The sequence below is a fragment of the Oerskovia douganii genome, assembly GCF_015142735.1.
GTDB lineage: Bacteria > Actinomycetota > Actinomycetes > Actinomycetales > Cellulomonadaceae > Oerskovia > Oerskovia douganii.
Window position 1 is genome coordinate 57,672 of the sequence record NZ_JACSPN010000010.1, and the last position, 56,845, is coordinate 114,516.

General features: G+C 73.6%; 48 protein-coding genes, 1 pseudogene and 1 riboswitch (1 of these 50 running past the window's edge). Of the genes and pseudogenes, 25 read left to right on the top strand and 24 right to left on the bottom strand.

Annotation, left to right across the window (positions count from 1 at the left end; all coding sequences use genetic code 11):
• Nucleotides 1-506, bottom strand: partial view of an aldo/keto reductase gene (locus tag H9623_RS09435; protein ID WP_193719805.1) — the 5' portion only. It extends 346 nt beyond the left edge of the window; the window shows 506 of its 852 coding nt (coding positions 1-506); the start codon lies at nucleotides 504-506; its stop codon lies beyond the left edge, outside the window.
• 573 nt (nucleotides 507-1,079) lie between these two features.
• Here H9623_RS09435 and H9623_RS09440 point away from each other — a divergent pair.
• The 4 genes from H9623_RS09440 (at nucleotide 1,080) to H9623_RS09455 (ending at nucleotide 3,968) form a co-directional block, all read left to right on the top strand.
• A complete protein-coding gene (locus H9623_RS09440; protein ID WP_030152390.1) occupies nucleotides 1,080-1,283 on the top strand; it encodes a cold-shock protein in 204 nt (67 codons plus the stop codon).
• Nucleotides 1,284-1,414: 131 nt separating this feature from the next.
• A riboswitch (SAM riboswitch) is annotated at nucleotides 1,415-1,527 on the top strand.
• 105 nt (nucleotides 1,528-1,632) lie between these two features.
• Complete coding sequence (locus H9623_RS09445; protein WP_193719806.1) at nucleotides 1,633-2,004, top strand: hypothetical protein; 372 nt, start codon at nucleotides 1,633-1,635, stop codon at nucleotides 2,002-2,004.
• 131 nt (nucleotides 2,005-2,135) lie between these two features.
• A complete protein-coding gene (locus tag H9623_RS09450) occupies nucleotides 2,136-2,846 on the top strand; it encodes a hypothetical protein (RefSeq protein ID WP_193719807.1) in 711 nt (236 codons plus the stop codon).
• A 132-nt stretch (nucleotides 2,847-2,978) separates the two neighbouring features.
• Nucleotides 2,979-3,968, top strand: a complete 990-nt coding sequence (locus H9623_RS09455; protein WP_193719808.1) for a transglutaminase-like domain-containing protein — start codon at nucleotides 2,979-2,981, stop codon at nucleotides 3,966-3,968.
• A 52-nt stretch (nucleotides 3,969-4,020) separates the two neighbouring features.
• Here the strand turns inward: H9623_RS09455 and H9623_RS09460 are convergent, their stop codons facing one another.
• Entirely contained in the window at nucleotides 4,021-7,941 is a 3,921-nt protein-coding gene (locus tag H9623_RS09460) for a TM0106 family RecB-like putative nuclease (RefSeq protein WP_193719809.1), read from the bottom strand.
• A gap of 251 nt (nucleotides 7,942-8,192) precedes the next feature.
• Between H9623_RS09460 and H9623_RS09465 the strand changes: the two genes are divergently transcribed.
• Nucleotides 8,193-9,251, top strand: a complete 1,059-nt coding sequence (locus H9623_RS09465) for an excalibur calcium-binding domain-containing protein (protein WP_193719810.1) — start codon at nucleotides 8,193-8,195, stop codon at nucleotides 9,249-9,251.
• Between the two features lie 142 nt (nucleotides 9,252-9,393).
• On the opposite strand, the gene H9623_RS09470 is transcribed toward H9623_RS09465, so the two are convergent.
• Nucleotides 9,394-9,921: a TetR-like C-terminal domain-containing protein gene (locus H9623_RS09470; protein ID WP_321575367.1), complete on the bottom strand. Its 528-nt coding sequence runs from the start codon at nucleotides 9,919-9,921 to the stop codon at nucleotides 9,394-9,396.
• A 203-nt stretch (nucleotides 9,922-10,124) separates the two neighbouring features.
• On the opposite strand from H9623_RS09470, the gene H9623_RS09475 reads away from it, so the two are divergent.
• Nucleotides 10,125-11,174 carry a PDDEXK nuclease domain-containing protein gene (locus H9623_RS09475; protein ID WP_407671888.1) on the top strand — a complete coding sequence of 350 codons (1,050 nt, stop codon included), beginning with the start codon at nucleotides 10,125-10,127 and terminating at the stop codon, nucleotides 11,172-11,174.
• A 57-nt stretch (nucleotides 11,175-11,231) separates the two neighbouring features.
• Here the strand turns inward: H9623_RS09475 and H9623_RS09480 are convergent, their stop codons facing one another.
• The 5 genes from H9623_RS09480 to H9623_RS09500 form a co-directional block, all read right to left on the bottom strand.
• Nucleotides 11,232-11,747, bottom strand: a complete 516-nt coding sequence (locus H9623_RS09480) for a VanZ family protein (protein ID WP_193719813.1) — start codon at nucleotides 11,745-11,747, stop codon at nucleotides 11,232-11,234.
• Nucleotides 11,748-12,052: 305 nt separating this feature from the next.
• Complete coding sequence (locus H9623_RS09485) at nucleotides 12,053-12,817, bottom strand: amino acid ABC transporter ATP-binding protein (protein WP_193719859.1); 765 nt, start codon at nucleotides 12,815-12,817, stop codon at nucleotides 12,053-12,055.
• 92 nt (nucleotides 12,818-12,909) lie between these two features.
• Entirely contained in the window at nucleotides 12,910-13,953 is a 1,044-nt protein-coding gene (locus tag H9623_RS09490; protein ID WP_193719814.1) for an amino acid ABC transporter permease, read from the bottom strand.
• Nucleotides 13,954-13,982: 29 nt separating this feature from the next.
• Entirely contained in the window at nucleotides 13,983-14,906 is a 924-nt protein-coding gene (locus tag H9623_RS09495; protein ID WP_193719815.1) for an ABC transporter substrate-binding protein, read from the bottom strand.
• Nucleotides 14,907-15,170: 264 nt separating this feature from the next.
• Nucleotides 15,171-16,100, bottom strand: a complete 930-nt coding sequence (locus H9623_RS09500) for an ABC transporter substrate-binding protein (RefSeq protein WP_193719816.1) — start codon at nucleotides 16,098-16,100, stop codon at nucleotides 15,171-15,173.
• A gap of 552 nt (nucleotides 16,101-16,652) precedes the next feature.
• Between H9623_RS09500 and H9623_RS09505 the strand changes: the two genes are divergently transcribed.
• Together H9623_RS09505 and H9623_RS09510 are read left to right on the top strand one after the other, a co-directional pair.
• Complete coding sequence (locus tag H9623_RS09505) at nucleotides 16,653-18,671, top strand: ABC transporter ATP-binding protein (RefSeq protein ID WP_193719817.1); 2,019 nt, start codon at nucleotides 16,653-16,655, stop codon at nucleotides 18,669-18,671.
• A complete protein-coding gene (locus H9623_RS09510; RefSeq protein WP_321575368.1) occupies nucleotides 18,668-20,605 on the top strand; it encodes an ABC transporter ATP-binding protein in 1,938 nt (645 codons plus the stop codon). Before H9623_RS09505 ends, H9623_RS09510 begins: the two co-directional genes overlap by 4 nt.
• Before the next feature lie 78 nt (nucleotides 20,606-20,683).
• On the opposite strand, the gene H9623_RS09515 is transcribed toward H9623_RS09510, so the two are convergent.
• Together H9623_RS09515 and H9623_RS09520 are read right to left on the bottom strand one after the other, a co-directional pair.
• Entirely contained in the window at nucleotides 20,684-21,856 is a 1,173-nt protein-coding gene (locus tag H9623_RS09515) for a winged helix DNA-binding domain-containing protein (RefSeq protein WP_193719818.1), read from the bottom strand.
• On the bottom strand, nucleotides 21,853-22,539 hold the full coding sequence (locus tag H9623_RS09520) for an LmeA family phospholipid-binding protein (protein WP_193719819.1): 687 nt from the start codon (nucleotides 22,537-22,539) through the stop codon (nucleotides 21,853-21,855). Before H9623_RS09520 ends, H9623_RS09515 begins: the two co-directional genes overlap by 4 nt.
• 125 nt (nucleotides 22,540-22,664) lie before the next feature.
• Between H9623_RS09520 and H9623_RS09525 the strand changes: the two genes are divergently transcribed.
• From H9623_RS09525 to H9623_RS09540, 4 genes are all read left to right on the top strand, one after another.
• Nucleotides 22,665-23,447 carry an LLM class F420-dependent oxidoreductase gene (locus H9623_RS09525; protein WP_193719820.1) on the top strand — a complete coding sequence of 261 codons (783 nt, stop codon included), beginning with the start codon at nucleotides 22,665-22,667 and terminating at the stop codon, nucleotides 23,445-23,447.
• A gap of 138 nt (nucleotides 23,448-23,585) precedes the next feature.
• Nucleotides 23,586-24,827: a multidrug effflux MFS transporter gene (locus tag H9623_RS09530; protein ID WP_321575369.1), complete on the top strand. Its 1,242-nt coding sequence runs from the start codon at nucleotides 23,586-23,588 to the stop codon at nucleotides 24,825-24,827.
• Between the two features lie 83 nt (nucleotides 24,828-24,910).
• The gene (locus tag H9623_RS09535; RefSeq protein ID WP_193719821.1) at nucleotides 24,911-25,282 is read left to right on the top strand and encodes a VOC family protein; all 372 of its coding nucleotides are present in this window, start codon (nucleotides 24,911-24,913) and stop codon (nucleotides 25,280-25,282) included.
• Between the two features lie 19 nt (nucleotides 25,283-25,301).
• Complete coding sequence (locus H9623_RS09540) at nucleotides 25,302-26,078, top strand: uracil-DNA glycosylase (RefSeq protein WP_193719822.1); 777 nt, start codon at nucleotides 25,302-25,304, stop codon at nucleotides 26,076-26,078.
• A 34-nt stretch (nucleotides 26,079-26,112) separates the two neighbouring features.
• On the opposite strand, the gene H9623_RS09545 is transcribed toward H9623_RS09540, so the two are convergent.
• From H9623_RS09545 to H9623_RS09565, 5 genes are all read right to left on the bottom strand, one after another.
• A complete protein-coding gene (locus tag H9623_RS09545; protein WP_193719823.1) occupies nucleotides 26,113-26,271 on the bottom strand; it encodes a hypothetical protein in 159 nt (52 codons plus the stop codon).
• Nucleotides 26,272-26,377: 106 nt separating this feature from the next.
• Complete coding sequence (locus H9623_RS09550; protein WP_193719824.1) at nucleotides 26,378-29,623, bottom strand: AAA family ATPase; 3,246 nt, start codon at nucleotides 29,621-29,623, stop codon at nucleotides 26,378-26,380.
• Nucleotides 29,623-30,927, bottom strand: a complete 1,305-nt coding sequence (locus H9623_RS09555) for an exonuclease SbcCD subunit D (protein WP_193719825.1) — start codon at nucleotides 30,925-30,927, stop codon at nucleotides 29,623-29,625. The genes H9623_RS09550 and H9623_RS09555 overlap by 1 nt, the downstream gene beginning before the upstream one ends.
• Before the next feature lie 67 nt (nucleotides 30,928-30,994).
• Nucleotides 30,995-31,339: an STAS domain-containing protein gene (locus H9623_RS09560; RefSeq protein ID WP_193719826.1), complete on the bottom strand. Its 345-nt coding sequence runs from the start codon at nucleotides 31,337-31,339 to the stop codon at nucleotides 30,995-30,997.
• A gap of 119 nt (nucleotides 31,340-31,458) precedes the next feature.
• Entirely contained in the window at nucleotides 31,459-31,953 is a 495-nt protein-coding gene (locus H9623_RS09565; RefSeq protein ID WP_193719827.1) for an aminoacyl-tRNA deacylase, read from the bottom strand.
• A gap of 166 nt (nucleotides 31,954-32,119) precedes the next feature.
• Here H9623_RS09565 and H9623_RS09570 point away from each other — a divergent pair, with 166 nt between their 5' ends.
• Together H9623_RS09570 and H9623_RS09575 are read left to right on the top strand one after the other, a co-directional pair.
• Entirely contained in the window at nucleotides 32,120-32,743 is a 624-nt protein-coding gene (locus tag H9623_RS09570) for a hypothetical protein (RefSeq protein ID WP_193719828.1), read from the top strand.
• Nucleotides 32,740-33,900 carry a PrsW family intramembrane metalloprotease gene (locus H9623_RS09575; RefSeq protein ID WP_193719829.1) on the top strand — a complete coding sequence of 387 codons (1,161 nt, stop codon included), beginning with the start codon at nucleotides 32,740-32,742 and terminating at the stop codon, nucleotides 33,898-33,900. Before H9623_RS09570 ends, H9623_RS09575 begins: the two co-directional genes overlap by 4 nt.
• Nucleotides 33,901-33,925: 25 nt before the next feature.
• On the opposite strand, the gene H9623_RS09580 is transcribed toward H9623_RS09575, so the two are convergent.
• From H9623_RS09580 to H9623_RS09590, 3 genes are all read right to left on the bottom strand, one after another.
• Entirely contained in the window at nucleotides 33,926-35,710 is a 1,785-nt protein-coding gene (locus tag H9623_RS09580) for an ABC-F family ATP-binding cassette domain-containing protein (protein WP_193719830.1), read from the bottom strand.
• A gap of 242 nt (nucleotides 35,711-35,952) precedes the next feature.
• Nucleotides 35,953-36,459 carry a nucleoside deaminase gene (locus H9623_RS09585; RefSeq protein ID WP_193719831.1) on the bottom strand — a complete coding sequence of 169 codons (507 nt, stop codon included), beginning with the start codon at nucleotides 36,457-36,459 and terminating at the stop codon, nucleotides 35,953-35,955.
• Entirely contained in the window at nucleotides 36,456-38,267 is a 1,812-nt protein-coding gene (locus tag H9623_RS09590) for a D-alanyl-D-alanine carboxypeptidase family protein (RefSeq protein ID WP_193719832.1), read from the bottom strand. Before H9623_RS09590 ends, H9623_RS09585 begins: the two co-directional genes overlap by 4 nt.
• Before the next feature lie 382 nt (nucleotides 38,268-38,649).
• Here H9623_RS09590 and H9623_RS09595 point away from each other — a divergent pair, with 382 nt between their 5' ends.
• The 4 genes from H9623_RS09595 to H9623_RS09610 all read left to right on the top strand — a co-directional run bounded on the left by H9623_RS09595 (nucleotide 38,650) and on the right by H9623_RS09610 (nucleotide 42,776).
• Nucleotides 38,650-39,180: a hypothetical protein gene (locus tag H9623_RS09595; RefSeq protein ID WP_193719833.1), complete on the top strand. Its 531-nt coding sequence runs from the start codon at nucleotides 38,650-38,652 to the stop codon at nucleotides 39,178-39,180.
• Nucleotides 39,181-39,240: 60 nt separating this feature from the next.
• A complete protein-coding gene (locus tag H9623_RS09600) occupies nucleotides 39,241-40,506 on the top strand; it encodes a phosphotransferase (protein ID WP_193719834.1) in 1,266 nt (421 codons plus the stop codon).
• 170 nt (nucleotides 40,507-40,676) lie between these two features.
• On the top strand, nucleotides 40,677-41,273 hold the full coding sequence (locus tag H9623_RS09605) for a hypothetical protein (RefSeq protein ID WP_193719835.1): 597 nt from the start codon (nucleotides 40,677-40,679) through the stop codon (nucleotides 41,271-41,273).
• Between the two features lie 297 nt (nucleotides 41,274-41,570).
• Nucleotides 41,571-42,776: a GAF domain-containing sensor histidine kinase gene (locus tag H9623_RS09610; protein WP_321575370.1), complete on the top strand. Its 1,206-nt coding sequence runs from the start codon at nucleotides 41,571-41,573 to the stop codon at nucleotides 42,774-42,776.
• Nucleotides 42,777-42,814: 38 nt separating this feature from the next.
• Here H9623_RS09610 and H9623_RS09615 read toward each other — a convergent pair whose 3' ends face one another.
• The 3 genes from H9623_RS09615 to H9623_RS09625 all read right to left on the bottom strand — a co-directional run bounded on the left by H9623_RS09615 (nucleotide 42,815) and on the right by H9623_RS09625 (nucleotide 44,111).
• Complete coding sequence (locus H9623_RS09615; protein WP_193719837.1) at nucleotides 42,815-43,132, bottom strand: type II toxin-antitoxin system PemK/MazF family toxin; 318 nt, start codon at nucleotides 43,130-43,132, stop codon at nucleotides 42,815-42,817.
• Nucleotides 43,129-43,332: a hypothetical protein gene (locus tag H9623_RS09620; RefSeq protein WP_193719838.1), complete on the bottom strand. Its 204-nt coding sequence runs from the start codon at nucleotides 43,330-43,332 to the stop codon at nucleotides 43,129-43,131. Before H9623_RS09620 ends, H9623_RS09615 begins: the two co-directional genes overlap by 4 nt.
• A 110-nt stretch (nucleotides 43,333-43,442) precedes the next feature.
• Complete coding sequence (locus H9623_RS09625; protein ID WP_193719839.1) at nucleotides 43,443-44,111, bottom strand: response regulator; 669 nt, start codon at nucleotides 44,109-44,111, stop codon at nucleotides 43,443-43,445.
• A gap of 166 nt (nucleotides 44,112-44,277) precedes the next feature.
• On the opposite strand from H9623_RS09625, the gene H9623_RS09630 reads away from it, so the two are divergent.
• A complete protein-coding gene (locus tag H9623_RS09630) occupies nucleotides 44,278-45,924 on the top strand; it encodes a bifunctional phosphatase PAP2/diacylglycerol kinase family protein (protein ID WP_193719840.1) in 1,647 nt (548 codons plus the stop codon).
• Nucleotides 45,925-46,008: 84 nt separating this feature from the next.
• Here the strand turns inward: H9623_RS09630 and H9623_RS09635 are convergent, their stop codons facing one another.
• Entirely contained in the window at nucleotides 46,009-46,626 is a 618-nt protein-coding gene (locus tag H9623_RS09635; protein ID WP_193719841.1) for a 1-acyl-sn-glycerol-3-phosphate acyltransferase, read from the bottom strand.
• A gap of 182 nt (nucleotides 46,627-46,808) precedes the next feature.
• On the opposite strand from H9623_RS09635, the gene H9623_RS09640 reads away from it, so the two are divergent.
• The 4 genes from H9623_RS09640 to H9623_RS19460 all read left to right on the top strand — a co-directional run bounded on the left by H9623_RS09640 (nucleotide 46,809) and on the right by H9623_RS19460 (nucleotide 49,848).
• Nucleotides 46,809-47,285 carry a hypothetical protein gene (locus H9623_RS09640; RefSeq protein WP_193719842.1) on the top strand — a complete coding sequence of 159 codons (477 nt, stop codon included), beginning with the start codon at nucleotides 46,809-46,811 and terminating at the stop codon, nucleotides 47,283-47,285.
• Nucleotides 47,286-47,485: 200 nt separating this feature from the next.
• Entirely contained in the window at nucleotides 47,486-47,788 is a 303-nt protein-coding gene (locus tag H9623_RS09645) for a DUF4190 domain-containing protein (RefSeq protein ID WP_193719843.1), read from the top strand.
• A 92-nt stretch (nucleotides 47,789-47,880) separates the two neighbouring features.
• Nucleotides 47,881-48,855: a cyclase family protein gene (locus tag H9623_RS09650; RefSeq protein WP_193719844.1), complete on the top strand. Its 975-nt coding sequence runs from the start codon at nucleotides 47,881-47,883 to the stop codon at nucleotides 48,853-48,855.
• A 117-nt stretch (nucleotides 48,856-48,972) separates the two neighbouring features.
• Nucleotides 48,973-49,848, top strand: coding sequence for a hypothetical protein (locus H9623_RS19460; protein ID WP_227748439.1), 876 nt, complete (start codon nucleotides 48,973-48,975; stop codon nucleotides 49,846-49,848).
• Nucleotides 49,849-49,859: 11 nt separating this feature from the next.
• On the opposite strand, the gene H9623_RS19465 is transcribed toward H9623_RS19460, so the two are convergent.
• Nucleotides 49,860-50,012 carry a DUF427 domain-containing protein gene (locus H9623_RS19465; protein WP_227748456.1) on the bottom strand — a complete coding sequence of 51 codons (153 nt, stop codon included), beginning with the start codon at nucleotides 50,010-50,012 and terminating at the stop codon, nucleotides 49,860-49,862.
• A gap of 25 nt (nucleotides 50,013-50,037) precedes the next feature.
• Nucleotides 50,038-50,718, bottom strand: a pseudogene (locus tag H9623_RS20180) (DUF427 domain-containing protein); the annotation flags it as partial.
• Between the two features lie 94 nt (nucleotides 50,719-50,812).
• On the opposite strand from H9623_RS20180, the gene hrpA reads away from it, so the two are divergent.
• Complete coding sequence (gene hrpA / locus H9623_RS09660) at nucleotides 50,813-55,726, top strand: ATP-dependent RNA helicase HrpA (protein WP_321575371.1); 4,914 nt, start codon at nucleotides 50,813-50,815, stop codon at nucleotides 55,724-55,726.
• A gap of 293 nt (nucleotides 55,727-56,019) precedes the next feature.
• On the top strand, nucleotides 56,020-56,793 hold the full coding sequence (locus H9623_RS09665) for an SDR family oxidoreductase (RefSeq protein ID WP_193719846.1): 774 nt from the start codon (nucleotides 56,020-56,022) through the stop codon (nucleotides 56,791-56,793).
• Nucleotides 56,794-56,845: the final 52 nt, after the last annotated feature.

Sequence of the window (56,845 nt, forward strand, 5' to 3'; positions counted from 1 at the left end):
TGGACCTCGATCTGGTTCACGGCGGGCACGACGTCGGTCTCTGCCAGGAGCCGCGCGAGGTGGTCGGGCAGGAAGTTGGAGACGTCGATCGCGCGGGCGGCGCCGTCGGCGTACAGCTTCTCGAAGGCTCGCCAGGTCTCGACGTAGAGGCCCCTGCTGGGGACGGGCCAGTGGACGAGGTAGAGGTCGACGACCTCGACGTCGAGCGCCTCGCGCGAGTCCTCGAACGCCTGCAGCGCGGACTCGAAGCCCTGGTCGCCGTTGCGGAGCTTGGTCGTCACGAAGATCTCGCGGCGGTGCAGCCCGGTCGCGCGCAGCGCGGCCCCGACACCGGCCTCGTTGTAGTAGCCGGCTGCGGTGTCGATGTGCCGGTACCCGGCCTCGAGGGCCAGCTCGACGGTGCGCTGCGTGGCGTCCTCGGGGACCTTGAAGACACCGAGCCCGACCTGCGGGACGGCGACACCGTTGTTCAGGAGGACGTCGGGGACCTGCGTGGGAGACACCATCCTCCAGTTCTACCGGGCGCCCGCGGGGGCTTCCACCCGACGCGGCAGGGCTCGCCGGGGCACGACCGGCCGTGCCCGGACCGGTGGTCGCCGTGCCCGCGGGGCGCCGGATGCGCGATACTGTGACCAGTGTCCTCTCCTGGCGCAACGGGTCGTCGACCCTGCGTGCCGTGAGCCGGTGCCTCGCGGAACCGTCCCCGACGGCGGGTCGGGCCTCTCGCAGGCGTCGGACCTGGGGTGATCCCCCGGTTCGACGGCGTGCTCACCTCGGTGGCGGACGCTCGGCGGGGCGTCGCGGACGCCGCGCGGGGTCCGGGTCCGGTGCTCGTACCGGTGCCCGTTTTGCAGGCCCCTGACCCTGTTGGGCGACACGCGTGCTTGACTCGTTACCTCCCAGGGCTAGCACAGTCGCACTTCCCCCTGTACCGTAGCCGGTGAGATTGCAGTGCCTCGCTTGTCCTTGCGCAACGGCCCCATGCCACCGCGAACCTTGTTACCCAAGAGTTGACGACGAACACCGTGATGTTCGGCTCCAGATCATGGAGCTGTTTGAAACTCTAGAAGGAGATCCCCATGGCATTGGGAACCGTGAAGTGGTTCAACGGCGAAAAGGGCTACGGCTTCATCGCACCTGAGGACGGCAGCGCCGACGTGTTCGCGCACTACTCCGCCATCCAGACGCAGGGCTTCCGCTCGCTCGAGGAGAACCAGCGCGTCGAGTTCGACGTGACGCAGGGCCCCAAGGGCCCGCAGGCGGAGAACATCCGCCCGCTCTGATCTCACTCGCCTCCGGGCGAACCTGATCATTGATCGAGTGCCCCCGACCGGTTCGCCGGTCGGGGGCACTCGTGCGTCCAGGACCAGGAGCCCCCGTGCTCGGTCCGTGACGCCGTGGTAGAACTGAGAACGGTCCAGAGGACCAGCGAACCGCCCTCCGGCGTGCTGGTCCGGCAACCGCGTGATCGCGCACGGTGCTCCCGGAGGAAGACCCGCCCCCGCGTCCGTGGGGGAAGAGCGAGGCCCGACGCCGCAGCGCACCTCCTCGTGCCCCTCACCCGGGGCTGTCCCGGGCGAGGTCTCCGCACGCGGGGGAGCTCCGCCGTCGGGCACGGAGAGAAGGAGCACCATGGCCGAGCGCGTCGTGGACCGTGAGGCAGCCTCCGCTGCCGCCTGCCCCCCGTCCGTCGTGTGCCGCCAGTTCGGCCCCGGGCACCTCCTGCACGCCCTCCACGGCCGCATGCTCCGCAACCGGCCCTGGGGCTGGCGCGACGGGGTCGTGCTCGCGGTGCGGCCGGTCGACGCCGGTGCCGAGGTCGTCGTGGAGTACACGACCGGCGAGGGGGCGTGCCGGGTGTGGCACCACACCGCGCTCGACCTCGCTGCCGGGCAGGGCGTGCGCGTGCACGAGCAGTACCACGCGCTCGAGGTCGGCGACAGCACGCTCAACGTCCGGCTGCTCGGCGGGGTGGGCCACGTGCCGGAGCCCTCCCCGCGCTGAGTGCGTGGTCCCGCCCTGGCTCGCCGGGCGGGTCGCGGCCGGATCGCGCCCTCGACGGAACGCACGGGCCGGGCACCGCGTTGAACCCGTGTGGGCGCCCGCCCGCGCCGGTTCGACCAAAGGACACGCTCATGGGATTCCTCGACCGCCTCCTCGGCCGCGCCCCGCAGGACGACGGGATGCCGCGCCGCCACGCGACCTACGACGGCCACGAGTCCCCCGCGTACGGCACCCCACCCCCCGCACCCACCGGGCCTGCGCGCAGCGAGGACGACGTCGCGATCGACCGCTACCGGTACCTGCTGCGCACCGCTCCCCCGGAGGCCGTCGAGCAGGCGCACGCCGAGGCGTTCGAGCGGCTGACCCCCGAGCAGCGCCGGCGCGTCCTGACCGACCTCGGCCAGCAGGTGCCGCCCGCGGAGCGTGCGACCTCCGACGACCCGCAGTCGCTCGCCCGCATGGCGACCCGCGCCGAGATGCGCAACCCCGGGACCCTCGAGCGGTCGTTCGGGGGGCGGCAGGTCGCGCCGGGCATGGGCTCGATGATCGGCTCGAGCATGCTCGGCACCATCGCGGGCGTCGTGATCGGCTCGGCGGTCGCGAACATGATGTTCGGGCCGATGTTCGGCGACCCGACGGCGGACTTCGCGGGCGACGGCGGCACCTCTGGCGCCGGCGACCCGGGCGCGACCGAGGGTGACCCCGGGGCGACCGAGGCCGGGGCCGGGGCCGAGACGGCGGGCGGCGAGCCCGGCTTCACCGAGGCTGGAGGCGCGGGCGACCTGGGTGGGGGCTTCGGGGACTTCGGCGGCGGCGACTTCGGCGGCTTCGGAGACTTCTGAGGCCCTGGCTCGCCCGGTCCTCGCCGGGGGGTGCCGACGGTCCACCGGACCGACGCGTTGCCCTGCCGCGCGCCACGGTCGACACTGGTGCCCTGCCGCGCGCCGCTCGTGACCGCGACCTCGGAGGATCCGATGAACGACCCGTCCAGCCGCCTCGCGCCGAGCGGCACCACCGCCGTCCCTCGGTCGGTCGCCCGTTGGGCGACCCACTCGCCGTACTCCTCACCCGGGGAGCATGCCCGGCTCCTGCGGGCGGTGCCCACCGACCCGGACGCCCTGGGGCAGGTGGCACGCAACGTGATCGCGCACTATCGCGCGGAGGCCGCCGTGATGCCGGCCGAGCGTGCCACGGACGTCGACAGCCGGTGGCTCGCGACGATCCTCGACCTCGACCACTCCCGGCACGGGACCCCTCTCGCCGTGCCTCGTGCAATCTGCGACCGGGTGGGAGGCTGCTGCCGGGACCACGCGCTGCTCGCGGTCGGGGTGCTGCGCGAGCACGGCATCCCGGCCAGGACCCGTGTGGGGTTCGCGGCGTACTTCACGCCCGGCTTCCACCACGACCACGTCGTCGTCGAGCACTGGGCAGACGGCCGCTGGGTGCGCTGGGACCCCGAGCTCACCGCTGGTGACCCGGCCTTCTCGTTCGACCCGCTCGACCTCCCGCTCGAGAAGGGGGTGACCGGCGAGGACCTGACACTGCCCTTCGTGCCCGCGGCCACCGCGTGGCTCGCGCTCCGTGCGGGGCTGGCGGACGCGGACCTGTTCGGGCTCGACCCCGGGCTGCCGGTCCGCGGCGACTGGTTCGTCCACGACTACGTCCTGTTCGAGCTGGCCCACCGTCAGGGGGACGAGCTGCTGCTGTGGGACACGTGGGGGGCGATGAGCACGGACGACACGCTCGAGGGCGCCGACCTCACGCTGGTCGACGAGATCGCGGCCCTGCTCGCCCGTGCCGACCAGGGCGACCGGGAGGCGGAGGACGAGCTCACCGCGCGCTATGCCGCCGACGACCGCCTGCATCCGGGGCCTCGGGTGCGCACCCTCTCCCTCACGGGACCCAGCAGGTGGACCGACCTCGCCAGCCGGCCCCTCGAGACCGATCGCCTGAGTGCGGAGTAGTTGTCGCCAGACGGCCGATGTGACGACAGCTGCTCCGCACTCAGCGGTGCGATCAGCGGAGCGGCGAACGAGTCCCCGCGCCGCACAGCCCGATGAACGCGCCCAGCTCGGCGAGCTCCGCGGGGTGGTTCGGCAGGTAGTCGGTGAGCCGGGGCGAGCGGACCACGACGGCACACCACTGACCGCGCGAGACCGCGACGTTGACGCGGTTGCGCGAGAGCAGGAACTCCATGCCGCGCGGCACGTCCTCGCGCGCCGAGGCCGTCATGGAGACGATCGCGACGGGCGCCTCCTTGCCCTGGAACTTGTCGACCGTGCCCACGCGCACGTCGCCGAGCCCCGCGGCCTGGAGCGCGTGCCGCACGGTCCACACCTGCGCGTTGTAGGGGGCCACGACCACGAAGTCCTCCGGGCCGAGCGGCCGGGACCCCCCGGCCGCCGGTCCGTGCGGGTACCACGCCGTCCCGAGCAGCGCCTTGACCTGGCGCACGATCTCCTGCGCCTCCTCGACCGAGGAGACCGCGTTGCCCGCGTGCTCGACCTCGACGACGTGCACGCCGGGTTCGACCCCCACGAGCAGCCGCTCCCCGGCCGCGGCCTCCGCGTGCAGCAGGCCCTCGTACGCGAGGTCCGACACGGCGTCGCACAGCGCAGGATGCATGCGCCACGAGCGGGCCAGGAAGTACCCGAACTCGGGCGGCAGCACGTCGTGCCCGCCGCCCGCGCGGGTCAGCCACCCGAGCGCCGACTGGTCCACGGGCTCGGGGTGCTGGCCCTGCGAGACCTGCGGGAGCTGCTGCGGGTCGCCCAGCAGAAGGAGCCGCTGCGCGGCGCGCGAGACGGCGATCGTGTTGGCGAGCGAGAACTGACCGGCCTCGTCGATCACGAGCAGGTCGAGCTCGCCGTCCCCGAAGCGCTCGGCGTGCGCGAGGTCCCAGGCCGTCCCGCCGACGACGCAAGGCCCCTCGGCGACGAAGGCCGCGGTCTGCGCGGAGTCCACGAGCCGCCAGGGGACGAGCCGTGAGCCGTCGGGCAGGGCCGCGGCCGCGACGTCGTCGGGCAGGCCTGCGCCCGCCTCGCGGCCGACGGCCGACACGTCCCGCCCCTTGGGGCCCGACGCCTTCTTGCCCACGCGGTCCGCGGGCACGCCGCCCTTGGCGATGACACCCGCGAGGACGTTCTCCACGACGTCGTGCGACTGCGCGACGACGCCCACGCGCCACCCCTCCGCGACGAGCCGCCCGACGACCTTCGAGGCGAGGTGCGTCTTGCCCGTGCCCGGGGGGCCCTGGACGCCCAGGTAGGAGCCGTCGAGGTCACGCACGGCGTCGGTCACGGCGTCGATGTAGCGCTCGGGGCCGTCGCCCAGCGTCGGGAGCGGGGCGCCGGACACCGTGCGCGGCGGGCGCCGGCGCAGCAGGTCGAGCGCGGGGTGGTCCGGGAGCACCAGGGGCGACCGCGACCCGGCGGGGTTGAGGGCCTGCACGGTGGCCGCGAGCGCCCGGACCGACGCCTCCTGCTGGGGAGTGGGCAGCACCTGCCCCACCGTGAGCGCCATGGGCAGCGCGTCGTGCGGTGCGACGCCCTTGGGCACGGGCATCCGCACGTCGAGCACGTCGACCTCACGGCCGGTGCCGAGGCGTCCGCGCTCGACGCCGTGGACCCGCACGCTCCCGGTGGACCAGCGGACGGCTCCGTGCGCGGGCTCGATCCCGTCGGGTGCCGGTCCCTCGAAGAGGGCCGTGGCGCCGTCGTACCCGGCCTTGAGCTCCGAGCCGTCGGGCAGCTCGCCGTACAGGCGCAGGCGGCGTGACGGGTTGCTGCGCGGTGTGGCCCTCGCCCAGTCCTCGATCACCTCGGCGCGCTCCACGAGGAAGTACGCGCGCGGGGTCTGCCACTGGTCGACGGGGTCCTTGAGCCGCGCGAAGTACTCCTGCCAGAACGGCTTGGCCTCGCGCCAGTAGTACCCGACGCCGGCGCCGAGCAGGGCGACGGCCTCCTCGTCGTCGGTCCGCCCCTCGCCCGAGCGGCCGTCGACGCCACCCGCGAGAGCCCGTACGTCGAGCTCGACCTGCTCGGCCTCCGCGCGCTTGGCGCGACGGGCGACCTCCGCGTCGGAGAGCTCGAGGGCGGGAGGCAGGTCGTCCTCCCAGCCCGTGCCCGCCGGGGGAGCCGGGGAGCCGGTCACGTCGCTCGTCGCGGGGGCCGAGCGTCCCGCGAGCCCCAGCAGGAACTCGTGCAGGCGCAGCGTCGAGAGGCAGTCGTACTCGTTGTAGTCCGCGATGCCGCGCAGCAGGTGCTCGGCCTCCTCGGTGCGTCCCGCGTCGCGCGCCGCGCAGTACGTCGCGTACGCCACGACGGACGCCGCCGCGTCCGTGACGTCGCCGCCGCGGAGCTGGTCGCCCATGTAGAGCGGCTCGAGCTTCTTGATCGAGTACGACGGCGCCGACACCTTGAGCGAGTGCCGCACGGTCGCGTAGAGGTCCACGAGGACGCCCTGCCGCAGGAGGTCGTCGACCTCCTGCTCGTACACGCCGTGGCGGGCCGCGATCGACAGCAGGTGCGTCTTCTCGTACGACGCGTAGTGGTAGACGTGCAGCCCCGGGTACTGGGCGCGGCGCTTGGCCAGGTAGTCGACGAAGTCGATCAGGGCCTGCTTCTCCTGCTCCAGGTCGTGCGCCCAGAACGCCCGGAACGGGGGCTTCTCGTCAGGGCTGCCCGGCCGCTCGACGAGCCCGAACAGGTAGTCGATGTTCCACGTGATGTCGCGCGTGGCGGGGTCCGTGACGGACCACAGCGGGTCGCCCTCGAAGTCGAAGAAGACGTCCCCGGGGTCGGGGCGCGGCAGGTCGCGCAGCGGGGCCGGGTCCACGACGACGTAGGACAGCGTGTGCTGCTCGGGCCGGGCTGCCACCCCCGTGCCCTCCACGTCCTCGGCCCCCGGCGTGCTCCACGTGACCGACCCGCTGGGGCCGGGTCCGACGTCGGGCACCCCTCCCCCGTCGCCCGGCACGTCGACCAGGCAGGCCTGGAGCCTCGCCTGGACGCGCAGCGTCTCGAACGTGCGTGCCGCGAGCCCCGGGGGCGGGGTGGTCGCGGACGCGAGCTGCGTCATGGTCGTGATCCCGGCGGCGCGGAGCCGGACCCGCTGGGTGCTGCGCAGGCCCGCGACCCGCAGCACGTCGTCGTGCTCGGTGACCTGCTGCGCGCAGTAGGCGCACGTGCCGCACTGCCGCAGGCCGGGGGCGTCCCAGCGGACGGGTTCGCCGCCCGCGCGGTGCGTGTCCAGGAGGCGCAGCAGCTCGGTGCGCCGCTCGCGGAAGACGGGCAGGACGTCCGCGAGCCGGTGGTCGGTCACGGCCCGGGTCCCGAGGATCAGGTGGAGCGTGGGCGAGGTGCGGACGCCGGCGGCGAGGAGCTGGTCGGCGTAGGCCGCGAGCTGGAGCAGGGCGGGGACCTTCGCACGGCGCGCGAGCTTGGCGTCGTGCACGGCGTACTCCGCGCCGCCGGTGCCGGGCACGCCCGCGGTGCCCGACGCCGTCGGGCCGCCCGCGTACGGGGAGACCTGGGCCGCCCGGCTGTCCGTACGGATCAGGAAGTCCGCGCGCCCGTGGAAGCGACCGTCGAAGAACGACCCCTGGTAGACGACGTCGACACCGTCCCGCAGGGCGTCGAGCGTCGCGGCGTGGGCCGCCTCGAGGTGCTCGCGGCGCATCGAGCGCGGCACCGGGATCTCCCGGACGCCGTCCCGGCCCACGAGCTCCACGAGGCCCTCGAGGACCTGCTGCTCGTGCACGTCGCCGAGGGTCGCGGTGCGCTCGAGCATGTCGTCGACGTCGAGCGCGGGGTGCGCGGCACGCCCCACCTTCTCGTCGAGCGTGCGCAGCAGGCGGTACTCGCACTCGCTGGCCGCGACCAGGTCGCTCGCCGAGAACACGAGCAGGGGCTCGGCGGACGGGTCCTGCTGGTCCATCAGGAACACGGTGACTCCTCGTACTTCCCGCGGCGGTCCACGGCCGGCCGACGCCGACCACGGCCTGTCGAGGTCGTGACGCTCGCCCGACCCGGTTCCTTTCTACCGGGCGCCGCCGACACGCGGACCGGAGCCACCGCCCGACGGCCGCCGTCCCCGCCGCAGCACCCGGGGCCAGCACGCCGGAATTGGCACATCCGGGCGGTTCTGCAGCATAGTGAGCGCGCAGGAACTGTCGAAGGAGATCTCCCATGGCCGTACATTTCAACCCGCCGCCCGGCTGGTTGGTACCTCCCGGTTTCTCCCCTTCGTCCGAATGGCACCCGGATCCGGCCTGGCCGGCCGCCCCCACGGGCTGGGTCTTCTGGGTCGAGGCAGCCCCGGCACCGCCGCCCGCACCCGCTCCCGCACCGCCGACGTCGGGCGCCGAGGCCTGGTCGCGCGAGACGCCCGGTGGCGGCATCCCCGTCCACTTCCCGACCGCGGTGGTGCCGCTGACCCCCGGTGGAGCACCCACGCCTCCCTCCCCCACGGGCCCTCCGTCCGCGCCCACGCGCCGTTCCCTGCGCGACGTCGGCAGCAGCGGCGGCAGCGGCGGCGCCCTGACCGACTCCCCGTCCTCGACCATGATCCTGCCGGTCGTCGGCGCGGGGGCGCCCGGCGGCGGTGCGGGAGCAGCCCCGCCCGCGCCGTCCCGACCCGCGGTCCCGCTCCCGGCTCCGGTCGCCGCACCCGCCCCTGCGCCCTCCGGCACCTCGGCGCACGGCCCGCTCGCGATCTTCTCCGGCGACGACGAGCCCCGCGAGGAACGCCGGTACATGCGTTGGCTCCTTCCCGTCGGCGTGGGCGTGGGCGGCATCGCCGTCGGGCTCATGCTCGGCCTGGGCGTGACCCTCAAGGCGCAGTCGGAGGCGGGGGACGCCACCGCAGCCGCCGCGCTCACGACCGAGCAGACGGCCGCCGAGCGGACCAAGCTCGACGCCGAACGGGCCGACCTGGAGGCCCAGCTCGCCGGTATCGCCGAGACGACCGAGGCCGTCGCGGCCCGGGAGGCCGCGGTCACGACCAAGGAGACCGAGCTCGCCGACCGGGACAAGGCCCTCGACGAGCGCGAGAAGAAGCTCGAGGAGAGCGAGAAGGAGTCCAACGACAACCAGGACGACGGCAGCTGGGAGTCGGGCAAGGTCAACGGGATCTACCTGACGTGCGAGGCCGCGAAGCGCGACGGCAAGGCGCCGCTCAAGCAGGGCGACGACGGGTTCAACCCGATGCTCGACCGAGACGGCAACGGGGTGGCCTGCGAGCGCTGACGGCCGCGATGCCGGCGGCGGCGTGTGCGGCGGTCGACAGTGCTGCACGCGTGGCAAGTCACCAGCAAAACTCCGACATCAGTATCGGAACTGATGACATCGCCGCATGCTTGCCACGAGGTCTCGCGCGGTGAGCGAGAGGCTAGGCCTGGACCAGGATGCCTCGGCTCATGTTGTTGATCAGGGAGTCGGCGAACTCGATCGAGAGGGGTTCGTCGGGAATGAGGAGGCGGTGGTAGCAGGCTCCCCAGAGCTGGTCGACGACGACCTGGACGTCGACGTCGGGGTGGATCTGTCCCTGCTCCTTGGCCCGTTGGAGGCGTTCGACCGCAGTGCGTCGTCGGATGGTGGAGTAGTTGCGCGACCAGGCCTCAGCGAGCTCTGTGTCACTCTGGGCTGCGCCGATGAGCTTGGCGATCACGGGCCCCACGTCGGGTCGGTTCAGGAGGGCGACGTGGGCGTGGAGCTGGGTGCGTAGGTCGTGCTCGATGTTGCCGGTGTCGTCGAACTGAAGCTGTTCTTCGACGTGGGTGAAGTACGCCTCTGCGGCGAGGGCTCCTGGAGAGGGCCACCACTTGTAGAGCGTCGCCTTGCTCGCCGGTGCGGCTGCTGCGATCTTGTCGAACGTCACGCCAGCGACGCCGTCGGTGAGGAGGATGTCGGCGGTCACGGCGAGGATTCCTCTCCGGACCTCCGCGGCCGGTCGGCGGCCGCGTCCAGGTCGTTCTGGCGGTGTTCTTGTCATGGTGGTGACGTACTCCTGACGGTGGTCCCTGAGGAGGGCGGATCGTCGATCCGCTCGTCGGGGTCGGTGATCGTGGGGCCGGGGTCGATGGTGATCGGCTCGAGGTCGTTGCGACCTGTGAAGATGGCGTGGTGAGCGCGTACGAGGTCGGTCCGGACGGGTACGGCGAGCTGCTGTCACGGCTCAAGGAGCGGGTACGGGCGAGCCGGGTGCGCGCGGCCCGGTCGGCGAACACCGAGCTGTTGCGCCTGTACTGGTCGATCGGCAGGGACATCCTGGACCGCCAGGAGGCCGCGGGCTGGGGCACGAAGGTCGTCGACCGGCTCGCGGCGGACCTGCGGGCGGAGTTCCCGGACCAGCGGGGCTGGTCCCGGCGGAACCTGCTCTACATGCGCTCGGTCGCCCAGGCCTGGCCTGACGGAGAGGCATTCGTGCAACAGGCTGTTGCACAACTGCCCTGGGGCCACGTGACCGTCCTGCTCTCCCGCCTCGACGACGCGACCGAGCGGGACTGGTACGCAGCCCAGGCGGCCGGACACGGCTGGTCCCGCGCCGTCCTGGAGAACCAGATCGCCTCGAAGGTCCACCAGCGCATCGGCGCCGCTCCCTCGAACTTCCCTGAGCTCCTCGTGCCGACCGACTCCGAGCTCGCGCAGCAGCTGGTCCGTGACCCCTACGTCTTCGACCACCTGGGCCTCAGCGGCCGCGTCCACGAACGCGACGTCGAGCAGGGCCTCATGGACAAGCTCCAGGAGACGCTGCTGGAGTTCGGGCACGGCATGGCGTTCGTCGGCCGCCAGGTCCGGTTCACCGTCGACGGCGACGAGCTCATCGTCGACCTGCTGCTGTTTCACGTCGAGCAGCTGCGCTACGTCGTCGTCGAGCTCAAGATCGGCCAGTTCGAGCCCGCGCACGTCGGCCAGCTCGGCACCTACGTCGCCCTCGTCGACGACCGTCTCCGCAAACCCGACCGCCACTCCCCCACCGTCGGGATCCTGCTCGTCGCCGGCCGCAACGAAGCCATCGTCCGCTACGCCCTCGCCGGCGCCAGCGCACCGCTGGCCGTCGCGAACTACACCTACGACAACCTCCCACCCGCAGAACAAGCCGCCCTCCCCCGCGCCGACCAGCTCCAGGCGATCCTCGACCTCGACACCACCGCGCCGCACGACAGCTGAAGACTCGCTCGACACCCGTCGCACCCTCGAACCCCGACGTCCGCGTCGGGGCCGGGATCAGGGGAGGGCTGGCTGGTCAGCTGATTCGGCCATCCGTGCTGGCCGACGGTGTGCGGCCCAGATCGCGGCACCGGCGAGGAGAGCACCGATCGCGGCACCGATCGAGTTGGTGAGCCAGTCGTTCGTGTCGCACGAGCGACCGAGTGCGGGAGTCAGCGCCTGCACGAGCTCAACTGCGGCGGAACCCGCGACGCCACCGAGGAACGCGACCAGCGGGCGGCGGCTCGCGATCGCGGCGAGCAGGACGGGCGGCACGAAGAGGATCACGTTGGCCATGAGCTCGACGCGGCCGAACGTCGGCAGAGTCCACCCGACGGTGCACCTTTCGACGACCTCACGGCTGGTTGGGACGAGCGCGAGCAGCAGGGTCGGCACGAGCGAGATCCAGAACAGCGCCCAGGTGATGCGTGGACGCCCGTAGAGCCACGCTCCTGCGAGGGGGCCGGTGATCAGAAGCAGAGCGAGGACCGCCGGGGAGAACCACGGGTACTGGACCAGGAGGGTAGAGATCATGGTGCGAGGACGCTCCGGCTCGAATCGGGCACGAGCGCCCAAGAGTAGCCGTCATCATGCATCCCGACGCGAACGGTGGTGGCCGCCGCCGCGCATCGGCCGTCGATGGTGAGGCGCCCTGGCGCTACGCACATCCACGCGCCGGGCGTCGCCGCCGCCCCGGGAGACGGCAGCGGCCCCAGGAGACGGCAGCGGCCCCGGGAGACGGCAGCCGCCCCGGGAGACGGCAGCGGCCCCGGGACCTTCCGGTCCAGGGGCCGCTGCTCACTCCTCGGTCGCCGCTGCGACCGCGTCCACCGTCGCGCCTACAGCACGTGCGCCAGGAACTCCCGGGTGCGCTCCTCGCGCGGGTTCGTCAGGACCTCGCGGGGGTCGCCCTGCTCGACGATCGCGCCGTCGTCCATGAACACCACGTGGTCGCCGACCTCGCGCGCGAAGCCGATCTCGTGGGTCACGACGATCATCGTCATGCCGCTCTCCGCGAGGTCGCGCATGACCGCGAGGACCTCGCCCACGAGCTCGGGGTCGAGCGCGGACGTCGGCTCGTCGAACAGCATGAGCTCGGGGTCCATCGCGAGAGCGCGCGCGATCGCGACACGCTGCTGCTGACCGCCCGAGAGCTGCGCCGGGTAGTGGTCCATGCGGTCCGCCAGGCCGACGCGGGCGAGCAGCTCCTCGGCCCGCTCCTTGGCCTTCGCGCGGGAGAGCCCCCGCACCTGGACCGGGGCCTCCATGACGTTCTGGAGCGCCGTCATGTGGGGGAACAGGTTGAAGCGCTGGAACACCATGCCGATGCGTGAGCGCTGCTCCGCGATGACCTTGGGGTGCAGCCGGTGCAGGCGCTTGGTCCCGTTCTTCTCGACCTCGCGGTACCCGATCAGGTCGCCGTCGACGTAGATGCGGCCGGCCGTGAGGTCCTCGAGCTCGTTGATGCAGCGCAGCAGCGTGGACTTGCCCGATCCGGACGGCCCCAGCACGACGCACACCGAGCCGCGCGGCACCTCCAGGTCCACGCCCTTGAGGACGTGCAGGTCGCCGAACATCTTGTGCACCCCGACGATCTCCACCATGGGTGCGGCGTCCGCGTCGGCGCGCGACGCCGTCGGGCCTGCTGCCGCGGCGGCGGCCGCTGCGCCGGAGGGGCGGTCGAGAGCGTCCGCGGTCACGGGGTCACCTCCAGGAAGGGGTCGGCGTTCGCGGTCGTGCCCGACGCCGCTATCGCCTCCTGCTTGCTCGGCTTCTTGGGGCCCTTGCCCGGCTTGCGACGACGCGACGACCCCGTCGACGAGCCGAAACCGCGCCCGTAGTACTGCTCGATGTAGTGCTGGCCGACCATGAGGATGCTCGTGATCAGCAGGTACCAGATCGCCGCGACCATGAGGAGCGGGATCGGGAGGAAGATGCGGTTCGCGATCGCGCTCGACGCGAACGTCAGGTCGAGGCTGAACGGCACCGCGAGGACCAGCGACGTGGTCTTGAGCATCGAGATGGTCTCGTTGCCCGTCGGGGGGACGATCACGCGCATGGCCTGCGGCAGGATGATGCGCCGCAGGATCTTGCCGTCCTTCATGCCCAGGGCCTTCGCAGCCTCGGCCTGGCCCGGGTCCACCGAGCCCAGGCCTGCGCGGACGATCTCCGCGAGGTACGCGGCCTCGTTGAGCGCCAGGCCCAGGATCGCGGCGCGCGCGGCCGTGAAGAGGTCCGCGGTGTCGAACACGAACCACTCCGGCCCGAACGGGATGCCCAGGCTGAGCTTCGGGTACAGCACCGAGATGAGACCCCAGAACACGAGCTGCGTGTAGATGGGGGTGCCCCGGAAGAACCAGATGTAGAACCAGCTCGTCGCGCGCATGACCGGGTTGTCCGAGCGGCGCATGACCGCCAGGATCACCGCGAGCACGACCGCGATGGCCATCGAGGAGAACGTCAGGATCAGGGTCCAGCCCACGCCGCGCATGATCTGCACGTCCCGCAGGTAGAGCCAGACGACGTCCCACCGGAACTTGTCGTTCGTGACCAGGCCGTGCACGGCCATGGCCGCGAGGACCAGGAGGACCACGGCCGCCGCCCAGCGCCCCGGCCGGGGCACCGGGACCGCGTGGATGCGGTCCGGTATCCGGTCGGCGGGCACGGTCGCCGTGCCGTGGCTCGTGGAGCCACGGCTCGGGGAACCGTCGGGGGTCGGGGTGCTGGGCGGCTGGGCCATGGCTACCTCTGTTCTGTCAGGGGATCAGCTCAGGAGACCACGGGGTTGAGCTCGGCCGTGGTGACCGCGCCCGAGGTGTTGCCCCAGGCGTCGAGGATCGTCGTGTAGTCGCTGTCGTCGATGAGCTTCTGCACCGCGGCCTGCACGGCCTGCGCGAGCGCGGTGTCGTCCTTGGCGATCGCGATGCCGTGCAGCGAGTCGGCGAAGATGTCGCCGAGCTGCTCGATCTGGCCGTCGGTCTGGGTCACGGCGTACGCCACGACCTGCGAGTCCGCGTACATGACGTCGGCCTTGCCACCCACCAGGTTGGTCGTGACGTCGGCCTGGCTCGCGTAGCGCAGCGGCGTGATCTCGGGCTTGCCGGCCGCCTCGCACTCCGCCATCAGCTCGTCGAGCGCGTCGTCCTCGACCGTCCCCGTCTGGACCGCGATGCTCAGGCCGCACACGTCGGAGGGGTCGACGTCCTTGGGGTTGCCCGCGGCCACGGCGTACGCCTCGCCCGCGCGGAAGTAGCTGACCATGTTGACCTCGGCCAGGCGCTCCGGGGTGATGGTGAAGCCCGAGACGCCGATGTCGTACTTCGAGCCGATCGCCGGGATGATCGCGGAGAAGTCGGCGTTGGACACCTCGACGTCGAGGCCGAGCACCGCTCCGACGGCCTTCGCCAGGTCGACGTCGTAGCCCACGATCGTCTTGCCGTCCTCGCCGATGAACTCGGCCGGGGCGTACGTCGCGTTGGTGCCCACCGTCAGGGTGCCGGCCTCGACGACGTCGGCGGGGAGCATCGCGGCGATCGCGTCGTCCTTGGCGATGCTCGACGGGTCGAACGACGCCGCGGCCGAGCCGCCGTCGGTGGGCGAGGTGCCCGAGCCGGTCGAGGCGTCGGTGCACGCCGTGAGCGCGAACGTCGCGGCGAGGGCGGTGAGGGCGGTGAGGACGGGCAGCCTGCGCATGGGGGTCTCTCGTTTCATGGTGGTGAGCTCCGGCGCCGACCTCAGGGGGGTGGGTCACACGCCGCGCAACGCGGGCAGCACGGAGCGGCGCCGCACCGTTGCCCACCCAGTTTCCCGCGCGGGCGCCCGGACTGGCAAAACGGCGCCTCCCACCGGGTCCGTCCGGGCCCCGCACCGAGGTCCGGTCACCCGCGCACGAGGTCGGTCAGGGAGCTGGGCACAGCCGCCTGACCGACCTCGGGCTCGGTGCACCCGAGGAACGGCTCAGGACACCGGCGGGTTGACCACGGCCTCGTCCAGAGCACCGTCCGCGTTGCCCCACGAGGCCAGGATGTCGGTGAACGTGCCGTCCTCCATGAGGACCGTGAGCGCGGCCTGGATCGCGGCCGCGAGCTCGGTGTCGGCCTTCGCGGTCACGATGCCCTGGGGAGCCGAGTCGAACACCTCGCCGATCTGCTCGATCTCTCCCTTGGTCTGCTCGACCGCGTACGACACGATGGGCGAGTCCGCGTACATGATGTCGGCCTTGCCGCCCACGAGGTTGGTGGTGGCGTCCGCCTGGTTGTCGTAGCGCAGGATCTGGAGCGGCTGCTCGCCGTCCTCCTCGCACGTCGTGCTGATCTCGGCCGCGCCCTCCTCCTCGACCGTGCCCGTCTGGACCGCGACGGTCAGGCCGCAGATGTTCGCCGGGTCGACGTCCTTGGGGTTGCCCTTCTGGACGGAGAACGCCTCGCCCGCGTTGAAGTAGCTGATCATGTTGGCCTCGGCCATGCGCTCGGCCGTGATCGTGAACGACGAGATCCCGACGTCGTACTTGGAGCCCAGGGCCGGGATGATGCCCGGGAAGTCGGCCGACTCGATCACGACCTCGAGCCCCAGGACGGCACCGACGGCCGAGATGATGTCGATGTCGTAGCCGACGGGCGTGGAGCCGTCCGACGCGATGAACTCGGCCGGCGCGTACTCGGTGTTCGACGCGACGACGAGCTGTCCGGCGCTCGCGACGTCCGCCGGCAGCAGCGCTGCTGCGGCGTCGTCCTTCTGCACCGACGTGAGGTCGAAGGGTGCTTCCGTCGCGGTCTCCGCGGAGGTCCCGGTCGACGGGGAGTCGGAGGGCTGCGAGGCGTCGGTGCAGGCCGTGAGGGCCAGGGTCGCCGCGGCCGTGACGGCGACGAGGAGAGGCATCTTGCGCATGAGGGCTCCGATCGGGTGGGTACGTCGTGGCGCGTCACTCTAGGGCGCATACGTCTCGCCCGCGTCACGGAGGGGTTTCGGTTCGACACCGGACGGGCCCCGGCACCGGCGTCCCCCGGGGCCCGGCAGGGACCCCGACGGCGTCGCTCGCCCCCTCCGGACCGCCCCCGGACAGCCATCCTGTAAAAAGAGAGCGCCCCTTACCTATCGGTTGCGCTACTGTCGGCGCGCACCGACAGACGGCCGCCACCGGCGGCGGCCGCACCGATCCGGAGGGAGCCGCCCGTGCCACGAACACCCCTGTGCCACCGTCGGGTCCCGTCGCCCTCCCACCCCCGGACGGACCTCCCCGGATGACGGGGCGCGCAGTGCTCGCTCGGCAGGCTCACCGGAGCCGACCAGCGCCGCTCAGCGCCCGCCCCACCCCACCCGCAGCCGCGCCCGCCCCCTCGACGTGAGCGGCGCCGTCGGGCTGCCCTGCCGCCCGCCGCGCCGTCCGCCGCGGTACGAGGCGCCCACCGACCGTCCCGTCCCACCCACCGGAGGAACCCGATGACCGACGACCCACCCGTGCACCCGCCCACGGCCGGCCCCCGCCGCACGTCCGCCCTCCGGGCCGTGCTCGCGGCCCGCGCCTCGCGCTGGACCGACCTCGCGCAGCTCCTGCCGCAGGCGGGCAGGCCGCTCGTCGCCGCGGCCGCGCTGCTCAACGTCCTGCTGGGGCTGCTGCCGCTCGCGTTCATCGTCCTGGTGGGCTACGTCCTGTACCTCGTCCCGCAGGTCGCGGCCTCCCCCGGGGCCGACGGCGGCAGCGGACAGGCGGGCTGGTCGGACCTGCTGACCGCCCTCGGCCTCGCCGTCGGCGTGTTCGTCGTCCAGCAGGTCCTCGCCCCGTTCCAGGCGGGCGTGACCGAGGTCATCGCGCGCCGCGTCGACGAGCACTGCATCGACCGGCTCATGACGGCCGCGCTGCACGACGCCCCGCTCGACGCGCTCCAGCAGCCCGAGGCCCTCGACCTGCTGGCCGAGGCGCGCGCCGCCTTCGCACGCCAGGCCCGCCCGCCGGGCGACGCGGCCGCGGCACTGCTGTCGCTCCTGGCGCGCTACGTCCAGCTCGTCGGCGCGGTCGTGCTCGTGGGCATCGTGGTGTCGCCGCTCGCAGGCATCGTGATCGGTGCGACCGCGCTCGCGATCCGGTTCGGGGTCCGCGGGACGCTCGGGAAGTTCGCGGACATGTGGGACTCGCTGGCAGGGTCGCGTCGCAAGGTCTTCTACCTGCGGGACCTCGCCACGGGCTCGCGCGCCGCCAAGGAGATCCGCCTCCTGGGTCTGCTCCCCTGGGTCCGTGCACGCCTGCGCTCCGACACGATGGCGGCCTACGAGCCCGCGTGGGCCGGGAGCCGCAAGCTCCAGTTCTGGCCCATGATCGGCCTGTCCGGCGTGGGCCTCGTGGGTGGCGCGGTCGTCCTCGTGCTCGTCGCCGACGCCGCGGCGTCGGGCCGCCTGAACCTGTTCGAGCTGGGCGTCGCGCTCCAGGCCGTGCTCATCCCCATGCGGTTCGGCGTGTACTTCCCCGAGGCCGACGTGCAGACCCAGTTCGGTCTGCACTCGTACCACGCCCTGCGCACGTTCGAGCGGCAGATCGCGTCGGCCCGGCCCGTGCGGTCCGCCGCCCCCGTCCCCGTGCGGCGACCTGAGCAGGGCATCCGCTTCGAGGGCGTGCGCTTCCGCTACTCCGACGACACCCCGTGGGTGCTCGACGGCCTCGACCTCGAGCTCGGCGCCGGGCAGTCCACGGCGATCGTGGGCCTCAACGGCGCGGGCAAGACCACGCTCGTCAAGCTCCTGGCCCGGCTCTACGAGCCGACCGAGGGCAGGATCCTGGTCGACGGCGTCGACCTGCGCGAGCTCGACACGCAGGACTGGCAGCGTCAGCTCGCGCTGATCTTCCAGGACTACGTGCGCTACGAGCTCTCGGCCGCCGAGAACATCGGCCTGGGCGCGCCCGCGCTGCTCGACGACCGTGAGGCCATCGAGGCCGCGGCCCGCAAGGCCGGGGCGCTCGACGTGCTGAGCGGCCTGCCGCAGGGTCTCGACACCACGCTGTCCCGCCGCTACCCCGGCGGGCGCGACCTGTCGGGCGGTCAGTGGCAGCGGGTCGCGCTCGCCCGGGCGCTCCTCGCGATCCGGGGCGGCTCGTCCGTCCTGGTGCTCGACGAGCCGACGGCGCAGCTCGACGTGCGCGCCGAGGCCGAGTTCTTCGACCGGTTCCTCGCGACCACGGAGAACATCACGAGCGTGGTCATCTCGCACCGCTTCTCGACCGTCCGCCACGCGGACCGGATCGCGGTGATCGAGCACGGTCGCGTGATCGAGTGCGGCGACCACGTCGAGCTCGTGGCGCTCGGGGGCCGGTACGCCGACCTGTTCGAGCTCCAGGCGCAGCGCTTCCGCGACACGGCCGCCGTGGGCGCCGTGCCCGGTCCGCACGCCGCGCCCCAGGGCGAACCCGATCCCGCGGCCGACGCCGCGGAGCCCGTCCCCGCCGCGCAGAAGGAGAACGCCTCGTGAAGACGCTGTGGAGCGCCGCGCGCTTCTTCCTCGTCCTGGGCTACCGCACCGACAGGCGCCGCCTGCTGACGGCCGCGGTGCTCATGACCATCGGCTACCTCGCCGCGCCGCTCGTCGGCGTCGCGCTGGGAGCCCTGACCAACGCCGCCCTGGACCAGCAGACCAGCCTGGCGGTCACGCTGGGCGCGGTCATCGCGACGCTCCTGATCTTCGAGCTCATGATGGGGCACTTCGCGCACCTGTACTACTTCGAGCTCGCGGACCTGCAGCAGCTCGAGCTGACCGACGAGGTCGCGACGCTCGCGCACTCCAACCCGCAGATCGACCAGTTCGACCGACCGCGGTTCGCCGAGCTCCTGACCCTGGTCACCGAGGGGCTGCAGCGCGTGCGGTCGGCGCTCGAGGCGACGCTCCAGCTCTCGGGGCTGCTGCTCCAGGTCACCATCACGACGGTCATCCTCGCGATGGTCGAGCCGTGGCTGCTGCTCCTGCCGCTCGCGGCGGTCCCGCCCGTGCTCGTCAACAACCGGGCGCAGAAGCTGCTCGACGCCGCGCGGGACGAGTCGGCGCACGAGATCCAGCTCTCGACGCACCTCGTCTCGCTCGCGACCACGGGCAGCTCGGCCAAGGAGGTGCGCCTGTTCAACGCGCAGGCCCCGCTCATCGCACGGCAGCGTGCGGCGTGGTCGGCGACGACGGCCCGCCTCTGGTCGGTGCACCGTCGCAGCGCGCTGCTGCGTGCGGCCGGGCAGGCGTGGTTCGCGTGCGCGTACGGCGTCGCGGTGTTCCTGGTCGTGCGCCAGGCCGTGACGGGGTCGGCGAACGTGGGTCAGGTCGTCCTGGTCATCACGCTCGCGGTCCAGGTCAGCGTGCAGGTCTCGGGGGCGCTCGCGCTGCTGGGCACGCTGCAGGGCGTGGGGCGCACGGTCTCGCACGTCGAGGAGCTGCGCGTGGCGGTCGCCCGTCCCGCGCGGTCGTCGTCCGCGGACGCGTCCGAGGCCGTCCCGGCGACCGGCGAGGTGCCCGACGGCGCCACGCCCCCGGGTGCGCCCGGCGCCCCGGTGGACGGCGCCCTGGTGACGGCGTCGTCGGGCACGGTCGCGGCCCCCGCGGCCGGTTCCCCGGGCGCTGCCCCGGCGAGCGGTGTGCCCGTGCGGCTCACGCGTGGCATCCGGTTCGAGGACGTGACGTTCACGTACCCGGACACGGACCGCGTGATCCTCGACGGCGTGAGCCTGGACGTGCCCGCGGGGTCGACGCTCGCGGTCGTGGGCGACAACGGCGCGGGCAAGAGCACCCTCGTCAAGCTGCTGTGCGGGCTGTACCGGCCGACGTCGGGACGGATCCTGGTCGACGGCGTCGACCTGCGGGACGTCGACGACGCCGAGTGGCAGGCGCGGACCGCGACCCTGTTCCAGGACTTCGCGCGGTTCGAGCTCACGATCCGCGAGAACGTGGGCGTGGGGCGGCTCGAGTCGCTCGACGTCGACGAGGACCTGTGGGGCGCGCTCGACCGGGCCCGCGCCCGGAGCATCGTCGAGAAGCAGTCGGGCGGCCTCGACCAGCTCCTGGGGCACGGGTACGGGAACGGCGTCGAGCTGTCGGGCGGCCAGTGGCAGACCCTCGGGCTCGCGCGCACTCTGCTGCGCCGCGACCCGTTGCTGCTCGTCCTCGACGAGCCCGCCGCGGCCCTGGACGCGGCGGCCGAGCACGCGCTGTTCGAGCGGTTCGTCGCGACGGCCGACGAGGCCGGGCGGGCCGGGGGCGCGATCACGTGCTTCGTGTCGCACCGGTTCTCGACCGTGCGCGACGCGGACCAGATCGTGGTCCTCGACGCCGGGAAGGTCCGCGAGCACGGCGACCACGCGACGCTCATGGCGCGTGGCGACCTGTACGCCGAGCTGTTCGGCCTGCAGGCCGGCGCGTACGCGTAGCCCCGCGGTGCCGAACCCGAGGTTCGTCAGGCAGCTCACCCTGGTTGCCCGACGAACCTCGGGTTCGGCGCCGTGGCGTCAGGACGGCTCGTGCTCCACGCCCCAGTGGGCCGCGAGCCGGCGCGCCTGCTCGTCGAACCCGCGCTGCTCGGCGGCGGTCAGCGGCCGGAAGATCTGGGTGTCGAGGCGCAGCGTCCGCGCCGTGAGGGCGTGGCGCCAGCGCCCGACGACCCGGCCGTCGACCGCGATCACGTGCAGGAAGGGCGACTCCTCCGCACCGGGCAGGCGCAGCGGGAGCACCGCGGGGGCCTCGGCCGAGAACGGGTCGCGCGCCAGGTCGCGGCTGTCCTTGTAGGAGACGAAGCACTCGTCGTACCCCTGGAGCAGGTCGACCTGGACAACACGGCCGTCGGGCGCCGTGATCGGTGGTCCGTCGACGAGCCGCCAGAACGTCAACCCCTCGGCGTCCCCCGTGCCCGCGGCCTGCTCTACCTCGGTGCCGAGCAGCGCCAGCCCCTCGCGCGTGCGCGTGAGCGTGAGCCCCGACCAGCCCGCGAAGTCCTTGACCGTCGCGAGACCCCGGCTGCGCAGGTAGCGGCGCAGCAGCTCGACCAGGGCCGCGTCGTCGTCGTACGTCGTGCCCAGGGGCCCGTACCCGGCCGGCACGCGCTCGTCGAACGCCGCGTACGTCTGCTGCCTGCCGCGCAGCGCACCGCTGATCAGGACCCCGTCGAGCTCGGCCCGCATCAGCACGTACGTGAACGCGAGGCCGGTCGACGGCAGGCCGCGCTCCGCGAGCAGCGCAGCGAGCTCGGCACGCGTGCGGTGGTTCCCGTCGACGACGGCCCCCGCGAGGACGTCGGACGCCGCGGCGTCCTGCGCCGGGCCCCCCAGGTCCGGGTAGTACGGACGGTTGAGGCGGTGCACCCGGGGAGCGGTGAGGCGCAGGAGCCAGCGGGCGTCGTCGGGCAGGACGTGGTGCCACGTGGGGCGCAGGACGTGCGTGCGCAGGACGTCCCCCGCGGAGAACGCGTCCCGCACGGACGCCGCGGACGGCGTGCCGTCCGTCCGCTGCGCGAGCCCCCACAGCGACGGGTGGAACTCCTGCGACTGGACGGCCCCCAGGTGCCCGACGACGTCGCGCACGCCCGGCAGGCCGTCGCCCCGCAGGCGGTGCGCGGCCAGGCGGGTCGCGACGACCGTCGCCGCGTCGGGCGCCCCGGGCCCGGTCACGCCGCCCGCCGGGCTCACGACACCGCGAGGTCCGCGAGCGCGACGTCCTTCCCGGCCAGCTCGACCCGGATCGCGCCGTCGGTGACGCCGACCGAGGTCAGCGTCACGCCCTCGGGGAGGTCGAGCGGGACGGTCAGGTTGGTCACGAGGCGCGCGATCGAGGGCGGCAGGTCGGAGACGGTGACGGTCGCCGGGCCGAGCGTGAGCGCGGAGACGTCGACGGCGATCGTGTTCCCGTCCACGCGCGGCGTGAGCTTCGCCGAGAGGGGCACGCCCAGGACCTCCATGCTCGCGACGAGCAGGTCCCCGTCGGTGCTGAACGCGACCGGTTCGCCGACCGCCTCGCTCACGACCGCGTCGAGCGACGACGGCGCGAGCAGACCTGTCGCCGTCCCGGACTGCACGACGTACGGGTCGCTCGTCCCGACGTCACGGGCGTCGAGGCGCAGGTCCGTCACGGTGTACCCGCCGAACGTCGCCGTGGCCGCCGACCCCGTGACGTGCCCCAGCTCGCCCGCCGCGACCTGCGTCAGGAACGGGAAGCCCAGGATGTCGAGGTTCGCGTCCGTCAGCTCGACGTCCCCCTGCTCCATGGACCGCACCGCGGTCCCCTCGGCGATGCGGACCGTGACCCGGTCGACCACCACGAGCACGAGCACCAGGGCGACGACCCCGCCGACCACCCACCACCATCGCTTCATCCGCCCACAGTAGGTGCCCGCGCTGGGCGCCGCCTGGGCGTTGCGCATCCGTGACCTGCGGGGTAGCGGCCCCGGCCGGGGAGATCACCGGGCGACCAGGGTCGGCGCCCGCCTAGGGTGAGCCCATGACCCGCCCCGTACGCATCGGTGTCCAGCTCCAGCCCCAGCACGCCGACTACCGGCAGATCCGGGACGCGGTCGCCCGCGCCGAGGACGCCGGGGTCGACGTCATCTTCAACTGGGACCACTTCTTCCCGCTCACGGGGGACCCCGACGGCAAGCACTTCGAGTGCTGGACCATGCTCGGCGCGTGGGCCGAGCAGACGAGCCGCGTCGAGATCGGGGCGCTCGTCTCGTGCAACAGCTACCGCAACCCCGACCTCCTGGCGGACATGGCCCGGACGGTCGACCACATCTCGGGCGGGCGCCTGATCCTCGGGATCGGCGCGGGCTGGTTCGAGAAGGACTACGACCGGTTCGGCTACGAGTTCGGCACCGCGGGCTCCCGCATCGCGGACCTGGCGGACGCCCTCCCCCGCATCAAGGCCCGCTGGGCCGCCTCGAACCCAGCGCCGACCCGCGAGATCCCGATCCTCGTCGGGGGCGGCGGCGAGCGCAAGACGCTCCGCGTCGTCGCCGAGCACGCGACGGCGTGGCACTCGTTCGGCGACGCCCCGACGCTCGCCCGCAAGAGCGCGATCCTCGACGAGCACGGCGCGGCCGTCGGGCGGGACACCGCCTCGCTCGTCGAGCGGTCGGTCGCGGTCAACCGCCCGCCCGCCGAGGTCGGCGACGAGCTCGTGGGCCTCGGCGCGACGCTCCTCACGGTCGGGGTGAGCGGGCCCGAGTACGACCTGTCGCTCGTGCAGCAGTGGGTCGCGTGGCGCGACGCGCGAGCCCGCGGCTGACCCGTCTCACCCCTCGGATGCCGTACGGCGTCCGGGAACAACGACCTGGTGGTCGGGGTTGCCGCAGTCATGGTCACCCCACCACCAGCGTCGTCGCCCTCCGCGCCCCCGCGCGCCACCCGGATCACCGTCGGCTTCGTGCTGCTCCTGTCGGCACTCACCGCGATCGGCCCGCTCACGATCGACCTGTACCTCTCGGCCTTCCCGCAGATCGTCACCGACCTCGGCACGACCGAGTCCCGCATCCAGCTGACCCTGACCGCGACGCTCGCGGGTCTCGCGCTCGGCCAGCTCCTCATCGGTTCGCTCTCGGACGCGATCGGGAGGCGGCTCCCGCTGCTGACCGCGCTCTCGCTCTACGTCCTGGCCTCGGTCGGGATCGTGTTCGTCCAGTCGATCGAGATGCTGACCGTGCTGCGGTTCGTCCAGGGCCTCACGGCCGCGGCGGGCATGGTCCTGTCGATGGCGATCGTGCGCGACAACTTCGAGGGCTTCCAGGTCGGCAAGGTCATCGCCCGCCTCATGCTCGTCGTGGGCGTCGCCCCGATCCTGGCCCCGACGATCGGCGCCCAGTTCCTGCGCATGGGCTCGTGGCGTCTGATGTTCGTGGCCCTCGCGGTGTTCGGCGTGCTGCTGCTCGTCCTCGCGGCGCTCCGCCTCAAGGAGTCCCTGCCGCCGTCGATGCGACGCACGGGAGGGACCGTCGCCGCCCTGCGCTCCTACGGCTCGCTCGTGCGCGACTGGTCGTTCTTCGGGCTCGCGCTGCTCGGCGGCTTCTACATGGCCGCGATGTTCACGTACATCTCGGCCTCGACGTTCGTGTTCCAGGAGCAGTTCGGCCTGAGCGCGCAGCAGTACGCCATCATCTTCGGCGCCGGCGCGGTGTCCGTGACGATCGGCAGTCAGGTCAACGGAGCGCTCGTGGGGCGCGTCACGCCCGAGCAGATCCTGCGCGTGATCGTGCCGGTCGGCATGGTCCTGTCGGCCGCGCTGCTCGCCGCGACCCTGAGCGGTGCCGGGCTCCCCGTCCTCGTCGCCCTGATCGTCCTGACGCTCGGCACGGCCGGGTTCGTCATGCCCTCGGTCCCGGCCGTCGCCCTCGAGCGCAACGCGCACCGGGCCGGCAGCGCCGCTGCCCTGCTCGGGGCCATGCAGTTCGGGGTGGGCGCGGGCATCGCGCCCCTGACCGGCCTGATCGGGGGCGACGTCACGATCACCATGGCGGCGGTCATGTTCGGCGTCATCTCGGTCGCGGGCCTGCTGCTCCTGAGCCTGACGCGCTCGCTGCGGGCCGCGCCGGTCGACACGACGGTCCACGGCCTCCCCGCGACCGACGACGTCCCGGCGGACGCGAAGGTCGCGGTCCCGGCCAGCGGGTGACCGCTTCTCTTCGTACCGTGGAGAGGTGCCCCGTCCCCCGCGGGGCACCGCAGGTCAACGACCGATCAGCAGGAGCGACGACCATGGACTGGAAGCTCGAGCTCGTCCCCGTACCCGTGTCGGACATCGACCGGGCCAAGGCGTTCTACGTCGACCAGGTAGGTTTCCACGCCGACCACGACATCCCCGTCAACGAGGAGCTGCGGTTCGTCCAGCTCACCCCACCGGGCTCGGCCTGCTCGATCGTCCTCGACGTGAACATGACCGACATGCCGGCGGGCGCGCAGCGCGGCCTGCAGATCGTGGTGCCCGACGCCGACGAGGCCCGCCGGCACCTCCTCGACCGCGGGATCGACGCCCCGCCGGTCGAGGACCTGCCGTGGGGCAGGTTCACGTACTTCGAGGACCCCGACGGCAACACCTGGGCCCTGCAGCAGCTCGTCCCGCAGGCATGACGCGGGCCGCTCGCGCCCGGTGAGCCCCACGCGACGCGACGCGCCTCGCGAGGCGGGCGGCGCCGTCGGGCCCGACGACGGCACGTACCCCCTCCAGGTCCGCTCCGCCGGGAGCATCGCGGCCCTCGACCAGGTGCTCGTGGCGTGCCGGGCGTGCCCACGCCTGGTCGCGTGGCGCGAGGAGGTCGCGACCGTGAAGCGGGCGTCGTTCCGCGACGACACCTACTGGGCGCGGCCCGTGCCCGGGTTCGGCGACGAACGGGCGGGGGTCCTGGTGGTCGGGCTGGCGCCTGCCGCGCACGGCGCGAACCGCACGGGGCGCATGTTCACGGGCGACCGGTCGGGCGACTTCCTGTTCGCGTCGATGTTCCGCACGGGGTTCGCGAACCAGCCGACGTCGGTGAGCGCCGACGACGGGCTCGTGCTGACCGGCATCCGCGTCACGGCTCCCGTGCGCTGCGCCCCGCCCGCGAACAAGCCGACCCCGACCGAGCGCCGGACGTGCGCACCGTACCTGGGGCGCGAGCTCGAGCTCGTCGGGCCACGGGTCGCCGTGGTGCTGGGCGCTTTCGGGTGGCAGGCGCTGCTCGCGACGCTCGACGACCAGGGGTGGGTGGTGCCGCGTCCCCGGCCGACGTTCGGTCACGGGGTCGAGGTGCGGGTCCTCCACCCCGACGGTCGCCGCCTGACCCTGCTGGGCTGCTTCCACGTGAGCCAGCAGAACACGTTCACGGGTCGCCTGACGCCGGAGATGCTCGACGCCGTGCTGCTGCGCGCGCGTGAGCTGAGCTCCTGACGTCACGGGGTCACGGGGTCACGGGGTCACGGGGTCACGGCAGGCGCGGGCGCATCTCGTGAGCACGCACCGAGACGGCGAGCCGACGCTGCTGCACGACCTGCAGGCGTTCGCCGCCCACGATCCTCAGGGCCTCGAGGCGCGCGATGATCGCCATCCGGCGCAGCTCACGGTCCAGTCGTCGGTCCTCCACGGTGTTCTCCCTCCGCGCCGGCGGCGCCCCTGCGCGTGCCTGCCCCTGGAGGGAGCGGCGGGAGAGCGTCCTGTGACAACGCTGCCACCGACCCGCTCCCGCGCCGTCAGGCTCGCACCGTGAGCGTGCTCGCCCCGTTCGCGAGCCGGCGCACCTCGATGCGTTCCGCGATGGACTGCTTGAGCGCGTCGACGTGGGACACGACGCCGACGACGCGGCCGCCCGCGCGGAGCCTGCCGAGCTCGCCGAGCACCGCTTCGAGGGTCTCGGGGTCGAGCGTCCCGAACCCCTCGTCGACGAACAGCGTCCCGAGGTCCACGCCGCCGGCCTCGGCCGTCACGACGTCGGCCATGCCGAGCGCGAGGCACAGCGACACGTAGAACGTCTCGCCGCCCGAGAGCGTGCGCGGGTCGCGCGCCTGCTCGGTGCGGTGGTCGAGGACCTTCATCGCGAGGCCGGTCCGGCGCGTGCGGACGTCCTCCTTCTCGTCGGAGCGTTCGAGCTCGTAGCGCCCGTCGGACATCTCCCGCAGCCGCTCGTTGGCCGCCGCGACGACGTCCTCGAAGCGCCTGACCAGCACGAACGTCGCGAGGGACAGGGCCTTGGCGTTGTCGGTGCCGGACCCGGCGGCGAGCGCGGCCATGCGGGCGACGGGCGCGGCCTCCTCGCGGGCCCGGACCCAGGCCGTCAGGGTGGTCTCGATCTCTGCGGCGGCGGTCGCGGCAGCGGCGGCGCGGCGTGCGGCCCCGTTGGCCTGGAGGGCCACCATGCGCTCGGCGGCCTCGGCCTGCCCGACGGCGTCGCGCGCCCCGGCGAGGTCGACCTCCACGTCCGCCGGCAGGGCGGCGACGGCGTCCTCGGCCAGCCCGTGCCGGATGCGCTCGGCGTCGGCGTCGACCGTGCGGAGCATGCGTTCGAGGGCCTCGCGCTCGTCGGCGGGCAGCAGGGCGTCGAGGGCCTCCTCCTGGTCGCCGAACCCGGCCTCGGCGACGACCGTCGCGACCTCCGCGGCGCGCGCCGCCACGGCGTCCGACGCACGGGCCACCGCGGCCTCGGCGTCGAGCAGAGCGCCCACGGCGAGCACGCGGTCGCGGAGCGCGGCGTCGATGACCGCGACGGGGTTCGCAGGTGCTCCGTCGTCGGCCAGCGCGTCGGGGAGGTCGGCGTCGGCGAGGAGCGGGCCGGTCGCGTCGAGCTCGGCGGCGATGTCCTGGCGGTCCTGCTCGATCCCCTCCGCGAGGGCGTCGAGCCGGGCGCTCTCTCCCGCGATCCGCTCGGCGAGGGTCGAGGCGAGCGCGGTCAGGGCCGTGGTCTCGGTGTCGAAGGCCGCGAGGTCGGCGGCGGCCTCGGAGCGTTCGGCGACCGCGGTGGACGACTCCGCCACGAGCTCCGCTGCTTCCGCGAGCCGCTCCTGGGCCTGCTCGATGCCGACGCCACCGGCCGTGCGCAGGAACCCGTCCCGTCGTTCGCTGAGCGTCGCGACCTCGGCCGACACCTCGGCGACGAGTCGTTCGGCCGTCCGGCGCGTGGCCTCGGCGGCCTGGACTGCGTCCCTGCCGACGTGCGCGTCGCTCGTGCGGGCGGGAGCCGGGTGCTCGTGAGCCCCGCAGACCGGGCACGGGTCCCCCGGCGCGAGGTCCGCGGCGAGCTCGCCCGCGATCCCCCCGAGCCAGGCCGTGCGCAGCGCGTGCTCGGTGTCGGACGCGTCGCGCGCTGCCGCGACAGCGACCTCCTGGCTGGCCTGCGCGGCGCCGAGGGCCGTGGCCGTCTCGGCGGCCTGGCGAGCGGCCCGCAGGACGGACTCCGCCGCGAGGACCTTCTCCTGCCGTTCGCCGAGGCGTCCTGCGACGTCGGCGAGCGCATCGCGCCGGGACTCCCGCTCGGCCCGCTGCACGGGGCGCGTCTCGAGGTCGGCGAGCACCCGACCGCGCTCCTCGCGGTCACGCTCGACGTCCTTGCGACCGTCGACGAGCTCTCGCTCCCGGACCGGCAGCGACTCCCCGACGGGCAGCAGCCGGGCCAGACGCGTGCTCGCGGCCGCGAGGCTCGACCGCAGGACCTCGAGCGCCGAGACCTCGGCCGTCGCGAGCGCCTCCGGTACGTCGGTGCGCGCGAGCAGGAGGCGTTCGTGCGCCGCGGTGCGCTCCTGGGCGGCGCGCCGGGCGCCGTCGAGCACGGGCGCCACGACCGCCGCGCGCTGCGCGGCCGCGAGGACCTGCCGGTCGGTCGCCACCTGGTCCGCTGCGGCGTTCAGCGCGGCCTGCTCGGCGAGCAGGGCGTCGCGGCGCGCGATCGCGGCGCCGAGCGTGCGTGCGGCCTCGAAGGCGTCGCGGGCCGCGACGAGTGCGGCGTTGGCCGAGATCTCGCGGGCACCGAGCTCGTCGGCGGTCCGTCGCATGGCGGTGACGTGACGGTGGACGAGCGTGCGGACGGACGGCGCACCCGCGGCCTGGTCCTCGCCGACCGCCACGGCCGCGCCGGGCCCAGCCGCCGCGAAGAGGTCGCCGAGGTCGTCCGTCGGCAGCCCGTGGGAGGCGTCGGGAACCGCGACCTCCGGCCCGTCCGACGTGTCGAGCGGCCCGGCGAGGCGGGCGTCCTCGCGCGCCGCGTCGCGCAGCGTGGCCGCGGCCTCGCTCGTGAGCCCAGCAGCACCGACGAAGTTCTCGACGGCCCCGGTCGCGGCCGCCCTCGCGGCGGACACGGACCCCTGGGCCTCGCGGTTGAGCGCGGCGAGCTCGCTCTGCACGCGGTCGTAGACCTCGGTGCCGAACACCTTCTGGAGCAGGCTGCGACGGTGCTCGGGGTCCGCGCGCAGGAAGCTCGCGAACTCTCCCTGCGGCAGCACGATGGTCTGGACGAACTGCCGACGGTCGAGGCCGACGGCCCGCTGGATCTCCAGCCCGGCCTCGTCGAGGCGCGTCGAGAGGAGCTCGCCGGGCACGTCCTCCGCGCTGCCCCCTGCTGCCGCGAGCGCCCCCAGGTCAGCGCCCGCGAGCCGCCAGAGCCTGACCCCGGCCTGCTGCGTCGTGGTGCCCGTGCCGCGCTTCTTGGCACGCTGGAACTCGGGGGTCCGGCGCACGCGGTAGACCCCGGAGCCGGTCTCGAAGACGAGGTCCACGAACGACTCGACGTCGGGGCCGGCGTACGCCGAGCGCAGCCGGTCCTCGCTCGCGGCCTCGGACGCGACCTTGCCGTACAGCGCGAACACGACGGCGTCGATGATGGTCGACTTCCCGGCCCCCGTGGGGCCTTCGAGCAGGAAGATGCCCGAGGTCGCGAGCTCGGCGAAGTCGATCACGTGCCGACCGGCGAACGGCCCGATCGCCTGGAGGGTCAGGGTGTGCAGGTGCATCAGGCGCTCCGCTCGCTCGCGAGGGCCCGTTCGAGCGCGGTACGCAGCGCGGCTCCCTCGGCCTGGTCGGGGCCCGCCCCCGTGACGTGCTGGACGAACTCGTGGGTCACCTCGAGCGGGTCCCGCCCCTGCCCGACGACGGAGATCACCTCGCGCTCGGCCGTCACCGGGGGGCGGTGCTGGACCTGGAGCGCGTGCGGGAACCGGGCGCGGACGCGCGCGTACATCTCGGTGGGCCGGGCGGGGTCGGTGACGAGCACGCGCAGCCAGTCGTCGGTGTGCGCCTCGCCCGCGGCACCGAGCAGCTCGTCGAGCGTCCCGCTCACCTCCGCGAGACGACGCGGGACCGGCGCCGCGAGGAGCTGCGTCCGGGCGTCCCCGGTCGCGTCGAGGTCGACCAGCACGGTCGACTTCTTCTGGTGCATCTCCGAGAACGAGTACGCGAGGGGCGAGCCGGAGTAGCGGGCGACGGTCACTGCGCCGTCACCCTGACCAGTGGTTTCACGTGGAACACGGCTCGGAACCGTGACGGTCTGCGGGCCGTGCAGGTGACCGAGGGCGACGTAGTCCACGCCCGCTCCCGCGAACACCCCGGCAGGGACCGAGTCGACACCGCCCACCCGGATGTCCCGCTCGGACTCCGAGGCCAGCCCGCCCACGACGAACGAGTGCGCCACGACCACGTTGCGCAGCCGCTCCCCGCCCACCTCACGACGTCGCTCGACGTCCGCCGAGACCCGCCGCATGGCGGCGGCCGTCACGGCCTCGTGCGATCGCGGCAACGGGCCGTGCCCCGGAGGGGCCCCGTCCACCGTCTCCGCGCCGGGGCCCGCGTGCCCGGCGGACGCGTCACCGCACCCGCACCCGTCCGCGAGCTCCCACCGGGCGGCGTCCGGGTCGAGGTAGGGCAAGGCGTAGACCGCCACGCGCCCACCCGGACCACCGCGCGACGCGGGGTCCAGGACGACGGGCGTGCCGACGTCGGGCACACGGGTGCGGAAGTGGACGCCCGCCCGCATGAGCGAGGCACCGAAGCCCAGCCGGATCGCCGAGTCGTGGTTGCCCGGCGTCAGCACCACGTCCGCGTGCTCGGCGAGCCGCGCGACGGTCTCCGAGAGCAGGGTGACCGCGTCCACGGGCGGGATCGCGCGGTCGTACACGTCGCCCGCGACGACGACCGCCCCGACCCCCTCCGAGCGGACGACGTCCACGAGGTGGTCGAGGTACGCAGCCTGGTGGTCCAGCAGGTCGACGCCGTGCAGCGAGCGACCGAGGTGCCAGTCCGAGGTGTGCAGGATGCGCATGCCCGAACGGTAACGGGAGGCACCCACACGTCGTGCGATCGCGGACCGCCGCGACGACGCCTGAGCGCTACGACCCCGCTGCGGCCGTCCGCACGACGGGGATGGTCCCGCTCATGCCGATCATCTCGAGCAGGTCCTCGAGCGAGCTCGTCGGGTCCTGGAGCACGACGGCGCGCCCGTCCTCCGTCCCCAGCATGTAGACCTGGAGGATGAAGGCGATACCGGACGAGTCGATGAACGTCACCCGCCCGACGTCGATCGTCACCGGCCCGGGGTGCGTCAGGACCTGCGCCATGGCGTCGCTCGCGCGGTCCCGCAGCGCGGCGTCGATCTCTCCCCACAGGGTGATGAGGGACCCCTCGGGGGTCGCCTCGAAGCTGATGCCGGCGTCGTACGTACTGGGGATGGTCATGCTCTTCTCGTGCTCCGTCAGTCGGTGAGGGTGGCCTCGCGGACCGTCCTCCTGGTCAACGATCGGGCAATGAAAGGTGTTCCCGGGACCGGGATCCGTGGGGGTCAAACCCTGTGAGGTTAGACCGGCTCGGTCACGTCCGCGACCTGCGCGGCCAGTGCTGTGGCGAGACTCGCACCGTCCACGGTCGCCGCGACCCCGTGCGCACCCGCTCCGATCGACACGAGCGGGGACACGCTCTGCCCGCCCTCCTGCTCGCGGTGGACCACCAACGCGTCGGCGACGACGGGCCAGGCCGTCGTCGCACCGAACGGCGTGATGGTGCCGCGCTCGTAGCCCGTGACGTCGCGAGCCACGTCCTTGTCCGGCATGGACAGGCGCGATACCCCCAGCAGAGCCCTCAGCTTGGGCCAGGAGATGGTCCGGTCGCCCGGCACCAGGACGAACAGGTAGTCGTCGTCGCCGCGGCGCACCACGAGGGTCTTGACGACGTTCGCCGGTTCGATGCCACGCGCCCGGGCGGCCTCTTCGAGCGACCCCACCGGTCCGTGCCGGGTGATCGTGAACTCGAGCCCGGAGGCTTCCAGCGCGGCGCGTGCCCGCTCTTCGCTCATGCCCCGACCCTAGGTCTCCTCGTCGACTCTCACCTCGCGAGACGCGCGACCGCCACGTGTCGTCCACGTCACCTCCTCCCGACGTCCCCGCCCGGCCCCGGTCGCGCACGGCCCGGCCCGGTGCTTGCATCGAGGGACGTCGAGCAGACCCGTGCGAAGGAGAGCGATGCAGCCCGAACCGCCCCCGCTGCTGCGGCCCGAGCGCCGTGGGCGATCGGGCATGGACCGGGTGGGCTCGGTCGCGACCGCCGTCGTGCTCCTCGCCCTGGTCGCCCTGTGGCTCGTCCCGACGGCCGTCGACGAGGGCACCCCCGCGACCACGACGGAGATCGCGGCGGGCAGGGTCGTGACGGTCTCCGACGGCGCCTCGACCGCGACCGTCCGGTTCCCCGCCGGCTGGTCCACCGCTGCCGACATCACGTCCGGGGACGCGAGCGAGTCGACGTTCGAGGGCGACAGCCTCACGGTCGAGCGCCGGGGCGTGGAGGTCCAGATCGAGGTCGTCTCGGGCGTCGAGAACCCGAACGTCTTCTTCACGCGGCGGGCCCGGCTCGCCGAGCTGACCACGGGCACGACCTTGTACGACGCGCGGATCGTCTCCGAGGGCGACCCCGCGGAGGTCTCCGGCGTGTTCCGGTCGGACGGTCCGGCCGCCGCGTCGCTCACGGTGAAGGCCACCCCGCAGCATGCCCAGGGTGGCGTGTCGATCCTCGCGTCCGGGACGTCGTCGGACCTGCAGGCCCAGGCCGAGGCCGTGGCGGCCCTGGTCGAGGCGGTGACGATCTCATGACCGACCCGGTCCGCAACGTCCCCGTGGTCCTGCCCGCCGCAGGAGCCGCACGACGCAGCCGCGGCCTGTTCCCCCGCTACCAGTGGGCGACGTGGCTCTACGGGGTGTGCCTGGTCGTGACCGGCTTCTCGATGCTCCGGACCGCCCGTGGGGACCTGTACCTGACCCCCGAAGGGCTGGGGATCGGGCTCCTGCTCGCGGCCCTCGTCACGCTGCTGCTCACGGCGATCGTCCGACGGCTCGACCTGTTCGAGGACGAGCCCGGGCCCCTGCTGCTCGCGGCGTACGCGTGGGGATTCGTGGTCGCCCCGACGATCGTCGCGGTCGCGAACGACCACCTGATCGCCGCCCTCGAGCGCGTGGGCCTGGCCTCCTGGTCGGCGGCCCTCGTCGGCCCGACGGACGAGGAGCTCGTCAAGGTGCTCGGCGTCGTCCTGGTCCTGTACGCGGGACGCGCGCACGTGACCAGGCCGCTCAACGGTCTCGTCTACGGAGCGATGGTCGGGCTGGGGTTCGAGGTCAGCGAGAACGTCAGCTACGTCGTGCAGGGCGCGATCATGGACCCGAGCTCGGACGCCGTGGGCGCGCTCCAGGTGGGGCTGAGCCGGGTCCTGGTCGGGTTCGGTGCGCACGTGATGTTCAGCGCGATCGCCGGGTTCGGCATCGCCTACGCGCTCACGGCGTTCCGCGCCTCCGCAGTCCGGCGCGTCGCCGTGGCGCTCGGGGCGTACCTGCTCGCGTGGGCCCTGCACTTCGCGTGGAACGCCCCCGAGGTCTTCTTCCCGTCGTCGGAGACCGGCGCCTTCGCGGCGGTCGTCCTCAAGTACGTGGTCCTGGTCCTCGCGTTCGTCCTCGTCGTCCGGTACGCCCGGCGCATCGACCACCGCTGGTTCGAGGCAGTCCTCGCCGACCAGCCCGACGACGTCGTCACCCCCGGCGAGATGGTGGCGCTCCGGTCCCTCCACGCGCGACGGGCGGCCCGCAAGGCCGCTCGCCGTGCGGGCGGACGGGCCGAGGGCCGACGCCTCGCGGACCTCCAGGAGGCGCAGCTCCGGCTCGCGACGCTGCTGGGCCTCCACCCGGACGGGTCGCCGCCCGTGGAGGTCCAGAAGGAGGTCGTGCGGGAGATCCGCGCGCAGCTCCTGATGCCGGTGTAGCCGCACCGGCAGCCCGACCGGCTCGTCAGCCGAGGTGCACCACGTCACCCTTCCAGCCCCGCCGCAACCACCGGTCGTGCGACGCGACGACCACCGCTCCCGGCCACGTCTCGACCGCGGCCATGAGCTCCTCGGCGAGCGCGAGCGACACGTGGTTGGTCGGCTCGTCGAGCAGCAGCACGTCGGGGGCCTGCGTGACGAGCATCGCGAGCACCACCCGCCGCCGCTGGCCCACGCTCAGCATCCCCAGGGGCCGGTCCAGGTCGCGCGGCGCGACGAGCCCGTGCGCGTTCACGAACGGCCGGTCCGCGGGGTCCTGTCCCGTCACGAGGGCGAGCAGGTCGCGCGGGGTGCGTGCGTCGTCGTGCAGGCGGACGTCCTGCTCCAGGAGGGCGACCTCCACGCCCCGCGCACGCCCCACCGTGCCCGACGACGGCAGCAGGTCCCCCGCGAGCACGTGCAGCAGCGTGGACTTGCCGGACCCGTTGGCCCCGGTCACGAGCAGCTTGGCGCCGGGCGCGAGGTCGATCGACGGCACCCCGGCGGCCCGCAGGTCGAGGCGAGGTCGGCCGGGCGACGCGTCGTCGGGCGCGGTCGCCCCTCCCTGCACGACGACGTCGCGCGCCCACAGCGCGAGGCCGTCGGTCCCGTTCGCCGCGCCCCGGGATCCCCGCCGCCCGCCCGAGCGGCCGGGGGACGAGCTCGTGGCCCGCTCGCGCACCAGGTGCGGCGGCGCGAACCGCAACGGCTCCGGCGGCTTGCGCACCTGCTCGGCCTGCAACGTGTCGAGGCGCTGCTGGGCGTTGCGCACGCGCCGCGAGACCTGCGACTGCACGCGCTCGCCCTTGGCGTCGTAGAGCAGCTTGGACTGGTTGCCGCGCTCGCGGTCGTGCGAGATGTTGCGGGCCGTGGTCGCGACCGACCGGCGCAGCGCCTTGAGCTCGTCCTGCTCGGCCGCGAACTGCTGCTCCCAGCGGGCGCGCTCGACCCGCTTGGCCCGCAGGTAGTCGCGGTAGCTGCCCGCGTACAGCGTGCCGCCCGTACGGCCCGCGGAGCTGGCCTCCTGGGAGGGGTCCAGGTCGAGGATCTCGGTGCAGACCTCGTCGAGGAACACCCGGTCGTGGCTCGCGAGGAGCACCGCCCCCGGAAGGGCGCGCAGCGCGGACGCGAGGAACTCGGCGGCCTCGTCGTCCAGGTGGTTGGTCGGCTCGTCGAGCAGGAGCGCGCCGGGCTGGCGGATCAGGAGCGCCGCGAGGCCCAGGCGCGTGCGCTGCCCGCCCGAGAGCCGGGAGACCAGCCGGTCGCGGTGGATCACGTCGAGCCCCAGGCCCGCGAGCGCCCGTGCGGCGCGGGCATCGGCCCCCCACACGTCCGACTGCTCGGCGCGCGCGAGGGCCAGGTCGTAGGCCGCGGTGAGGGCGTCGACGGCGTCGGGACCGGCCGGGTCCGTGCCGCTCGCCGGTGCCGACGGCCCGGCGAGCGCCGCGGCGGCCGACTCGAGCTCGCGCTCGATCTCCCGGACCCCCGCGAGGGCGTCCTCGACGACCTGGCCGACGGTCGTCGTCGGGCCGTAGGGGAACTCCTGGTGCAGGTAGCCGAGGTCCGGCGGGCGCGTGACCACCCCGGAGTCGGGGTCCTCGACCCCCGCGAGCAGGCGCAGCAGCGTCGACTTGCCGACGCCGTTCTCGCCCACCAGTCCGGTCCGGTGACCGGGGTCGACGGCGAGGCTCACCCCCGCGAGGACCGTGCGGTCGCCGTACGACCGGGTCAGGTCGGTGGCGGTGAGGAGGGCTGGGGAGGCGTGGGGCATGGGATCACCTGACGAAGAGGGCGCCGTGGCGGCACGGAGGCTGCCGGCCGACGTCGGGTGCCGTCGAGGCACGACGGCAGGCCGTCATGCCGCGGGGCGGCGTCGGGGCGCGAGAAGAAGGGGGCTCGCGGGCAGGCTCAGATCCACATGGTCGCCAGCCTACGGGTCGCGGACCCTGGTCGCGAGCAGATATCCGCCCCGAGGCCCCCACCGCGCGGCCTCCGCGCACGCCTGGTGGCGGGCTAGGCCTCGGTCACGCCCAGCAGGCGGGCGTGGAGCGCCCGGACCTCGTCGGTGAGCGTCGGCTCGGGCCCCGACACGGGGATGCCGGGGGCCACCACGTGAACCGGCAGCGGCGCGACCGGGCCCGGCAGGAAGCCCCACTCCTTCCTCCAGCCCGCGAGCTGCTCGCTGCTCGCCGCGTACACGATCCGGCCCAGCCCGACCCAGGCGTGCGCCGCGCTGCACATGGGGCAGTGCTCGCCCGACGTGTAGACGGTGGACGCCCGTCGCTGCTCCGGGTCGAGGTGCTCGGCGGCCCACCGGGCGAGGGCGAACTCCGGGTGCTGGGTCGCGTCCCCGCCGGCCACCCGGTTGCGGTCGGCGCGCAGGACGACCCCGCCGGGGTCGACGAGGAGCGAGCCGAACGGCTCGTCGCCCGCGTCGAGCGCCTCGCGTGCCAGGTCGACACAGGTGCGGAGGAAGGCGTGGTCGTCGGCGCCAGGGCGCTCGACGGTCGGGGTCGTCATGGCTGCGGCGTCGATCCTGTCGTGAGGTCGGTGGTGGACGTCCCCAGGTCCGTCGGTGCCTCTGTCGACCCGTCCGACCCGTCCGACCCGGTCGGGGTCGGGTCGGGGGTCGTCGTCGGGGGTGGGGTCGTCGGGGTTGTCGTCGGCGGTGGCGTGGTCGGCGGTGGCGTGGTCGGGGTTGTCGTCGGAGGCGGCGTGGTCGGAGGCGGCGTCGTCGGCGGAGGGGTCGTCGGCGGCGGGGTCGTCGGCGGCGGCTCGGTCGGCACCGGCGTGGTCGGCGTCGGGGTCGGCACGGGGCTCGGCGGCACCGCCGGGGCGACGGGGGTGGACGGGACGGCAGGCGTGTCCGGGACGGGCGGCGCCGTCGGGGTCTCCTCGGCTCCCGGCGTGTACCGGTCCGGCATGGCCCCCGCCGCGTAGAACTCGAAGTGCCACGGCTCGGGCTTGCGACCGTCCGGGCGGGCCCACGAGGGGTTGTCCCAGCCGTACTCCGGGGCGTGCAGACGCATCCACCGGTACTCGGCGCTCGTCCCGTTCGACACCGGCGACCCGACGTCGATCGCGAGGCCCCACCCGTGCTGCGACGTGCCGGGCACGGCCGCGAGGAACGGCTTGGCGGCCTTGACCGCGACCTGCGCCCCGTAGCTGCGGTACGAGTCGGTGATGCGCAGCGGCTTGCCGAACGCCTTCTGGTACTCGACCGCGAGCGCGTCGAGCTGCTCGGCCGCGTCGCACCGCAGGCTGTGCGCGGGAGCGAACGCGAGCGGGCAGAGCACCGAGTCCGGGAGCTGGCCGTTGGCGTACTGCGCCGTGCTGCCGGCGTACCGCGCGACCGCTGCCGCGAGCTGGTCGGCGAGGGTCCCGCCCGCGGGGACGACGCCGTCGGCCGGGACCACGCCCACGGCAGCGAGCGCGTAGGCGGGGCCCATGAGCTCGGCGAGCTGGGTCGCTGCGGCGACGACGTCGTCGATCGTCACCACGCCGGCATGGTCCGCGGACTCGTCGTCGGTCGGTGCCTCGTCGTCGACGGGGGCCTCGGGGTCGACGGGCGCAGACGGATCGACGCCGGGGTCGAGAGGCGCAGCCGGGTCGGCGGGGGCGCCGGGGAGGCCGGACTCGGGGTCGTACCCGTCGGCGGCCCCCGCTGCGGGGGCCTGATCGGCCGCGCCCGACGGCGGGACGCCGGCCGGGCCCGTCGCGGCGCCCGGCTCGGGGTCGGTGGCCAGGGCATCGGCTGCCCCGCCCCCCGCTCCCGTGGTGACGTCGACCGGGTGCGCTGCGGGTTCTGCGGCCGCGAGGTCGTCCGTCCCGGGAGACGTGGGCGCCGTACCGGTCGTCGGTGGAACGGCTCCCCCGGCGGCACCGGGATCGACGGCCCCCGACCCTCCGGGGACGGACGGCGCCTGCGGCGCGAGGGGCGCGGGAACCGGAGGGGTCTCGGCGAGGCCGTCGTCGGGAAGCCCGGAGAGGTCGTCGCCCCCCGGAGCGCCCGGCGTCAGGGGCGCTCCCGGCGCCGCGGGCGTCTCGCCGGACGCCACGACCTGCTGGGCCTGGTAGGTGGCGAGCAGCATCCCGAGCTCGGACCTCGCCTGCAGGACGACCTCCGAGACCGCCAGGTCGCTCCCGAGCACCTCGTCCGACTGGTCGAGCATCCGGACCACGCGGTCGAGCTGGACCTCCTCGCTGGGGGGCTCGTAGGCCGGGGCACGCAGCCCGAACGCTGCGCCCGCGACGGGCTCCTCCGCGACGTACTGCACCGACCACGCCTCGCGGTGCGTCAAGGACGAACCGACGAAGCCGACCGTCATGACCGACCCCAGGACAAGGGTCGACGAGAGGATCAGGGGGACCGCCCGGGCCGACCGGGACACCCGGTGGCGCGGTGGGGCGGGCGGCAGCTCGGGGAGGGTCTCGGGGAGGGTCTCGGGGGCCGGCGCGGGCGCCGGCGAATCCTCCGTGCCGGCTGCGTCATGACGCGCTCCAGCTCGACCCGCCGGGCGGCTGGCACGCACACGGTGCGTCGGCAAGGTCACCACGAGACTCCCATTGTCCGTTCTGCGACGTTCGACCGTGCGAGGGTATCGGCGAACATGGCCAGATTCCAGCCTGAGGGAGTTTCACGGTCCGCGCCACCCCGGTCCCCCGGGGGTCGGCGGGTGAATTCTCATGTTCCGTCGGCACAATGGACGGATGGACACCCACGCAACGCAGATCGCTGCCCGCGGCCGACGCACCCGCCGGAGCGCCGCCGTCGGGCTCGCGCTCGTCCTGTCCGCGTCCGTGCTCGGTGCGTGCAGCGACGACGGGAGCATCACGATCCCGGAGATGACGATCTCGACGGACCAGCTCGACCAGCTCCTCGACGACGCGAAGGCGCAGGCCGAGGCCATCGGCGGAGACGTCCGGTCCCTGGTCGACTCCCTGGGCTCGCTCCCCGCGGACCAGCGCGCGCAGGTCGAGGAGGCGGTGGCAGCGGCCGAGACCGCGTCGCAGGACCTCGAGGCCGCCCTCGACGAGGCCGCGACCGCGAGCGAGGACACCAAGGCGCAGGCCGAGCAGCGCGTCACCGACGCGCGGGCGCGGCTCGACGAGGCGTCGGCCCAGCTCCAGTCGGCGTCCGAGGCCGTCAGGTCGGCCGACGAGACCGTGAGCAGCTCGCTCGACGAGCTCCGCCAGCAGGTCGAGAAGTTCTCGCAGGACGTCGAGGGCGCCACGTCCTGACGGGCTGAGGTGCGGACGCCGAGCCATGGACCGCACGGCGACCGACGGGCAGACTGAGGCATGCCGTCCGCCGCCCCGACGCCGAGCCCCGGCCCCACCGACCAGCGTGTCCCCGGCCCGTCCGCACCGGACGCACCGGCGTCGGAGGCCGCGAGCGCCTCAGCACCCGACCTCGACCTCGACGAGACCCTGGCGCTCGCCGGCATGGCCCTCGGCGCTGCGCTGGCCGAACCCGAGCCCCTCGGCGGTTCCACGAGGTCGCTCGTGGTCCGCGCCCGCGTCGTCGCGGGACTCACGACCGACCGCCTCGACCCGACCCGCGCCACCGCGCACGCCCGAGGCAGCACGGTCGTCGTCAAGCGCTTCCTCGACGGCCCCTCCGCGGCCGGGCTGCCGTTCGAGCACGAGGTCGCGGGCCTCCTGACCCTCGACCGCACGCCCGTGCTCCTGGCGGTGGACGAGGCGCACCGCCTGCTCGTCATGAGCGACGTCGGCGACGGCCCCACGCTCGCCGACCTGCTGCTCGGCACCGACCGCGACGCCGCCTGGCAGGGCGCGCTCGACTGGGCGGCCGCGCTCGGCGAGCTCGCGGGCGCCTCCGGGCCGCACGTCGAGCGCTTCTCGGCCGAGCTCGCGGCCCGCGGCGTCGTGCGCGGCTGGGACCTCGACGCGTACGCACGCGCCGGGGTGCACCGGCTCGTCGAGGCCCTGCCCACGCCCACGGGCCTCGCGCGCGACCCGCTCGACGCGACCCTCGCGTTCCTGCACGACGACCTCGACGCGCTCGCGCGCCTGCGCGCACCGGGGAGCACCGCCGTCGTCTCCCCCGGGGACACGTGCCCCGACAACGCCGTCCGCACCCCCAGCGGCTGGGTCTTCCTCGACCTCGAGGACACGAGCGTGCACCACCCTGCGCTCGACGCCGCCTACACGCTCATGCCGTTCTCGACGTGCTGGTGCGTGTTCGACCCGCCCCCCGGCCTGACCGACGCGCTCCTCGCCGCGTTCAGCGCCGGGCTCGGCAAGCACCTGCCCGACGCCGTCGCCGAGCCGGCCTGGACCCGCGACGTCCTGGTCGCGAGCGCGGGCTGGATCCTCGCCATGACCGGGTGGCTGCTCGAGGGAGCGGTCGAGGACCGCCCGCGCGTCGGGCCCGAGGGCCGCTCGCCCTCGTACCGGCAGCTCGTCCTGTCCCGCTGGCGCTGGGGCGCCGAGCACCTCCGAGAGGCCACCCCGAGCATCGCCGCCGTCCTGTCCGACGGCGTCGCGTGGGCCGAGCGCGAGTGGGGACCCACGCCGTCGGGCGGGTATCCCGCGTTCTCCTGACCTCCGCGCGGCCGCTCCGGCGGCCCGGCGGGTCCCGCTGGTCCCACCACGAGAGGACCTAGGTCCCCCGCGTTCCTCGACCTTCTACCCAGGTCCGGGCCCCCGCGCTCGGATGGAATGGTGTCAACGCACCGGATGGGGATCCGGTCCTGGAGAGGAAGACAGACGACATGAGTGCAACGATCGAACGTCCGGCCAGCTCGGCCCGCTCGGCCCGAGCAGCACGTGCCGTCCCTCACGAGGTCACGGGGGCGACCACCACCGCGAGCCTCGCGGTCCGCGGAACCCTCCCCACGCAGATCGTCCTGGGGATCTTCCGGATCGTCATGGGCTTCTACTTCGTGTGGGCCTTCCTCGACAAGACCTTCGGCCTCGGCTTCTCGACCCCCTCGGAGCGCGCCTGGATCAACGGAGGCAGCCCCACGGCAGGCTTCCTCGGCGGCGTCCAGGGACCGTTCGCCGGATTCTTCAACGGGATGGCCGGTGCCGCCTGGGCCGACTGGCTCTTCATGGCAGGCCTCCTCGGCATCGGGCTCGCCCTGATGCTGGGGATCGGGATGCGGATCGCGGCCATCGCCGGGACCGTCCTCCTCGGCTTCATGTACCTGGCCTCCCTGCCCCTCGTCACCAACCCGATCATCGACAGCCACGTCGTCGAGGCCCTCGCGATCATCTCGCTGGCCATGATCGGCGCCGGTGACACCCTCGGCCTCGGCCGACAGTGGAAGAGCCTGCCGCTCGTCCGCAAGAACTCCTGGTTGGTCTGATCCCCGGTTCGGCGACGCGATCCGCTCGCCACGGCGATACACCCAGGAAGACGCGGGGAACGCAGGGAACGCGAGACCCTGTCCCCGCCCGACGGCCCTCCCGGTCACCTCCCGGAGGGCCGTCCCTCTTTCCTCGGTCGGGCGGCCACCCGCCGCCCGCCCGAGGACGCACCGTCGGAGCTCACGGAGATCGAGGGGGTAGTGATGGATTACCTGAAGACCTACCACGCACACCAGAGCGCCGTCCCGGTCCTGCCGAGGCCCGTCCCGGCCCGAACTTCTGACAGACTCACGTGGGTGACCGAGTCTCTTCCCTCTGCCGTCGCGCACCGCGTGCTCGACGCCGTCGTCGCCATCACGAGCAACCTCGACCTCGACACCGTGCTCCGCCGCATCGTCGAGGCCGCGATGGACCTCACCGGAGCCAAGTACGGTGCGCTCGGTGTGCGTGACGGGGAACGCCTGGGCCGGTTCGTGCCCGTGGGCATGGAGGACTCCGAGGTCGAGGCGATCGACCACTGGCCCCACGGGCACGGCCTGCTGGGCGAGGTCATCCGCAACCCGCACCCGCTGCGCGTCGACAAGATCGAGGGCTACCCGGCCGCGTCCGGCTACCCCGCCGGCCACCCACCCATGCACACGTTCCTCGGGGTCCCGATCCAGGTCCGCGACTCCGTCTACGGCAACCTGTACCTGACCGACAAGCGCGACGGTTCGCCGTTCACGCGCGACGACGAGGCCGCCGTCCGGGCCCTCGCCGCCGCCGCGGGCGTGGCCGTGGACAACGCCCGCCTGTACGAGGACGGGCGCCGCGTCGCCGTGCTCGAGGACCGCGAACGCATCGCGCGCGACCTGCACGACGTCGTCATCCAGCGCATCTTCGCGTCCGCGATGACCCTCATGAGCACGACCAAGCACATCGAGAACGAGCTCGTGCGCTCGCGCGTCGAGGAGGCCGTCAACGACCTCGACGACACGATCCGCGAGATCCGCTCGACGATCTTCGCGCTCCAGGCCACGACGCCACCTGAGGCCAGCCTCCAGGAGCGCCTGACCGCGGCGGCCGATGCCGTGGCGTCCGCGCTCGGGTTCGCGCCGTCCGTCGTGATCGAGAGCGACGACTCGTCGCTCGTCCCCGCCGAGGTGGCCGACCAGCTCGTGGTCGTCACGGGCGAGGCCCTGACCAACGTGGCCCGGCACGCGCGGGCGTCGCGCGCCGACGTGCGCCTGCGCGTGACCGACGACGCCATCACCCTGACCGTGGTCGACGACGGGATCGGCTGCTCGGGCATCGACGCGGGCGACCACCGCGGTGGGCTGCACAACCTCGCGACGCGCGCCGAGGCGCTGCACGGGACCCTCGCCGTCGGACCGGCCGAGGCCGTGGCGCGGGAGGTCGTGGGCGCCCGTGGGGCCGGGGCCGCGACGACAGGCGACGGCTCGTCGCCCGCGGTCCCGACGGGCCGCGGGACCGCGCTCGTGTGGCGGATCCCGAACGCCTGACGGTCAGCCAGGAGCGCCCGACCGGCTGCGGAACTCGATCACACCAGCCCGAGGTAGTGGATGACGGCCTGCTCCGCCGTGGTGAGCTCGTCGTGGTTGAGGTGGTCGACGGGGTCTCCTACGAGGTAGGCGGTGTCCACGGTCCGGATCTGGTCGACCAGGAGCAGGTTCTGCTGCCCGTCGATCACCAGCTCGGGCCGGAACGCCGCCGGTCGGGCGCTGGTCGAGGTGGGCACGATGGTCGCCACCGACCAGTTCATCTCCGAGGGCGAGAGGACGAGCCCGTACCGGCGGCCGCCCTGTTCGTGCCCCTGCGGGGCACCGAGGTCGACCCGGTAGACGGCGCCGCGGATCACCAGGCGTCCGGCTCGTCGTTCAGGTTCTCCTCACGCAGCTTCTCAGCATCGGCACGTGCCTGGTCGAGCCACTGCTCGTGGGCCACGAGGTGCAGGCCGCGGCGCAGGGCGTCGCTCGTGGACATGCCCTTGCGGGCGATCTCCTCCAGGATGCGACGTTCCTCGGCGGTCGGTCGGAAGCCGACGGTGCTCTGCGACATGTTCCGACCCCAGGGGCGTGTCGAACATCTGTCGGACACCCACGAGCGCTGCGTGACCCGCGCGCCCGCGCACGCCCCGCCGTCGGGCGATGCCCCGCGGCACGTGCGGCTCAGCCGCGCGGGCGGTCCTCGGTGCGCATCTCGGTCGCGAGGACCGCGACCTGCGTGCGGCGCTGGAGACCGAGCGTCGACAGGATGTGCGACACGTAGTTCTTGACGGTCTTCTCCGCGAGGAACAGGCGCTCGCCGATCTGCCGGTTCGTCATGCCCTCGCCGATGAGGTCGACGATCTGGCGCTCCTGCGGCGACAGCCCTTCGAGGCGGTCGACCTCCTTGGCCTGCGGCGTGCGCAGACGGTCGAGGATGCGCGCGGTGCTGACCGGGTCGAGCAGCGAGCCGCCGCCCGCGATGGTCCGCACGGCACCCACGAGGTCGGAGCCGTGGATCTGCTTGAGGACGTAGCCCGACGCGCCCGCGAGGACCGCCTGGAACAGCGCCTCGTCGTCCGCGAAGGACGTGAGCATGAGGCAGCCGATCTCCGGCATCTCGGAGCGCACGTCGCGGCAGACCTCGACGCCCGAGCCGTCGGGCAGGCGCACGTCGAGCACCGCGACGTCGGGGCGGACGGCACGGATGCGTGTCAGCGCGGACGCGGCCGTGCCCGCCTCGCCGACGACCGTGATGTCGTCCTCGGCCTCGAGGAGGGCGGCGACGCCGCGGCGGACGACCTCGTGGTCGTCGAGCAGGAAGACCCGGATCGGGTGGGGGGTGGTGCCCATAGGGAGAACTTATCGGAGTTGTGTCAGAACAAGGGTGCCGGGTGGCGCGCACGCGCCCGACGGCGTCGCTCGCCCGGGTGCGCCGGCGCCGCCCGGGCACGGCACGGTGCCCCGGGCCGGGGAGCGCGGGTGGGCAGGTGCGCCGGGACCGTCCTACCGTGGCGGGATGCCACCCGTTCCCACCGAACCGTCCGTGAACCGCCCGCACGTGCCCCGCTTCACGGGCCTCGTCAAGCCGCACGAGGCCTTCCCTGCGAACGCTCGCCTCGACCGTCGCATGAACGACCGGACGAACAGGCGGCAGCTCGGCCCGCGCACCGACGCAGCCCTGGTGCGGCTCACGACGGCCGCGAACCACAGCGTCCTGTGGATGGGGCTGGGCGCGGGACTGGCCGCGACGGGGGCGCGGGGGCGCCGGGCCGCGGTGCGCGGACTGTGCAGCGTCGCTGCCGCGAGCGCGGCCGCGAACCTGCTCGGCAAGGTGGTGTTCGGCGGCGACCGCCCCTCGGCCGCGCCGCTGCCCCTCGTGCGTCGGCTGCGCCGCTATCCCACGACGCCGTCGTTCCCGTCGGGGCACTCGGCCACCGCGGGGGCGTTCGCGGCGGGCGTCGCCCTGGAGTGGCCGGCGGCCGGGCTGGTCGTCGCGCCGGTCGCAGGAGCCGTCATGTACTCGCGCCTGCACGTGGGCGCCCACTGGTTCTCGGACGTGATCGGTGGTGCGGCGCTGGGTGTCGGGCTCGCGGTGCTGGGTCGGTGGCTCGTGCCGTCGCCGCCCGGTCCGGAACCGGACGTGCCCGCCGGGCCGCCCGCGGACGTCCCCGCGCTCCCTGACGGCGAGGGCCTGTTCGTGGTCGTCAACACGTCGGCCGGGTCCGGGCGGATCCTCAAGGAGGACCCTCTCGAGGTCCTCCGCCGTGACCTCCCGAAGGCCCGGGTGCACGTCCTCCGCGAGGGCGACGACCTGCCCGCGCTGTTCGAGGAGGCGGCGCGCGGTGGCGGGTCCGACGGTGGCGACGGGGCACGCCCCGCGCTCGCGCTCGGGATCAGCGGGGGCGACGGGACGGTCGCGACCGCCGCTGCGGCCGCCCGTGAGCACGGTCTGGCCCTCGTGGTCCTCCCCGGCGGGACGCTCAACCACTTCGCCAAGGCGGCCGACCTCACCTCGATGTCGGCGACGGTCGCCGCGGTCCGGGACGGGACCGGGGTGAGCGTCGACGTCGCCGAGCTCCGCGTCGAGGGGCACGACCCGATGACGGTCCTCAACACGTTCTCGCTCGGCATCTACCCCGAGCTCGTGTCCCAGCGCGAGCGCGCCGAGAAGCGGCTCGGGAAGTGGCCCGCGACCGTGTGGGCCACCTCGCGCGTCCTGCGCTCGGCCGCCCCGCTGCGGGTGTCGGTCGACGGGGCGGTCGGCCACTACTGGTCGTTCTTCGCGGGCGTCAACAGGTACGTCCCGCAGAACCTCGCGCCCGTCGAGAGGGTCCGGCTCGACGACGGCGTGCTCGACGTCCGCACGGGCCGCGCCGAGAAGCGGTACAGCCGGGTGCGCCTGTTCCTGGAGACCGTCGCGGGCGGCGCCGCGTCGTCGCTCGCGCAGCGGGTCCGGCCGCTCGGTCGCCACCTGGCGGTCGACTCGTGGACGGCCCCGGGCCTCGTGCTGCGCCTCGGGGACGGCGCACCGCACGACCCCGTGATCCTCGCGCACGACGGCGAGACGCTCGAGCTCGACGGCGACCGGGTCACGGACGCGACGCTCACCATGGTGCGCGGAGCGCTGCGGGTCTACGCCCCCACGGACCCCGCGGCGGGGTGAGCACCCGGGTGGCGCGCCGATGCGCCGGGGTGCGCTGCGTCGTCGGGTGGCCGTGACGACCGGGGCCCGACGCCGCCGCTCCCGTCAGGCGGTCGGGTCGACCGGCGCGTCGGACACGTCCGGTGCCGGGCGGTCCTCCTCGCGCAGGCGCGGCTCGGTGCGGCGCGCCGGGTCGAACCCGGCCTTGTCGGCGTAGAACGCGCGGACGAGGTCCATGTCGGCGCGCACGTCGCCCGTGAGCTCGAGCGTCGGGCCGAGGCCCGCGGTCATGGTCGTGCGGTCCACGTACCCCAGGGTCACGGGCATGCCGGTCTCCCGCGCGATCCGGTAGAACCCCGACTTCCAGTACTCGCCCTTGCTGCGCGTGCCCTCGGGCGTGATGACGAGCGAGAACACCTCGCCCGCACGGACCCGCGACACGATGTCGTCGACGACCCGGCTCGGGTCGCTCCGGTCCACGGGGATCCCGCCGAGCGCTCGCGCGAACGGCCCCATGACGCCCTTGAACAGGGTGTGCTTGCCGAGCCAGCGCACCCTGACGCCGACGCTCGCGGAGATCGCGAGCATGAGCACGAAGTCCCAGTTGGACGTGTGCGGGGCTCCGATGAGGATGCCGGGACGGTCGGTCGGTGGCTGCTCGGTGCGCAGGGTCCACCGGCTCACGGCCCAGTAGGCGCGCGCCAGGGCGCGGCGGACGATCATCGGGCGGCCTCGGGGGCGCAGGGTTCGGGGTGGGGCACGGCAGCAACGCTACCTGCGCTCACGGGGTGCCCTGCCGCCGCGCGGGACGCCGGCCGGCCCGCTCGAGAAGTGTGGGCGAAATCTCCACGAACTGTCCATGTCCTCCCTGTCTTTTCCCAGGTTCGCCGTGCAGACTTCTCGGCATGACGTCGCCGAAGACATCACGACCAGCCGCACGGCTCGCCGCCGCCAGCTTCCTCGCCCTCGCGATGATGCTGCCGCTGAACGCGACCGCCACGGCCGCCGAGGTCTCCCGCCTCATCGAGGACACCCAGTGTCAGGTCGACCTGATCGGCGAGGACCTCGAGAAGGCCGCCACCCAGCTCGCGTCCCTCCCCGCCGGCCTGCGCGCCGAGGTCGAGGACGCCGTCGGGAACGCCCAGGCCGCGACCGACGAGGCCAACGCCGCGCTCGCCCAGGCCGCTGCCGACGAGTACGGCGACGGCCGTGCAGCCGTCGCCCTGACCGACGCCCAGGTCGCGCTCGACGCGGCCTCCGCCCAGGTCCGCCACGTCGCCGACAAGACCGTGGCCCAGGGCGCGGACGTCGGACCGACGCTGCGCCACGTCCAGGACACCATCGACCGCCTGCGGGGCGAGACGAGCCGCGCGGCGTCCTGACGGGGCGTGCCTCGGAGCGGGGCGGACCTGCCCGGGCGCAGACCCGGGCCGGGTTTTCACCCGCTGACGGCGAAATCTCCCTGTCGAGTCGTCCCGATCTGCTCCAGAATGGGCACCGCACTCCGTGGCGACCACCGTCACGATCCCCACGCTCCCCGGCCCGGATCGGGCCTGGGCGCGCGAGAGAAACGAGAAACCCCATGACCGCTCCCCACGGCGCCCCGCAGGCTCCGGCTCCCCAGTACTACGGCGCCCCCGTCGAGGACCCGGGCAAGACGCTCGGCATCGTCGGTTTCATCCTGGCGTTCGTCGTCTCGGTCGCCGGCATCATCGTCAGCGCGATCGCCCGCAAGAAGTCCCGCGAGGCCGGGTTCGACAACCAGCTCGCCAAGTGGGGCCTGATCCTCAGCATCATCTTCACGGCTGTGGGCACGCTCTACGTCGTCTTCGTGATCGTCGTGGCCATCGCGGCCATCTCCACGGGTGACGTCAGCTCGTACTGACCCCAGCACGCCCACGAGGCCGCCGTCCCCGTCCGGGGCGGCGGCCTCGTCGCATCTTCCCGGCGGGTCGTCGTCGGTGCGAGACTCCGACGATGACCACGCCCCAGCACCGCGCGCACCTCGACGCCCACGTGACGTTCGCCAACGGCGGCAGCCTCCGCACCGAGGGCTTCCGGCTCGACGTCCCGTCGGGCGACCTCCAGCCCGACGACGTCGCTCGCCTCCTCGTCCGCCACCTGGGCCTCGCGCTGGTCGGGTCGGTCGAGATCACGGGGCTGACGTTCGTCGAGGAGCCCCACGTGGGGAGCCGGGGAGCGGCCGACGCCGGGCCGGTCCTCGGCGACGGGGCCGCCCCGGCCGGTCGCACGTCGCGGCTCGTCGAGCTGAGCCACACGCTCCGCGAGGGGCTCGTGACGTACCCGGGCCTGCCCGCCCCCACGATCACCCCGTTCCTCACGCGGGCCGACTCCGTCGCGAGGTACGCGCCGGGCACGCAGTTCGCGATGGACGTGCTGACCATGATCGGCAACACGGGGACGTACCTCGACAGCCCCTTCCACCGGTACGAGGGCGGGACCGACCTCGCGGGCCTCGACCTGGAGACGCTCGTCGGCCTGCCCGCCGAGGTGTTCCGGCTGACCGAGGCCGTCGACCCGTCCCGCGGCGGACGGCGCGGGATCGGGGCCGAGGTCTTCCTCGACCGCGAACTGGCCGGGAGCGCCGTGCTGCTGCAGACCGGGTGGGACCGTCACTTCGGTACGCCCGCCTACGGCGAGCCGGCGCCGTACCTCACCGAGGCCGGTGCGCAGCACCTCGTGGACGCGGGCGTGGCGCTCGTCGGGATCGACTCGTTGAACATCGACGACACCGACCCGACGACGTCCGGCGGGGCGCGCCCGGCCCACTCGCTGCTCCTCGCGGCGGGGATCCACGTCGTCGAGCACCTGACGAACCTCGGTGGGGTGCCGCCGCGCGGGGCGCGGTTCACGGCCGTCCCGCCCAAGGTCGAGGGGTTCGGGACGTTCCCCGTGCGGGCGTTCGCGGAGGTCCCCGAGGGGACGACGTGACGAGACGGGTGGTCGCGCCCGAGACGGGTGGTCGCGCCCGTGCCCGGAGCACCTGTCTCGTGCGTGACCACCCGTCCCACCTCCCACGGGGCACGATGCCCGTCGTAGGCTCGGCGCATGTCCGACGAGCTGCGCCCCGCCCACGACGTCCTCCCGTTCGGCCGCGCCCCGCGCCCGGACACCGGCCCCGCGCTGACCGCCCGCCTGCGCGACGTCATGACCACGAACCTGGGCGACCACGCCACGGGCCTGGACCGCGTCCGCATCGATGCCGAGACCGTCCCCGGCAGCCCGGACGTCGCGCGGATCGACGTCGACGTGACCGGGCTCGTCGTCCGCGCGATGACCCCCGCCGACGCTCCCGACCCTGCCGAGACCGTCGAGCACGTCACCGCACGCGACCAGGCCGTGGCCCGGGCGATCAGCGCCCAGGGGCACCCCGTCACGGTCGCGGGCGTCGCGGTCGACCTCGACGTCGAGATCCGCGACCTGCGTTTCACCTGGGTCGAGGGCGCCGACGGGTCGCTCTCGATCGAGGAGTCCGGGCAGAGCACCGAGGCCCCCGTGAACGGCCACCTGCGCGCCGCGGCGAGCCGTGACGCGCTCGTGAGCACCGTCCGTGAGCTCGCGACGAAGGCCCTCGCGGACCAGGGCTTCACCCTCACGTCGCTCGACGTGGACCTCGCGTCACGCGGCCCGCGCGCCGCGTCGATCGTGGCGTCCGCGAAGATCCGCAAGGGGTTCCTGTCCGCGAGCGCCCAGATCACGGCGACCGCGTCGATCGACCAGGCCATGGTCCTCACGCTGAGCGACCTGGGGGCGACGAGCCGCAACCCGGTCGTGGCCGCACTCCTGCTGGCCGTCCGCGGAAGGCTCGACCAGCTCGACGGCAAGCGCGTCGACCTCGCGTCCTCCCTGCCGCCCGGCGTCACGCTCTCGGACGTCCGGCTCGAGGTGGGCGAGCAGCTCGTGCTCAGCGTCCGGGTGGGCTGAGGGCCCCGGGCTCAACGCCTCCCGCGCGGGAAGAACAGGCTCTCGGGTCGAGGGACGTCGACGCCGTCGAGCGTGAGGTCGGTGAGCTCGCACCAGAACGCGACGTGGTCGCGGACCCGCACGGCATCGGACAGCGGGTCCTCGTAGCTCCAGCCGATGTCCACCCCCTCGGGGTCCCCCCGACGCCGTGGACCAGTACCGGGCCAGGCCCTTGTACGCGCACGCGCTCGTCGTGTCGCTCGGCGTCAGCGCCTCCCAGTGCACGTCGTCGCGCGGGACGTACCAGCGCAACGGCAGGTAGGTCTCGGTCAGCGCCATGGGGCGCGTGCTGTCCGCGAGGACCACGCCGTCGAGGGACACGACGACGTGCCGCGAGCTGGGGACGACGTCGACCCGCTTGAACGGGTCGCGCGGGTGCGCGGCCAGGGGCTGGTCCTCGGCGAACCAGTCGAACGCCTGGAAGTCGACCGCGACGTACCCCGCGAGGTCCTCGTCGTCGAGCCGGAAGAACGGGGCGGGCCACGTGGTGCCGGGCGGTCCGGCGGGCGGCTGGGTCGGGACCAGCGCGTCGTCGACCCACAGCTCGGTGCCGGGGCACGTGTGCCGGTCGAAGAACAGGGGGTGCGGGATCAGGCCCCCGGGGGCGCCGTCCGTGAACTCGCCCTCGACGAGCGGCACGCGCACGTCGCTCTCGGGGACGGCGTACACGGGCAGCACCCGACCCGGTTCCCAGACCAGGCGCGCCGTGGTCGAGGTGAGCACGACGTCGCGCGGGTCGTCGCGGCGGACCGCCCGGATCGTCTGGGCCGCAGGGAACCACCGCAGCCGATCGAGATCGAACTGCCACCGGTCCACCCACGACGTGGCCATGATCCCAGGGTGCGCCGGGTGGAAGGTGGCCGCAATCGCGCACGGGTCGCCCCGCGTCAATTGAGGTTGCGACCCCTTGAGAGAATGGTTGGTCGTGAGCACCGAACCGCACGGCCCCGCACGGCCCGCCCTGGACGAGACCCAGGCCAGGACCGCGGACGGCCCTGCGAGCGCCCCCTCCCGCGAGCGGGCCGGCGAGCCCGGTCGCGAGCCCGGGGGTGCGCAGCGGGAGCGCTCGGGGCAGCGCCGCCGACGCGGTGGTCGAGGACGGGCGAAGCCCCAGGTCACCGACCAGGACGCCGCCGCCGAGAAGGCGCCCGCCACCGACCGCCCGGAGGGCTCCGCGTCGCGCACGGACCGGCCCCGCACCCAGGGCGCGAAGGCACCCGAACGTGAGAGGACGTCGAAGGGCGAGCGTCCGCCGTCGGGCAGGGAGCAGCGCTCCTCGAAGCGGGGCGACCGCCGCGGCGGACGCCCGCAGCAGGTCGACCCGGCCCGGCTCGCCAAGGCCGCCGAGCGGCGCGCCGCTGTCGTCGTGCCGCCCATCACCTACCCCGAGCAGCTGCCCGTCTCGGCGCGGCGCGAGGACATCGCACGAGCCATCGCGGAGAACCAGGTCGTGATCGTCGCGGGCGAGACGGGCTCGGGCAAGACGACGCAGCTCCCCAAGATCGCGCTCGAGCTCGGGCGGGGTCGGAAGGGCCAGATCGGGCACACGCAGCCCCGACGGATCGCGGCGCGCACGGTCGCGGAGCGTATCAACGAAGAGCTCAGGGGAGATCGGCCCCTCGTCCTCGGCGAGATCGTCGGCTACCAGGTCCGGTTCACCGACCAGTCGAGCGACCAGACGCTCGTCAAGGTCATGACCGACGGGATCCTGCTCGCGCAGATCCAGCGCGACCCGCAGCTCCTCGCGTACGACACGCTCATCATCGACGAGGCGCACGAGCGGTCGCTCAACATCGACTTCCTGCTCGGGTACCTGACGCGGCTCCTGCCGCAGCGCCCCGACCTCAAGGTCATCATCACGTCGGCGACGATCGACTCGCAGCGGTTCGCGCGGCACTTCGCGCCGGGTGGCCCGCTGCCGCCGCTCACGGCGGACGAGCTGGCGGCGGCCGAGTCGGCGGGCACGGACGAGGTGCCCGACGGCGCCGCTCACCTCCCCGAGACGGCTCCCGTCATCGAGGTCACGGGTCGCACGTACCCCGTGGAGATCCGGTACCGGCCGCTGAGCCCCGACGTCGACCCCGAGTCGGGCAAGGCCAAGCGGGGCAGCAGCCAGACCAAGAGCCCGGCCAAGGGCGCCCAGGAGAAGGACCTCGTCACGGGCATCGTCGACGCGGTCGAAGAGCTCATGGCCGAGGGACCGGGCGACGTCCTGGTGTTCCTGTCCGGCGAGCGCGAGATCCACGACACGGCCGACGCCCTCGAGTCGCGCCTGGGCGAGCGCACGCGCGACGCCAAGCGCCCCGACTTCGTCGAGATCCTGCCGCTCTACGCGCGCCTGTCCTCGGCCGAGCAGCACCGCGTGTTCCAGGCGCACTCCTCGCGCCGCGTCGTGCTCGCGACCAACGTCGCCGAGACGTCGCTGACGGTCCCCGGCATCCACTACGTCGTCGACCCCGGCACGGCCCGCATCTCGCGCTACTCCAAGGCGACCAAGGTGCAACGCCTGCCGATCGAGCCCATCGCGCAGGCCAGCGCCAACCAGAGGTCGGGTCGCTCGGGGCGCGTCGCGGACGGTATCGCGATCCGCCTGTACTCCGAGGAGGACTTCCTCTCCCGTCCCGAGTTCACCGAGCCGGAGATCCTGCGCACGTCGCTCGCGTCGGTCCTGCTGCAGATGATCTCGGTGGGCGTCGTCTCCTCGCCCGACGACGTCGCGCGCTTCCCGTTCGTCGAGCCCCCGGACACCCGCTCGATCCGCGACGGCGTGCAGCTCCTGACCGAGCTCGGGGCGCTCGAGACCGTGTCCGAGGACGAGCGCACCGTCACCCGCCTCACCGAGATCGGGCGCGTCCTCGCCCAGCTCCCCATGGACCCGCGCCTGGCCCGCATGATCTGGGAGGGCTCGCGCCGCGGCGTGGCTCGCGAGGTCGCGATCATCGCTGCGGTCATGTCCATCCAGGACCCGCGCGAACGCCCCGCCGAGTACCGCGCCCAGGCCGACCAGCTCCACGCCCGCTTCGCCGACCCCCGCTCCGACTTCCTCACGTACCTCAACTTGTGGGAGTACGTGCGCGAGCAGCAGCACGAGCTGTCGTCGTCGGCGTTCCGGCGCCTGTGCAAGGCCGAGTACATCAACTTCCTGCGCGTGCGCGAGTGGCAGGACGTCGTCGCGCAGCTCCGCGAGATGAGCAAGCCGCTCGGCATCGACATGTCCTACACGCCCCGCACCCGGGGCGACGCCGGCTCCGGGAAGGGCGCCCCGGCGTCGGGCACCACGGTCGCGGAGGCCACCGACCAGCCCGTCGAACGCCGCCTCACGTGGGACGACGACACCATCCACCAGGCCCTCCTCGCCGGGCTGCTCTCGCAGATCGGCATGCAGGAGGCGACCGAGGTCAAGGCGTCGTCCGTCGCGCACCTGCGCGGCCCGCAGAAGGAGCTCGCCATGAAGCGGGCCAAGAAGCAGGCCCGCAACGAGTACCTCGGTGCGCGCGGCGCCCGGTTCGCGATCTTCCCCGGCTCCCCCCTGTCCAAGAAGCCGCCCGTGTGGGTCATGGCGGGCGAGCTCGTCGAGACCAGCCGCCTGTGGGGCCGCGACGTCGCCAAGATCCAGCCCGAGTGGGCCGAGGAGCTCGCCGGTCACCTCGTCAAGCGCACCTACTCCGAGCCGCACTGGTCCACCAAGCAGGGCGCCGCGCAGGCCAAGGAGAAGGTCCTCCTCTACGGCGTGCCCATCGTCGCCGACCGCACCGTCCTCTACGGCAAGGTCGACCCCGAGGCCGCGCGCGAGATGTTCATCCGCCACGCCCTGGTCCAGGGCGAGTGGACCACGCACCACCAGTTCTTCCACGAGAACCGCCGCCTGCTCGAGGAGGCCGAGGAGCTCGAGGCCCGATCGCGCCAGCGCGGCCTCGTGGTCGACGACGACGTGCTCTTCGCGTTCTACGACGAACGCATCCCCGACGACGTCGTGTCCGCGCGCCACTTCGACACCTGGTGGAAGTCCGCCAGACGCCGCGACCCCGACCTGCTCACGTTCACGCTCGAACAGCTCGTGCCCGACGCCGAGTCCGTCGACACCTCGCTCTTCCCCGAGACCTGGGTCCAGGGCGACCTCACGCTCCCCCTCACCTACCAGTTCCAGCCCGGGACCGACGCCGACGGCGTGACCGTGCACATCCCCATCAGCGTCCTGAACCGCGTCGTCCCCGACGGCTTCGACTGGATGGTCCCCGGCCTCCTCGACGAGCTCGCGACCGCGACCATCCGCTCGCTGCCCAAGCCCGTGCGCGTCCAGCTCGTCCCCGCCCCCGACGTCGCCCGCGACGTCGTCGGCTGGCTCCACGAGAACACCCCCGCCTGGGAGGACATCACCCGCGCAGGCGACATGGCCGAACCCTTCCACGTCGCGTTCACCCGAGCCGTCCGCGCCCTGCGCGACGTCGTCATCCCCGACGACGCCTGGGACGACGCCCGCACCGAACGCCTCCCCGCCCACCTGCGCATGACCTTCCGCGTCATCGAGGAACGCCGCGGCGGCGAGGTCGTGCTCGACGAGTCCAAGGACCTCGTCTCGCTCCAGCGACGCCTCGCACCCCAGGCGCAGGCGGCGGTGCGGGCGGCCGTCAAGGGGGCGGTCGGTGCGGCGCTGCGTGAGGCTGCTGCTGGGGCTGGGGAAGCGGTGAGGGGGGCGGAGGGCGAGGCGGGATCGGCGCTCGGCCTTCCCGGGTCTGCTCGTTCCTCGCAGACCCCTGCCAGGCCCACCACGACCTTCGCCACCGATCCCGCCTCGCCCTCCTCCACTTCCGCGTCGCCTTCCGCGGGTCGCCCTGGTGGGGGCATCGGTGGGGCTGATGAGAGCGGGGCGCCCGACGGCGGCGCTCCCTCCGTCGTCGTCGCCGAGGCGACCGGGCTCACCACGTGGCCCACGGGGCTCCCGGACGGTGTGCTGCCCGAGGTCGTGTCGACGCCCGCCGGAGGCGGCATGGTCGTGCGCGGGTACCCCGCGCTCGTCGAGGAGCTCGACGCCAAGGGCCGGCCCAGCGTCGCGCTCCGCGTGCTCGCCGACCGGTCGGCGCAGGACCGCGAGCACGCACGCGGTGTCCGGCGCCTCCTGCTGGGCGAGACCGCGCTCCAGACGGCGCGCGTCACGAGCCGCTGGACCGGGACGCAGTCCCTGACCATGGCCGCGAGCCCGTACCGGAACACCGAGGACCTCGTCGCCGACCTCCAGCTCGCGGCCGTCACGGCACTGACCTCCGGCGCCAAGACCTCCCAGTACGGGCCGCTGCCGGACGCTGTACAGATCAGGAGCGCCGCCTCGTACACGGCAGCGCGGGACCTCGTGAAGCGTCACCTCGAGGCCGAGGTGCACCAGATCGTCGGGCACGTCGTCGCCGCGCTCACGGCCGCACGGAACCTGGACGGCGAGATCCGCTCGGCCAACAGCCTCGCGCTGCTCAACACGCTCCAGGACGTGCGCGACCAGGTCGCGGGCCTCGTCTACGCAGGCTTCGCATCGCGGACCCCGGCCCACCGGCTGCCGCACCTGACCCGCTACCTGCGGGCGGCGTCGTACCGGATCGAGAAGGCCGCGACCAACCCGCACCGGGACGCCGAGCTCGCCTGGCGCGTGCACGACGTCGAGGAGGCGTACGGCAAGGCCCGCGCCGCCTGGGCGGCGGGCCCCGGCGACCCTGCCCGCCTCGCCGAGCTCGACGAGGCGCGCTGGCTCATCGAGGAGTTCCGGGTGTCCCTGTTCGCGCAGCAGCTCGGGACCGACGGGCCGGTCAGCGAGAAGCGGATCCGGAAGGTGCTCGCGCCGGGCGGCTGGTAGAGGCGTCTCGCCAGGCACTGGCGAAGCGTGGCGAGGACCCGGCGGTCATGAGGCCGGACCGGCGCTGTCACGACCCGTGCGGGCCCCCTGTCGCACCCCGGACGTGACGCGATCGTGGCGCCCGCACCGGCGCGCATGTGCTAACCGCCCGTCGCGGGTCCCGGCAGCCGTGGGACCTTGGTCACGATCTTCCGGGCAGAGGTCATTTTCGACCGGACGGCCGGGATTCGATGCCTACGCTGAGGAGGAACGGCCAGGAAGGTCTGGCCGCACTAGCTGCTCTGGAGGGCATCATGCGCACCGTCGTCGTCACCGGAACCGCCTCGGGCATCGGCAAGGCCCTCAAGGGCATGCTGGAGGCCGACGGCCACCGCGTCATCGGCGTGGACCTGCGCGACGCCGACGTCGCGGTCGACCTCACGACCGACGCGGGTCGCACGGACCTCGTCGAGAAGGTCACCGAGCTCAGCGGCGGCACGATCGACGCGATCGTCGCCAACGCCGGCCTGTCGAACGGCAGCCCGGCGACCCTCGCGGTCAACTACTTCGGCGCCCTCGCGACGCTCGAGGGCCTGCGCCCGCTGCTCGCCGGCTCGGACGCCCCGCGCGCCGCCGTGACCTGCTCCATGGCGAGCCTCCTGCCCGTCGACGACCAGCTCGTCGAGCTGACCCTCGCAGGCGACGAGGCCGCCGCGCTCGCCCGCGCGGCCGAGCTCACCGCCGCCGGGACGGGCGACATCATCTACGGCAGCAGCAAGGCCGCGATCGCCCACTGGCTGCGCCGCGTCGCCCCCACCGCCGACTGGGCAGGGGCGAACATCCCCCTCAACGCGATCGGCCCGGGCATCGTCCAGACCGGCATGACCGCGGAGATGCTCTCGACCGAGGAGTCGACCAAGGCCGTCGAGTCCGTGGTCCCCATGCCCCTGGGCGGGATCATGGGCCCCGAGGTCCCCGCGAACCTCCTGCGCTTCCTCGTCTCCCCGGAGAACAGCCACATGTGCGGACAGGTCGTCTTCGTCGACGGCGGCTCCGACGTGGTCTTCCGGGGCGACAGGGTCTGGTGACCTGACCGGCTCACCTCGGGAAGGCGGCCCGACGGCGTCACGTGCGTGACGT

Coding starts and splice junctions, on each gene's coding strand:
- H9623_RS09440 (WP_030152390.1), top strand. CDS start 1,080: ATGGCATTGGGAACCGTGAAGTGGTTCAACGGCGAAAAGGGCTACGGC.
- H9623_RS09445 (WP_193719806.1), top strand. CDS start 1,633: ATGGCCGAGCGCGTCGTGGACCGTGAGGCAGCCTCCGCTGCCGCCTGC.
- H9623_RS09450 (WP_193719807.1), top strand. CDS start 2,136: ATGGGATTCCTCGACCGCCTCCTCGGCCGCGCCCCGCAGGACGACGGG.
- H9623_RS09455 (WP_193719808.1), top strand. CDS start 2,979: ATGAACGACCCGTCCAGCCGCCTCGCGCCGAGCGGCACCACCGCCGTC.
- H9623_RS09460 (WP_193719809.1), bottom strand. CDS start 7,941: ATGGACCAGCAGGACCCGTCCGCCGAGCCCCTGCTCGTGTTCTCGGCG.
- H9623_RS09465 (WP_193719810.1), top strand. CDS start 8,193: ATGGCCGTACATTTCAACCCGCCGCCCGGCTGGTTGGTACCTCCCGGT.
- H9623_RS09480 (WP_193719813.1), bottom strand. CDS start 11,747: ATGATCTCTACCCTCCTGGTCCAGTACCCGTGGTTCTCCCCGGCGGTC.
- H9623_RS09485 (WP_193719859.1), bottom strand. CDS start 12,817: ATGGTGGAGATCGTCGGGGTGCACAAGATGTTCGGCGACCTGCACGTC.
- H9623_RS09490 (WP_193719814.1), bottom strand. CDS start 13,953: ATGGCCCAGCCGCCCAGCACCCCGACCCCCGACGGTTCCCCGAGCCGT.
- H9623_RS09495 (WP_193719815.1), bottom strand. CDS start 14,906: ATGCGCAGGCTGCCCGTCCTCACCGCCCTCACCGCCCTCGCCGCGACG.
- H9623_RS09500 (WP_193719816.1), bottom strand. CDS start 16,100: ATGCGCAAGATGCCTCTCCTCGTCGCCGTCACGGCCGCGGCGACCCTG.
- H9623_RS09505 (WP_193719817.1), top strand. CDS start 16,653: ATGACCGACGACCCACCCGTGCACCCGCCCACGGCCGGCCCCCGCCGC.
- H9623_RS09520 (WP_193719819.1), bottom strand. CDS start 22,539: ATGAAGCGATGGTGGTGGGTGGTCGGCGGGGTCGTCGCCCTGGTGCTC.
- H9623_RS09525 (WP_193719820.1), top strand. CDS start 22,665: ATGACCCGCCCCGTACGCATCGGTGTCCAGCTCCAGCCCCAGCACGCC.
- H9623_RS09535 (WP_193719821.1), top strand. CDS start 24,911: ATGGACTGGAAGCTCGAGCTCGTCCCCGTACCCGTGTCGGACATCGAC.
- H9623_RS09550 (WP_193719824.1), bottom strand. CDS start 29,623: ATGCACCTGCACACCCTGACCCTCCAGGCGATCGGGCCGTTCGCCGGT.
- H9623_RS09555 (WP_193719825.1), bottom strand. CDS start 30,927: ATGCGCATCCTGCACACCTCGGACTGGCACCTCGGTCGCTCGCTGCAC.
- H9623_RS09560 (WP_193719826.1), bottom strand. CDS start 31,339: ATGACCATCCCCAGTACGTACGACGCCGGCATCAGCTTCGAGGCGACC.
- H9623_RS09565 (WP_193719827.1), bottom strand. CDS start 31,953: ATGAGCGAAGAGCGGGCACGCGCCGCGCTGGAAGCCTCCGGGCTCGAG.
- H9623_RS09570 (WP_193719828.1), top strand. CDS start 32,120: ATGCAGCCCGAACCGCCCCCGCTGCTGCGGCCCGAGCGCCGTGGGCGA.
- H9623_RS09575 (WP_193719829.1), top strand. CDS start 32,740: ATGACCGACCCGGTCCGCAACGTCCCCGTGGTCCTGCCCGCCGCAGGA.
- H9623_RS09580 (WP_193719830.1), bottom strand. CDS start 35,710: ATGCCCCACGCCTCCCCAGCCCTCCTCACCGCCACCGACCTGACCCGG.
- H9623_RS09585 (WP_193719831.1), bottom strand. CDS start 36,459: ATGACGACCCCGACCGTCGAGCGCCCTGGCGCCGACGACCACGCCTTC.
- H9623_RS09590 (WP_193719832.1), bottom strand. CDS start 38,267: ATGACGGTCGGCTTCGTCGGTTCGTCCTTGACGCACCGCGAGGCGTGG.
- H9623_RS09595 (WP_193719833.1), top strand. CDS start 38,650: ATGGACACCCACGCAACGCAGATCGCTGCCCGCGGCCGACGCACCCGC.
- H9623_RS09600 (WP_193719834.1), top strand. CDS start 39,241: ATGCCGTCCGCCGCCCCGACGCCGAGCCCCGGCCCCACCGACCAGCGT.
- H9623_RS09605 (WP_193719835.1), top strand. CDS start 40,677: ATGAGTGCAACGATCGAACGTCCGGCCAGCTCGGCCCGCTCGGCCCGA.
- H9623_RS09620 (WP_193719838.1), bottom strand. CDS start 43,332: ATGTCGCAGAGCACCGTCGGCTTCCGACCGACCGCCGAGGAACGTCGC.
- H9623_RS09625 (WP_193719839.1), bottom strand. CDS start 44,111: ATGGGCACCACCCCCCACCCGATCCGGGTCTTCCTGCTCGACGACCAC.
- H9623_RS09630 (WP_193719840.1), top strand. CDS start 44,278: ATGCCACCCGTTCCCACCGAACCGTCCGTGAACCGCCCGCACGTGCCC.
- H9623_RS09635 (WP_193719841.1), bottom strand. CDS start 46,626: ATGATCGTCCGCCGCGCCCTGGCGCGCGCCTACTGGGCCGTGAGCCGG.
- H9623_RS09640 (WP_193719842.1), top strand. CDS start 46,809: ATGACGTCGCCGAAGACATCACGACCAGCCGCACGGCTCGCCGCCGCC.
- H9623_RS09645 (WP_193719843.1), top strand. CDS start 47,486: ATGACCGCTCCCCACGGCGCCCCGCAGGCTCCGGCTCCCCAGTACTAC.
- H9623_RS09650 (WP_193719844.1), top strand. CDS start 47,881: ATGACCACGCCCCAGCACCGCGCGCACCTCGACGCCCACGTGACGTTC.
- H9623_RS19460 (WP_227748439.1), top strand. CDS start 48,973: ATGTCCGACGAGCTGCGCCCCGCCCACGACGTCCTCCCGTTCGGCCGC.
- H9623_RS09665 (WP_193719846.1), top strand. CDS start 56,020: ATGCGCACCGTCGTCGTCACCGGAACCGCCTCGGGCATCGGCAAGGCC.